The sequence below is a fragment of the Telluria sp. B2 genome (genome assembly GCF_051789535.1).
Taxonomy (GTDB): domain Bacteria; phylum Pseudomonadota; class Gammaproteobacteria; order Burkholderiales; family Burkholderiaceae_D; genus Telluria.
The window spans coordinates 962,629-1,017,780 of record NZ_CP196525.1; the positions used below are offsets into that span (position 1 = coordinate 962,629).

The 55,152-nt window shown below is 64.9% G+C and carries 51 protein-coding genes and 2 tRNA genes (2 of these 53 cut by a window edge); 29 read left to right on the forward strand and 24 right to left on the reverse strand.

The window, feature by feature from the left end; genetic code table 11:
• Positions 1–1,266, reverse strand: the 5' portion of a protein-coding gene (locus ACSUZJ_RS04380; RefSeq protein WP_499416437.1) for a cryptochrome/photolyase family protein. 198 nt of this gene lie to the left of the window's left edge; the window shows 1,266 of its 1,464 coding nt (coding positions 1–1,266); its start codon is at positions 1,264–1,266; its stop codon lies off the left edge, out of view.
• Between the two features lie 201 nt (positions 1,267–1,467).
• On the opposite strand from ACSUZJ_RS04380, the gene ACSUZJ_RS04385 reads away from it, so the two are divergent.
• From ACSUZJ_RS04385 to ACSUZJ_RS04410, 6 genes are all read left to right on the forward strand, one after another.
• A complete protein-coding gene (locus ACSUZJ_RS04385; protein WP_499413638.1) occupies positions 1,468–2,121 on the forward strand; it encodes a YqgE/AlgH family protein in 654 nt (217 codons plus the stop codon).
• A 2-nt stretch (positions 2,122–2,123) separates the two neighbouring features.
• The gene (gene ruvX, locus ACSUZJ_RS04390; protein WP_499413640.1) at positions 2,124–2,516 is read left to right on the forward strand and encodes a Holliday junction resolvase RuvX; all 393 of its coding nucleotides are present in this window, start codon (positions 2,124–2,126) and stop codon (positions 2,514–2,516) included.
• Positions 2,503–3,033: a bifunctional pyr operon transcriptional regulator/uracil phosphoribosyltransferase PyrR gene (gene pyrR, locus ACSUZJ_RS04395; protein WP_499413642.1), complete on the forward strand. Its 531-nt coding sequence runs from the start codon at positions 2,503–2,505 to the stop codon at positions 3,031–3,033. The genes ruvX and pyrR overlap by 14 nt, the downstream gene beginning before the upstream one ends.
• A complete protein-coding gene (locus ACSUZJ_RS04400) occupies positions 3,014–3,991 on the forward strand; it encodes an aspartate carbamoyltransferase catalytic subunit (RefSeq protein WP_499413644.1) in 978 nt (325 codons plus the stop codon). Before pyrR ends, ACSUZJ_RS04400 begins: the two co-directional genes overlap by 20 nt.
• Positions 3,992–4,002: 11 nt before the next feature.
• Positions 4,003–5,283 (forward strand): dihydroorotase, encoded by a 1,281-nt coding sequence (locus ACSUZJ_RS04405; RefSeq protein WP_499413646.1) that lies wholly within the window; start codon positions 4,003–4,005, stop codon positions 5,281–5,283.
• A 75-nt stretch (positions 5,284–5,358) separates the two neighbouring features.
• Positions 5,359–6,108, forward strand: a complete 750-nt coding sequence (locus ACSUZJ_RS04410) for a lysophospholipid acyltransferase family protein (RefSeq protein WP_499413648.1) — start codon at positions 5,359–5,361, stop codon at positions 6,106–6,108.
• A gap of 195 nt (positions 6,109–6,303) precedes the next feature.
• Here the strand turns inward: ACSUZJ_RS04410 and ACSUZJ_RS04415 are convergent, their stop codons facing one another.
• Positions 6,304–7,161, reverse strand: coding sequence for a symmetrical bis(5'-nucleosyl)-tetraphosphatase (locus tag ACSUZJ_RS04415; protein WP_499413650.1), 858 nt, complete (start codon positions 7,159–7,161; stop codon positions 6,304–6,306).
• 203 nt (positions 7,162–7,364) lie between these two features.
• On the opposite strand from ACSUZJ_RS04415, the gene rfbA reads away from it, so the two are divergent.
• The 8 genes from rfbA to ACSUZJ_RS04455 all read left to right on the forward strand — a co-directional run bounded on the left by rfbA (position 7,365) and on the right by ACSUZJ_RS04455 (position 15,077).
• On the forward strand, positions 7,365–8,228 hold the full coding sequence (gene rfbA / locus ACSUZJ_RS04420) for a glucose-1-phosphate thymidylyltransferase RfbA (RefSeq protein WP_499413652.1): 864 nt from the start codon (positions 7,365–7,367) through the stop codon (positions 8,226–8,228).
• A complete protein-coding gene (gene rfbC, locus ACSUZJ_RS04425; protein WP_499413654.1) occupies positions 8,225–8,776 on the forward strand; it encodes a dTDP-4-dehydrorhamnose 3,5-epimerase in 552 nt (183 codons plus the stop codon). The genes rfbA and rfbC overlap by 4 nt, the downstream gene beginning before the upstream one ends.
• A 326-nt stretch (positions 8,777–9,102) precedes the next feature.
• The gene (locus tag ACSUZJ_RS04430) at positions 9,103–10,203 is read left to right on the forward strand and encodes an MraY family glycosyltransferase (protein WP_499413656.1); all 1,101 of its coding nucleotides are present in this window, start codon (positions 9,103–9,105) and stop codon (positions 10,201–10,203) included.
• 76 nt (positions 10,204–10,279) lie between these two features.
• Positions 10,280–10,591, forward strand: a complete 312-nt coding sequence (locus tag ACSUZJ_RS04435) for an H-NS histone family protein (protein WP_499416439.1) — start codon at positions 10,280–10,282, stop codon at positions 10,589–10,591.
• A gap of 216 nt (positions 10,592–10,807) precedes the next feature.
• Positions 10,808–12,211, forward strand: coding sequence for a phosphomannomutase/phosphoglucomutase (locus tag ACSUZJ_RS04440; protein WP_499413658.1), 1,404 nt, complete (start codon positions 10,808–10,810; stop codon positions 12,209–12,211).
• 12 nt (positions 12,212–12,223) lie between these two features.
• Complete coding sequence (waaC, locus tag ACSUZJ_RS04445) at positions 12,224–13,204, forward strand: lipopolysaccharide heptosyltransferase I (RefSeq protein WP_499413660.1); 981 nt, start codon at positions 12,224–12,226, stop codon at positions 13,202–13,204.
• Positions 13,201–14,481, forward strand: coding sequence for a lipid IV(A) 3-deoxy-D-manno-octulosonic acid transferase (waaA, locus tag ACSUZJ_RS04450; protein ID WP_499413662.1), 1,281 nt, complete (start codon positions 13,201–13,203; stop codon positions 14,479–14,481). Before waaC ends, waaA begins: the two co-directional genes overlap by 4 nt.
• 47 nt (positions 14,482–14,528) lie before the next feature.
• Positions 14,529–15,077, forward strand: a complete 549-nt coding sequence (locus ACSUZJ_RS04455; RefSeq protein WP_499413664.1) for a YcxB family protein — start codon at positions 14,529–14,531, stop codon at positions 15,075–15,077.
• A 109-nt stretch (positions 15,078–15,186) separates the two neighbouring features.
• Here ACSUZJ_RS04455 and ACSUZJ_RS04460 read toward each other — a convergent pair whose 3' ends face one another.
• The 7 genes from ACSUZJ_RS04460 to ACSUZJ_RS04490 form a co-directional block, all read right to left on the reverse strand.
• Complete coding sequence (locus ACSUZJ_RS04460) at positions 15,187–16,107, reverse strand: M48 family metallopeptidase (protein ID WP_499413666.1); 921 nt, start codon at positions 16,105–16,107, stop codon at positions 15,187–15,189.
• Between the two features lie 44 nt (positions 16,108–16,151).
• A complete protein-coding gene (locus tag ACSUZJ_RS04465) occupies positions 16,152–16,844 on the reverse strand; it encodes a lysophospholipid acyltransferase family protein (protein ID WP_499416441.1) in 693 nt (230 codons plus the stop codon).
• A gap of 67 nt (positions 16,845–16,911) precedes the next feature.
• Positions 16,912–17,469, reverse strand: a complete 558-nt coding sequence (gene gmhB / locus ACSUZJ_RS04470) for a D-glycero-beta-D-manno-heptose 1,7-bisphosphate 7-phosphatase (protein ID WP_499413668.1) — start codon at positions 17,467–17,469, stop codon at positions 16,912–16,914.
• A 10-nt stretch (positions 17,470–17,479) separates the two neighbouring features.
• On the reverse strand, positions 17,480–19,576 hold the full coding sequence (gene glyS / locus ACSUZJ_RS04475; RefSeq protein WP_499413670.1) for a glycine--tRNA ligase subunit beta: 2,097 nt from the start codon (positions 19,574–19,576) through the stop codon (positions 17,480–17,482).
• A 26-nt stretch (positions 19,577–19,602) separates the two neighbouring features.
• Entirely contained in the window at positions 19,603–20,529 is a 927-nt protein-coding gene (gene glyQ / locus ACSUZJ_RS04480) for a glycine--tRNA ligase subunit alpha (protein ID WP_499413672.1), read from the reverse strand.
• Positions 20,530–20,630: 101 nt separating this feature from the next.
• Positions 20,631–22,220 carry an apolipoprotein N-acyltransferase gene (gene lnt / locus ACSUZJ_RS04485; protein WP_499413674.1) on the reverse strand — a complete coding sequence of 530 codons (1,590 nt, stop codon included), beginning with the start codon at positions 22,218–22,220 and terminating at the stop codon, positions 20,631–20,633.
• Positions 22,220–23,110 carry a CorC family transporter gene (locus tag ACSUZJ_RS04490; protein ID WP_499413676.1) on the reverse strand — a complete coding sequence of 297 codons (891 nt, stop codon included), beginning with the start codon at positions 23,108–23,110 and terminating at the stop codon, positions 22,220–22,222. The genes lnt and ACSUZJ_RS04490 overlap by 1 nt, the downstream gene beginning before the upstream one ends.
• A 256-nt stretch (positions 23,111–23,366) precedes the next feature.
• Here ACSUZJ_RS04490 and ACSUZJ_RS04495 point away from each other — a divergent pair, with 256 nt between their 5' ends.
• Together ACSUZJ_RS04495 and ACSUZJ_RS04500 are read left to right on the forward strand one after the other, a co-directional pair.
• Positions 23,367–23,819 (forward strand): (2Fe-2S)-binding protein, encoded by a 453-nt coding sequence (locus ACSUZJ_RS04495; protein WP_499413678.1) that lies wholly within the window; start codon positions 23,367–23,369, stop codon positions 23,817–23,819.
• Between the two features lie 11 nt (positions 23,820–23,830).
• The gene (locus ACSUZJ_RS04500) at positions 23,831–26,062 is read left to right on the forward strand and encodes a xanthine dehydrogenase family protein molybdopterin-binding subunit (protein WP_499413680.1); all 2,232 of its coding nucleotides are present in this window, start codon (positions 23,831–23,833) and stop codon (positions 26,060–26,062) included.
• Between the two features lie 253 nt (positions 26,063–26,315).
• Here ACSUZJ_RS04500 and ybeY read toward each other — a convergent pair whose 3' ends face one another.
• Genes ybeY through miaB form a run of 3 tightly spaced genes read right to left on the reverse strand, consistent with a single transcriptional unit; the run spans position 26,316 to position 29,207 of the window.
• Positions 26,316–26,792 (reverse strand): rRNA maturation RNase YbeY, encoded by a 477-nt coding sequence (gene ybeY / locus ACSUZJ_RS04505; RefSeq protein WP_499413682.1) that lies wholly within the window; start codon positions 26,790–26,792, stop codon positions 26,316–26,318.
• Positions 26,773–27,849, reverse strand: coding sequence for a PhoH family protein (locus ACSUZJ_RS04510; RefSeq protein WP_499413684.1), 1,077 nt, complete (start codon positions 27,847–27,849; stop codon positions 26,773–26,775). Before ACSUZJ_RS04510 ends, ybeY begins: the two co-directional genes overlap by 20 nt.
• Entirely contained in the window at positions 27,846–29,207 is a 1,362-nt protein-coding gene (miaB, locus tag ACSUZJ_RS04515; RefSeq protein WP_499413686.1) for a tRNA (N6-isopentenyl adenosine(37)-C2)-methylthiotransferase MiaB, read from the reverse strand. Before miaB ends, ACSUZJ_RS04510 begins: the two co-directional genes overlap by 4 nt.
• 626 nt (positions 29,208–29,833) lie before the next feature.
• Here miaB and ACSUZJ_RS04520 point away from each other — a divergent pair.
• The 3 genes from ACSUZJ_RS04520 to ACSUZJ_RS04530 all read left to right on the forward strand — a co-directional run bounded on the left by ACSUZJ_RS04520 (position 29,834) and on the right by ACSUZJ_RS04530 (position 31,915).
• Positions 29,834–30,241, forward strand: a complete 408-nt coding sequence (locus ACSUZJ_RS04520; RefSeq protein ID WP_499413688.1) for a hypothetical protein — start codon at positions 29,834–29,836, stop codon at positions 30,239–30,241.
• Between the two features lie 281 nt (positions 30,242–30,522).
• Positions 30,523–31,128, forward strand: a complete 606-nt coding sequence (gene gstA, locus ACSUZJ_RS04525) for a glutathione transferase GstA (protein ID WP_499413690.1) — start codon at positions 30,523–30,525, stop codon at positions 31,126–31,128.
• Positions 31,129–31,348: 220 nt separating this feature from the next.
• Positions 31,349–31,915: a DUF1697 domain-containing protein gene (locus ACSUZJ_RS04530; RefSeq protein WP_499413692.1), complete on the forward strand. Its 567-nt coding sequence runs from the start codon at positions 31,349–31,351 to the stop codon at positions 31,913–31,915.
• A 113-nt stretch (positions 31,916–32,028) separates the two neighbouring features.
• On the opposite strand, the gene ACSUZJ_RS04535 is transcribed toward ACSUZJ_RS04530, so the two are convergent.
• Positions 32,029–32,295 (reverse strand): hypothetical protein, encoded by a 267-nt coding sequence (locus ACSUZJ_RS04535; RefSeq protein ID WP_499413694.1) that lies wholly within the window; start codon positions 32,293–32,295, stop codon positions 32,029–32,031.
• Between the two features lie 608 nt (positions 32,296–32,903).
• Here ACSUZJ_RS04535 and ACSUZJ_RS04540 point away from each other — a divergent pair.
• Entirely contained in the window at positions 32,904–34,862 is a 1,959-nt protein-coding gene (locus ACSUZJ_RS04540) for an AAA family ATPase (RefSeq protein ID WP_499413696.1), read from the forward strand.
• Positions 34,863–35,239: 377 nt separating this feature from the next.
• On the opposite strand, the gene ACSUZJ_RS04545 is transcribed toward ACSUZJ_RS04540, so the two are convergent.
• The gene (locus ACSUZJ_RS04545) at positions 35,240–36,940 is read right to left on the reverse strand and encodes a cation:proton antiporter domain-containing protein (RefSeq protein ID WP_499413698.1); all 1,701 of its coding nucleotides are present in this window, start codon (positions 36,938–36,940) and stop codon (positions 35,240–35,242) included.
• 173 nt (positions 36,941–37,113) lie between these two features.
• Between ACSUZJ_RS04545 and ACSUZJ_RS04550 the strand changes: the two genes are divergently transcribed.
• From ACSUZJ_RS04550 to ACSUZJ_RS04570, 5 genes are all read left to right on the forward strand, one after another.
• Positions 37,114–38,298 carry a lipid-transfer protein gene (locus ACSUZJ_RS04550; protein WP_499413700.1) on the forward strand — a complete coding sequence of 395 codons (1,185 nt, stop codon included), beginning with the start codon at positions 37,114–37,116 and terminating at the stop codon, positions 38,296–38,298.
• Positions 38,299–38,308: 10 nt separating this feature from the next.
• On the forward strand, positions 38,309–39,454 hold the full coding sequence (locus ACSUZJ_RS04555) for an acyl-CoA dehydrogenase family protein (protein WP_499413703.1): 1,146 nt from the start codon (positions 38,309–38,311) through the stop codon (positions 39,452–39,454).
• A 128-nt stretch (positions 39,455–39,582) separates the two neighbouring features.
• A complete protein-coding gene (locus ACSUZJ_RS04560) occupies positions 39,583–40,734 on the forward strand; it encodes a CaiB/BaiF CoA transferase family protein (protein WP_499413705.1) in 1,152 nt (383 codons plus the stop codon).
• 30 nt (positions 40,735–40,764) lie between these two features.
• Positions 40,765–42,033, forward strand: a complete 1,269-nt coding sequence (locus tag ACSUZJ_RS04565) for a DUF445 domain-containing protein (protein ID WP_499413707.1) — start codon at positions 40,765–40,767, stop codon at positions 42,031–42,033.
• An 83-nt stretch (positions 42,034–42,116) separates the two neighbouring features.
• Positions 42,117–42,425 (forward strand): putative signal transducing protein, encoded by a 309-nt coding sequence (locus ACSUZJ_RS04570; RefSeq protein WP_499413709.1) that lies wholly within the window; start codon positions 42,117–42,119, stop codon positions 42,423–42,425.
• A gap of 71 nt (positions 42,426–42,496) precedes the next feature.
• Here ACSUZJ_RS04570 and ACSUZJ_RS04575 read toward each other — a convergent pair.
• The 5 genes from ACSUZJ_RS04575 to ACSUZJ_RS04595 form a co-directional block, all read right to left on the reverse strand.
• Positions 42,497–42,573 (reverse strand) — tRNA-Met (locus tag ACSUZJ_RS04575).
• 59 nt (positions 42,574–42,632) lie between these two features.
• Positions 42,633–42,709 (reverse strand) — tRNA-Met (locus ACSUZJ_RS04580).
• An 80-nt stretch (positions 42,710–42,789) separates the two neighbouring features.
• Positions 42,790–43,752: a tRNA (adenosine(37)-N6)-dimethylallyltransferase MiaA gene (gene miaA, locus ACSUZJ_RS04585; RefSeq protein ID WP_499413711.1), complete on the reverse strand. Its 963-nt coding sequence runs from the start codon at positions 43,750–43,752 to the stop codon at positions 42,790–42,792.
• 12 nt (positions 43,753–43,764) lie between these two features.
• Positions 43,765–45,678 (reverse strand): DNA mismatch repair endonuclease MutL, encoded by a 1,914-nt coding sequence (mutL, locus tag ACSUZJ_RS04590; protein ID WP_499413713.1) that lies wholly within the window; start codon positions 45,676–45,678, stop codon positions 43,765–43,767.
• A 56-nt stretch (positions 45,679–45,734) separates the two neighbouring features.
• Positions 45,735–46,652, reverse strand: coding sequence for a peptidylprolyl isomerase (locus ACSUZJ_RS04595; protein WP_499413715.1), 918 nt, complete (start codon positions 46,650–46,652; stop codon positions 45,735–45,737).
• A 172-nt stretch (positions 46,653–46,824) separates the two neighbouring features.
• Here ACSUZJ_RS04595 and ACSUZJ_RS04600 point away from each other — a divergent pair, with 172 nt between their 5' ends.
• On the forward strand, positions 46,825–47,469 hold the full coding sequence (locus tag ACSUZJ_RS04600; RefSeq protein ID WP_499413717.1) for a VTT domain-containing protein: 645 nt from the start codon (positions 46,825–46,827) through the stop codon (positions 47,467–47,469).
• Positions 47,470–47,591: 122 nt separating this feature from the next.
• Positions 47,592–48,695, forward strand: a complete 1,104-nt coding sequence (locus tag ACSUZJ_RS04605; protein ID WP_499413719.1) for a carbonic anhydrase — start codon at positions 47,592–47,594, stop codon at positions 48,693–48,695.
• A gap of 154 nt (positions 48,696–48,849) precedes the next feature.
• Here the strand turns inward: ACSUZJ_RS04605 and ACSUZJ_RS04610 are convergent, their stop codons facing one another.
• On the reverse strand, positions 48,850–49,653 hold the full coding sequence (locus tag ACSUZJ_RS04610; RefSeq protein WP_499413721.1) for an aldose epimerase family protein: 804 nt from the start codon (positions 49,651–49,653) through the stop codon (positions 48,850–48,852).
• 185 nt (positions 49,654–49,838) lie between these two features.
• Here ACSUZJ_RS04610 and ACSUZJ_RS04615 point away from each other — a divergent pair, with 185 nt between their 5' ends.
• Positions 49,839–50,855: a 2-hydroxyacid dehydrogenase gene (locus ACSUZJ_RS04615; protein WP_499413723.1), complete on the forward strand. Its 1,017-nt coding sequence runs from the start codon at positions 49,839–49,841 to the stop codon at positions 50,853–50,855.
• Positions 50,856–50,877: 22 nt separating this feature from the next.
• On the opposite strand, the gene ACSUZJ_RS04620 is transcribed toward ACSUZJ_RS04615, so the two are convergent.
• Positions 50,878–52,284 (reverse strand): N-acetylmuramoyl-L-alanine amidase, encoded by a 1,407-nt coding sequence (locus ACSUZJ_RS04620; protein WP_499413725.1) that lies wholly within the window; start codon positions 52,282–52,284, stop codon positions 50,878–50,880.
• Positions 52,248–52,733: a tRNA (adenosine(37)-N6)-threonylcarbamoyltransferase complex ATPase subunit type 1 TsaE gene (tsaE, locus tag ACSUZJ_RS04625; protein ID WP_499413727.1), complete on the reverse strand. Its 486-nt coding sequence runs from the start codon at positions 52,731–52,733 to the stop codon at positions 52,248–52,250. Before tsaE ends, ACSUZJ_RS04620 begins: the two co-directional genes overlap by 37 nt.
• 56 nt (positions 52,734–52,789) lie before the next feature.
• On the opposite strand from tsaE, the gene queG reads away from it, so the two are divergent.
• Complete coding sequence (gene queG / locus ACSUZJ_RS04630) at positions 52,790–53,878, forward strand: tRNA epoxyqueuosine(34) reductase QueG (RefSeq protein ID WP_499413729.1); 1,089 nt, start codon at positions 52,790–52,792, stop codon at positions 53,876–53,878.
• Between the two features lie 25 nt (positions 53,879–53,903).
• On the opposite strand, the gene ACSUZJ_RS04635 is transcribed toward queG, so the two are convergent.
• Positions 53,904–54,233, reverse strand: a complete 330-nt coding sequence (locus ACSUZJ_RS04635; RefSeq protein ID WP_499413731.1) for a DUF3052 family protein — start codon at positions 54,231–54,233, stop codon at positions 53,904–53,906.
• Between the two features lie 486 nt (positions 54,234–54,719).
• Positions 54,720–55,152 carry the 3' portion of a response regulator transcription factor gene (locus tag ACSUZJ_RS04640; protein WP_499413733.1) on the reverse strand. It continues 149 nt past the right edge of the window, so 433 of the gene's 582 nt are visible here — the last part of the coding sequence; its start codon lies off the right edge, out of view; it ends in the stop codon at positions 54,720–54,722.

The window sequence follows — 55,152 nt, forward strand, 5'->3', positions numbered from 1 at the left end:
ATATTGCCGAATGAACTCCCCGCGCGCATCGAACTTCTGTGACTGCGTCACCGGGTTAAAAATCCTGAACCAGGGCTGGGCGTCGCAGCCGGTGGAGGCCGCCCACTGCCAGCCGCCCACGTTCGAGGCCAGGTCGTAATCGAGAAGATGGCGCGCGAAGTAACGCTCGCCCCAGCGCCAGTCGATGCCGAGGTCCTTCACGAGAAAGCTGGCCGTCACCATGCGCAGGCGGTTGTGCATGAAGCCGGTCCGGTTGAGCTGGGCCATCGCCGCGTCGACCAGCGGATAGCCGGTGCGGCCCGCGCACCAGGCCGCGAACAAGGCTTGCGCCTCCTCGCCCGCTTCCCATTCGACCGCATCGAAGGCCGGCTTGAAGGCACGCTCGGCCACGTGCGGATGGTGGAACAGGATCATCGCGTAGAACTCGCGCCAGACGAGTTCCGACAGCCACACCGGCGCGCCGCTGCCGCCGGCGCCCATGGCCATCATCTGCTGCAGGGTGCGCACCAGGTGGCGCACCGAGGTGGTGCCGAAGCGCAGGTGTACCGACAACTGCGAAGTGCCTGGTTGCGCCGGAAAGTCGCGCGCCTTTCCGTAGTCCGCCAGGCGCGGAAGGAAGGTTTCGAACTGCGTCGTGGCGCCCGACATGCCCGGCGCGACAGGCGAAGGACCGTCGTCGAAGCCGAGTTCGCCCAGGCTCGGCATGGCCGGCGCCGCCGGCTGCGCGAACGCGGCCGCATGGGGCTCGACCGGCCACGGCGCCAGCGCTTCCGGCTGCGCGGCCAGGCGCTTGAGCCAGGCATTCTTGTAGGGCGTGAACACGCCATAGGGCTGGCCGGCCAGTGTCAGGACCTCGCTTTTCTCGAACACCACCTGGTCCTTGTAGCTGAGCAGTGTGCGCCCGTCCGCCGCCAGCGCTTCGGCGACAAGCGCATCGCGCGCGATCGCATCCGGCTCGTAGTCGCCGTTGACGTGGACCGCGTCCACGTCCAGCTCGGCGGCAAGCGCCGGGATGATGCTGCGCGCCGCGCCCTGGCGCACGAGCAGGCCGCCGCCGAGCCGGCGCAGTTCGGCATCGAGTTCGACCAGGCTGGCGTGGATGAAACGCAGGCGCCCATCCTGGCGCGGCAGGCCGGCGAGGATGGCGGTGTCGAAGACGAACACGCAGTGCACGCTGTGCGATGCGCGCAGGGCGTGGTGCAGGGCGGCGTGGTCGAAAGCGCGCAGGTCGCGGCGGAACCAGACGAGAGACTTGCTTATCGGCATCATTGTGTGTTCAGTCAACACGGCCGGTCATTTTACTGGCTACGATCCCCAGGTAGCCCTTCATGTCAACCGTGTCGTCGCACGCGCAACCGCGCTGCCGGATGGCCGGTTGTGCGTTTCAGTGTAAACTAACGAAAAGCCTAATGTTGTAGTCTGGATACCAGTGGTCAATCAGAGAGTGAGCCAAGAGAGAGTCAGCGTATGAAGAAGAGCAAAATCGGCAACGCTCTACCCATGGCCGGCCTGCCGCAGCAAGGCGAAACCCTTGGAAACATCGGTCCGGCACCATCTGGGTTGAACTTAGCCAATCATTTCCTCATCGCCATGCCGTCCATGGAAGACCCGATCTTCGGCGGTGCGGTGGTCTACATCTGCGAGCACAACGAGAAGGGCGTGCTCGGCGTGGTCATCAACAAGCCGACCGACATGACGATGGAGGTGCTGTTCGACCGCATCGACCTGAAAGTGGCTGACGGCCTGCGCTCGGCCGTCGTGGACGAACCGATCATGTTCGGCGGCCCGGTCCAGGACGACCGCGGCTTCGTGCTGCACAGCCCTGGCGGACGCTATTCGTCCTCACTCAACGTTACCGACGAAGTGGCTTTCACCACCTCGATCGACGTGCTCGAGGCGGTCGCCAGCGGCGCCGGTCCTTCGCGCATGCTGGTCTCCATCGGCTATGCCGGCTGGAGCCCGGGCCAGCTCGAGGAAGAAATCTCGCGCAACGGCTGGCTCACCGTGGGCGCCGACGCCCACGTGCTGTTCGACTTGCCGATCGAGGAGCGCTACAACGCCGCCATCAAACTGCTGGGCATCGACCCGATGATGCTCGCCACCGAGGCCGGCCATGCGTGACAATGGTTGATATCGTTCTTGGGTTCGACTTCGGCGTGAAGCGCATCGGCATCGCGATGGGCAACACGCTCACCGGGCAGGCGCAACCACTGACCATCATCGATGCCATCGACAACGCCACGCGCTTCAAGCTGATCGGCGAGCTGATCGCGCAGTGGCGCCCGGCGCGCCTCGTCGTCGGCGAGCCGCGCCACCCCGACGGCGCCGAGCACGACATGACCCTGCGCTCGCGCCGCTTCGCCAACCAGCTCAATGGCCGCTTCAACCTGCCCGTCGAGCTGGTCGACGAACGTTATTCTTCGGCCGTCATCCCCTCCAAGCGTGGCGAGCGCATCGACGCCAAGGCGGCCGCCATCATTTTGCAACAGTACTTTGACGATCATGCCAACAACTAATCACGACTTCGACGCGGAGGCGCTGTACCGCGCCCTGCTCGAACAGGTACGCACGGGCCTGGCCGGTGTGCCGGATGCCGCCATCGTCGGCATCCATTCGGGCGGCGCCTGGCTGGCCGAGCGCCTCGCCTCGGACCTCGACCTGAAAGCGCGCCTGGGCTTCATCGACGTCTCGTTCTACCGTGACGACTACGCGAAGAAGGGCCTGCATCCGGACGTGAAGCCGACCCACATCGGCTTCAACGTCGACGGCGCGACTATCGTGCTGGTCGACGACGTGCTGTTCACCGGCCGCACCACGCGCGCCGCGATCAACGTGCTGTTCGACTACGGCCGCCCGGCCTGCATCAAGCTGGCGGCGCTGGCCGACCGCGGCGGACGCGAACTGCCGGTGGCGCCGGACTTCGTGGGCGTGCGCACCACCCTGGAAGGCCATCAGCTGCTGTCGCTGGCGCGCGACGCCGCCGGCCAACTCTCGCTCACCATCGAAGACGATAATGCCGATTCTGAACAATAACCCGCAACTGAACAAGAATGGCGAGCTGCAGCACCTGCTGACCATCGAGGGACTGCCGAAAGCCATCATCAATCACATCCTCGACACCGCATCGAGTTTCGTCGGCATCTCCGACCGCGAAGTGAAGAAGGTGCCGCTCATGCGCGGCAAGAGCGTGTTCAACCTGTTCTTCGAGAACTCCACGCGCACCCGCACCACCTTCGAGATCGCCTCCAAGCGCCTGTCGGCCGACGTCATCAACCTGAACATCCAGGCTTCGTCGACCTCCAAGGGCGAGTCGCTGCTCGACACCATCGACAACCTGGCGGCCATGCATGCCGACATGTTCGTGGTGCGCCACGCGCAGTCGGGCGCGCCCTACCTGATCGCCCAGCACCTGAACAAGACCGGCCAGAAGGACATCCACGTCGTCAACGCTGGCGACGGGCGCCACGCGCACCCGACCCAGGGCCTGCTCGACATGTACACGATCCGGCACTACAAAAAGGATTTCACGAACCTGCGCGTGGCCATCGTCGGCGACATCCTGCACAGCCGCGTGGCGCGTTCGGACATCCATGCGCTGACCACCCTGGGCGTGCCGGAAGTGCGCGCCATCGGCCCGCAGACCCTGCTGCCGGGCGGCCTGGAGCACATGGGCGTGCGCGTCTTCAACAACATGGACGAAGGCCTGAAGGACGTCGACGTGATCATCATGCTGCGCCTGCAGAACGAACGCATGTCGGGCGCGCTGCTGCCCTCGGCGCAGGAGTACTTCAAGAGCTACGGCCTGACGCCGGAGCGCCTGGCGCTGGCGAAACCGGACGCGATCGTGATGCACCCGGGTCCGATGAACCGCGGCGTGGAAATCGACTCGGCGGTGGCCGACGGCAAGCAGGCGGTGATCCTGCCGCAGGTGACCTTCGGTATCGCGGTGCGCATGGCAGTGATGAGTATTTTGGCGGGAGGCAGGGTTTGAACTTCGCACGGATGAAATTACATATCAAGAACGGGCGCCTGATCGACCCGGCAAACGGCATCGACCAGGTGACGGATCTCTTCATCGCGGACGGCAAGGTCGCCGCGATCGGCGATGCGCCGGAAGGCTTCACGGCCGATTCCACCATCGACGCGACCGGCCTCGTGGTCGCGCCGGGCCTGGTCGACCTCTCGGCGCGCCTGCGCGAGCCGGGCTACGAATACAAGGCGACCCTGGAATCGGAAATGCAGGCGGCGATCCAGGGCGGCGTGACCACGCTGGTCTGCCCGCCGGACACCGACCCGGTGCTGGACGAGCCGGGCCTGGTCGAGATGCTCAAGCATCGCGCGCGCAACCTGAACCAGGCCAACGTGCACCCGCTGGGTGCGCTGACCATGGGCCTGAAGGGGCAGGCGCTGACGGAAATGGCCGAGCTGACCGAGGCCGGCTGCATCGGCTTCGCCCAGGCCGAGGTGCCGATCCTCGACACCAACGTGCTGCTGCGCGCGCTGCAGTATGCGAAAACCTTCGGCTACACGGTCTGGCTGCGTCCCCAGGATGCGCACATCGGCCGCGGCGGCGTGGCCCACAGCGGCCCGCTGGCCTCGCGCCTGGGCCTGTCCGGCGTGCCGGTGATGGCCGAGACCATCGCCCTGCACACGATCTTCGAGCTGGTGCGCGCCACCGGCGCGCGCGTGCACCTGTGCCGCATGTCGTCCGCCGCCGGCCTGGAGCTGGTGCGCGCCGCCAAGGCCGAAGGCCTGCCGGTCACCTGCGACGTCGGCGTGCACCACCTGCACATGACCGACGCCGACATCGGCTTCTTCGATTCGAACGCGCGCCTGACGCCGCCGCTGCGCACCCAGCGTGACCGCGACGCCATCCGCGCCGGCCTCATCGACGGCACGGTCGACGCGATCTGCTCGGACCACACCCCGGTCGATGACGACGAAAAGCTGCTGCCCTTCGCCGAAGCCTCGCCCGGCGCGACCGGTCTCGAGCTGCTGCTCTCGCTTACCCTGAAATGGGCCGAGGAACTGCACGGCGACGCGGCGCTCCTGCGCGCGCTGGCGAAGATCACCTCGCAGGCGGCGCGTACCGCCGGCCTGGACGCTGGCCAGCTGGCGCCGGGCGCGGCGGCCGATGTCGTCGTCTTCGACCCGGCGAAGCGCTGGCTGGTAGAAGGCGCGGCGCTGGCGAGCCAGGGCAAGCACACGCCTTTCCTCGGCTACGAAGTGACCGGGCAGGTGCAAGCGACCGTCGTCGGCGGCCGTGTCGCCTACCAGCGTTAAAGCCCAGGCACGGCGCGCCAGCGCCGTGCCTGGACTTCGCGTCCCGTCGTCCGTTTTCCTTTCCCGTTCGATCCCATGCTCCGTTTGCGGCTAGCCTGGCGCCTTGCGCGCGTCGTCCTCCATCTGCTGGCTGGCCTGGCGACCTGCGCGCTGGTCTTCCCCTGGGCGCGCAGGAAGCTGCGCGACGCGCTCACGCGGCGCTGGTCGCGCCGCCTGCTGGCCATCTGCGGCGTGCGCGTCGAGGGGGAAGGCGGCGCGCCCGTGCTCGAACACGCGCTGTTCGTCTCCAACCACGTGTCCTGGCTGGACATCTTCGTCATCAATTCGCTGCACCCCTGCCGCTTCGTGGCCAAGGCCGAGATCCGCGCCTGGCCAGTGCTCGGCTGGCTGGTCGCGGCGGCCGGCACCGTCTTCATCGCGCGCGGCAACCGGCGCGAACTGCGCCACATCTTCAAGGGCATTGTGAGCGTGCTGGAGCAGGGCGAGCGGGTCGCCTTCTTCCCCGAGGGGACGGTCGCGCAGCAGGGCCAGGTGCTGCCATTTCACGCCAACCTGTTCGAGGCGGCGATCGACGCCGCCGTGCCGGTGCAGCCCTGTGCGCTGGCCTACCTGGATGAAGCCGGTGCCTGGCATCCGAACGTCGATTACGTCGGCGAGATCACCTTTGTCGACAGCATCCTGACCATCCTGCGCGGCGGGCCGATCCGCGCGCGGTTGCACTGCCTGGCGCCGCTCGATGCGGCCGGCGCCCACCGGCGCGAGCTGGCGGCGGCGGCGCACGATGCTGTGGCAAATGCTCTCGACAGGAGAGCCCCGGTGTCGTAGGGTGGGCACTTGTGCCCACGCGCTACGGCGATTGAAAAAAACGAGGCCGATGATCTCGCGGAAACGCGCTGATCATCGGCCTTTTTCGTTGGCATGCGTTTCGATCAGCACGCGAGGCACGGCGTGGGTTCGAGAACCCACCCTACGAAAAGCGATTGGCAAGATCTTCGCGCGCGGCGCGGCATACGGTAACCATCACCGCGTGGACTCGGGAGTCCACCCTACCGGCCGGTACTCCGGACAATCCACCTGCAACAACGTCCGGTCGTCCAGGCACACCGCGGTCAGCTTTCCGCCCCAGACGCAGCCGCTGTCGAGTCCCACCAGGTTGGGGCGCAGCACCAGCCCAAGCGCGGACCAGTGCCCGAACACCACGGTCACGTCGCTTGTCCGGCGGCCCGGCAGGTCGAACCAGGGCACCAGTCCCGAGCCCTCCGGCCCGTTCTCGCTTTCCTTGTGCGCGAAATCCATGGTGCCGTCGGGCAGGCACAGGCGCATGCGGGTGAGGGCGTTGACGATGCAGCGCAGGCGCGCGATGCCTTCCAGACTGTCGTCCCAGCGGTCGGGCTGGTTGCCGTACATCCGGCCCAGGAAATCGATCCAGCCGTCGCCGCGCAGCACGGCCTCGACTTCGCCCGCCAGCGCCATGGTCTTGGCCGCATCCCATTGCGGGGCCACGCCCGCATGCACCATCAGGTGGGCGTCGACGAACATCGCCAGCGGACGCGCGCGCAGCCAGGCGACCAGCTCGTCGAGGTCGGGGGCGGCCAGGATTTCGTCGAGGGTGTCGGACCTGCTCGCCTTCTGGGCGCCGACGGCGACCGCCAGCAGGTGCAGGTCGTGGTTGCCGAGCAGGGCTTCAACCCGTCCGCCGCTCGCTTCCGACAGCGCCTTCATGCGGCGCAGCGCCATCAGCGACTCCGGGCCGCGGTTGATCAGGTCGCCGACAAACAGGATGCGGGCGTCGCCAGCGGCATCCGCGGCGATCTTGTCGAGCAGGGCCTGGGCCTCGTGGGCGCAACCCTGCAGGTCGCCTATGACATAGGTTTTCATCGTGTGGTCATTTCCGGACGCGGCCGCGCGCCGCGCCCCTTGTTCTTGTTCGATCATACCGGCACAGGCGCGGCGCCGGCCGTGCTGGCATACTAAATGATTTTGGTGGTGGGCGGTATCAATGCCGCCGCCTTGCCCTGCCGGGCAAACCTCCGGACAATGGTCATGTACGACCATGTACGATTGACCCAGGACTGGTTCCAATGATCACTTCCCCGTGCACGCGCCTGTATCCGACGACGACAGCGGTATCGAAGCAGCTCATGCCGGTGTACGACAAGCCGATGATTTATTATCCGCTGACGACGCTGATGCAGGCCGGAATACGGAAGATCCTGATTATCTCGACCGAGCAGGACCAGCCGCGTTTTGCGCAATTGCTGGGCGACGGCGGTCAATGGGGCCTGTCCTTGCATTATGCGATGGAGGCCGCGCCCGAACAGATTGCCCAGGCTTATCTGATCGGGCGCGATTTCCTCGCAGGTGGATCCTCGGCCCTGACTCTGGGCGACAACATCTTTTATGGCCACGGTCTCGAACGCACCCTGCAGGCGGCAAATGCGCGGCACGATGGCGCGACCGTGTGCGCCTATCACGTCCAGAATCCGCAGCCTGATGGCGTGATCGAATTCGGCGCAGCCGGCCGGGCTTTGTCGATTGAAGAAAAACCGCGCGTCCCGCAATCGCATTACGCAGTTACCGGACTCTACTTTTATGAGCATCTGGCCTGTGATATCGTGGCAGGCCTGCGGCCGTCGGCGCGCGGTGAACTGGAAATTACCGATATCAACCGGGCTTATCTGGCAGCAGGATCATTGCCGGTCGAAGCGATGGAGCCCGGTATGGCCTGGCGCGATACCGGCACCCACGAATCCCTGCTCGACGCGGCGCAATTCATTGCGCCGATCGAAAAGCGCCAGGGACTGAAAGTCGCGATGCCCGGAGAAACCGCATTTCGTATGGGCTATATTGACGCGGCTGAACTGGAAAGCCTGGCTGGACCATTCCAGCACACCAGTGACAGCAAATACCTGCTCCAGTTGCTGGACAATTCGGTGCTGGAATGAAAGTGCATCCCACCGCCATTCCCGGCGTGCTGCTGATCGAGCCGCTGGTCCACGAGGACGAGCGCGGGGTATTCTTCGAAACCTTCAATGAGCGCGCATTCGAAAGCGCCACCGGCCTGCGCCTGCATTTTGTCCAGGATAACCAGTCGTTCTCGGTGGCGAATACCGTGCGCGGCCTGCATTACCAGGTGGGAAAGCAGCAGGGCAAACTGGTGCGCGTGATCCGGGGCACGATTTTCGATGTCGCGGTCGACATGCGCCGTGCGTCGCCCACCTTCGGGCAGGCGACGACGCTCGTGCTCAGTGCCGGGAACCGGCGCCAGTTATGGATTCCCCCGGGTTGCGCCCATGGTTTCCTGGCGCTTGGTGATGGCGCCGAATGCATCTACAAGATCACCGATTACTGGTCACCTGCGCACGAGCGCGTCCTGTTGTGGAACGATCCCGCATTGGCCATTGCCTGGCCGCTGGACGGGGCGCCGATATTGTCGGAAAAGGACAGGGCAGGCACGCCGTTGCGGGATGCCGAGGTCTGTGATTTCTCCTGATGCCGGCCTCGGCCGGTCTTGCTTTTCCTCCATTCCCTACGCAGGCGATTTTGATCAATCGTGCACATTCCCTGCACGATAAACTGCCGTGTTCGAGATTGACAGCGTTTATGCGGTTACAATGTAATTACTCTTTTTGCAAGGGTGACGGAGCCGCTGTCTCCGCCCCGCATCGGAGCGCCCGACTTCAGCTCAGGGCAAGGCGCTGAGGGCGAGACCTTGCAACGCCGTACGGGTGTGGCAGGCGCTCCAAGCCCCGCATGGCCTTGCCTGGCCGCATGCGCGTCGCAGGCCGTTGCCTGCCGAGTCGGTACCGCAGGAGCGTCATGTTTTCATTCCTGGTTAGCTTCGTCTGTTCCACCCTGCTGACCCTGCTCGTCATCAAGCAGGCGAAATTGCACGCGCCTGCGCTGGATTCCGATTTCCAGGGCGTGCAACGTGCGCATACCCATCTGGTAGCCCGCATCGGCGGCCTGCCGATCTATTTCGCGGTGCTTGTCAGCGCGGCCATTTCGATCTGGCGCGAACCGATCATGCTGCAATGGATGACGGCGCTGCTGGTCAGCGCTTTCGTCGCTTTTATTGGTGGAATTGTCGAGGATTACACCGGCACTGTGCGGCCGTCGCGACGGCTCCTGCTGACCATGGCCGGGGCAATGCTGGGTTATCTGCTGCTCGACGCCAAAATCTCACGCATCGACCTGCCATTCGGGCCTGTATTGCTCTCCTCGACCTGGATCGTGGTGCCGCTGACGATATTGGCCGTGGCCGGCATCGCGAATGCGGTGAATATCATCGACGGCTTCAATGGCCTGGCCAGCATGGTAACCATTTGTATGCTGCTTTCGCTTGCCTATGTGGCGTTGCAGGTGGGTGATGTGTTCGTGCTGGTTGCCGCCTTGATGGTGGCTGGCGCCACGGCTGGTTTCCTTGTCTGGAATTATCCGGTGGGACTGATATTCCTCGGCGATGGCGGGGCCTACTTTATCGGATTCATGCTCGGCGAGTTGGCATTGCTCCTGGTAATGCGAAATCCCGAGGTATCGACCTGGTATGCCGCCCTGTTGCTGATATATCCCGCATTCGAAACGATGTTTTCTGCTTATCGACGGATGTTTGTACGGGGAAAATCACCAGCGGTGCCGGACGGCATACATCTGCACAGCCTGATTTTCCGCCGGGTAGTGCGATGGACGGTGGGTAAAAAAGAAGCACGATCGCTGCTGAAGCGTAATGCGCGCACCTCGCCTTATTTGTGGCTTTTTTCGCTCATGGCCGTCATCCCGGCTACTTTATTCTGGCAAAATACAAGCGTGCTGATAGTTTTCTGTTTATTGTTCGTTATCAGCTACCTCTGGCTGTATGCGCGTATTGTTCGATTCAGGTCGCCACGGTGGCTGATTTGGCGCAAGAAGGACTGGCAATAAATTGCCGTTGTAGTATATTGCGACATTTGGTGAGATTTCACCGGAATTGGATTAACCCAACTCTCGAGGAACGATGATGGATCTGTCAAATATGTCCATAGGCGATTTGCGCAACCTGCAGGAGCAAATCAAACAGGAAATGAAAAAGCGTGAGGTACAAGAGGTGCAGAAGGCACGCGAGCAGATCCTGGCCATTGCCCAAAGCGTGGGCGTGCCGCTGAAAGACCTGATCGCCACCAATGCCCGCGGCGCGAAAACCGGTTCGGTTGCCGTGCGTTACCGTCATCCAGACAATTCGTCCCAGCAGTGGACCGGCCGCGGTCGCCAGCCGAAATGGGTCAAGGAATGGGTCGAGGGCGGCAAGTCGCTCGACAAGCTGCGCGTCTGATCCTGCGTCTGGTCTATTTCTTGCCGGCGCCCGCCGATAAGAAGCCAGCAAGCAGGAACGTAAACAAGCAAGCGCACCAATGGGTACCCCCCATTGGTGCGCTTGCCGCTACAATACTCCCTGTTTTGTCATCCCTCTAACTTTTGGCGAAGCCGCGTCCTCCTGCATGCGCAGGCCGGACGATGCCGGCTGCCGCCCGTTTTTCTAAGGTCGAACATGGTTGCTCTCTCCAAGACGATTTTCAAGGCATACGACATTCGCGGCGTGATCGACAGCACGCTCGACGTCGGCGTGGCGCGTGCGATTGGCGCGGCTTTTGGCCGCGCTGCGCTGGCCAAGGGAGAGCGCAAGGTGGTCATCGGCCGCGATGGCCGCCTGTCGGGACCGGCGCTGGCAGCCGCCCTGGCGGAAGGCCTGCAGGCCGCCGGCGTCGACGTGATCGACCTGGGGATGGTCGCCACGCCGATGGTGTATTTCGCGACCAATGTGTTGGAGGGTGCGCGCTCGGGCATCATGGTCACCGGCAGCCATAATCCGCCGGACTACAACGGCTTCAAGATGGTGCTGGCGGGCGAGGCGATCTACGGCGATGCGATTACCGGCCTGTACGACAGCATCGTGGCGGAAGAAAAGAAAACCGGTTCCGATGCCGACAAGGATGCCGCCACCGGAACCTACTCCACCCACGACATCCGCGCCGCCTACATCGAGCGCATCGTCGGCGACGTCAAGGTGGCGCGCCCGATCAAGATCGCGGTCGACTGCGGCAACGGAGTGGCCGGCGCCTTCGCGGGCGACTTGTACCGCGGCATGGGCTGCGAGGTGGTCGAGCTGTTCTGCGAAGTGGACGGCCACTTCCCGAACCACCACCCGGACCCGGCGCATCCGGAAAACCTGCAGGACCTGATCCGCGCGCTGCAGACCACCGATGCCGAAATCGGCCTGGCCTTCGACGGCGACGGCGACCGCCTCGGCATCGTCACCAAGGACGGCCAGATCATCTATCCGGACCGCCAGATGATGCTGTTCGCCGCCGATGTCCTGGAACGCAATCCGGGCGCCGAGATCCTGTACGACGTCAAGTGCACGCGCCACCTCGGCCCGTGGATCGAGCAGCACGGCGGCCGCCCCTTGATGTACAAGACCGGCCACTCGCTGGTGAAGGCCAAGCTGAAGGAAACCGGCGCTCCGCTGGGCGGCGAGATGAGCGGCCACATCTTCTTCAAGGACCGCTGGTACGGCTTCGACGACGGCCTGTATTCGGGCGCGCGCATGCTCGAACTCCTGACCCGCCATGACGATCCTTCGCGCGTCCTGAACGCGCTGCCGATCGCCACCAGCACGCCGGAGCTGCACCTGCACCTGAAGGAAGGCGAGAACTTCGCGCTGATCGACAAGCTGCGCAGCGACGCCACTTTCCCGACGTCGGAAAAGATCAACGACATCGACGGCCTGCGCGTCGAGTACGCGGACGGCTTCGGCCTGGCGCGCTCGTCGAACACGACGCCGGTGGTGGTGCTGCGTTTCGAAGGCGAGAATCCGGAAGCGCTGGCGCGCATCCAGGATGAGTTCCGCAGCGTGATCCTGGCCGCCAAACCGGATGCCCAACTGCCGTTCTGAAGCGAGAATGATTTGAAGATCCTGCTGGTGCGGGTGTCGTCGCTGGGCGACGTCCTGCACAATTTGCCAATGGTGGCCGACATCCTGCGTCACCATCCGAACGCCACGATCGACTGGGTGGTCGAGGAGGGCTATGTCAGCCTGGTGCGACTGAACCCGCACGTGCGCAAGATTATCCCGTTCGCGCTGCGGCGCTGGCGCAAGGGGCTGGGCAATGCCGCCAACCGCGCCGAAATCCGCGCTTTCTTCCGCACCCTGCGCGAGGAAGAGTACGACGTCGTGTTCGACACCCAGGGCCTGCTCAAGACCGGCATCATCATGGGCGCTGCGCGGCTCAAGCCGGGCGGGCGCAAGGTGGGCCTGGCCAACGGCAGCGAGGGCTCTGGCTACGAAGGCGTTTCGCGCTTCTTCCACACCGAGAGCATCCCGCTCGATCCGCGTACCCACGCGGTAGCGCGCGGCCGCCTGGTGGCGGGCGCCGCGCTTGGCTACCCTGTCGATATGCCGCCCGATTTCGGCTTGCCGGCGCCGCAGGCCTCGCAGCGTCCCGACTGGCTTCCCGCCGAGGGCTACGCCGTGTTCTTCCACGGGACCGCACGCGACGCCAAGAAGTGGGCGCCCGGGAACTGGATCGCGCTCGGTAAGGCCCTGGCGCCGATGCCGGTGCTGCTGCCCTGGGGTTCGGAAGGCGAGAAGCGCGAAGCGGAAAGCCTGGCCGGCGCGCTGCCGAACGCCCGCGTGCTGCCGAAGCTGTCGATGATGGATGCGGTCACGCTGGCCCAGCAGGCCGCGCTCGCGGTCGGTGTCGATACCGGGCTGACCCACATCGCCGCGGCCTTCTACCGGCCGACGGTGGAGATCTATTGCGACTCGCCGAAGTGGAAGACCGAGGGCAACTGGTCGCCGCGCATCGTCAACCTCGGCGACAAGGGCGCGCCGCCATCGAGCGACGAGGTCATCGCCGCCGCGCGGAGCCTGCTCGGCGCATCATGAACCGCACCCTGTACTCGCTGCTGTGGTGGCTGGCGCTGCCGCTGGTGCTGGCGCGCCTGTGGTGGCGCGGGCGCAAGGAGCCCGGCTACCGGACGCACTGGGGCGAGCGCCTGGGCTTCTACGGCGCGCCCGCGCACGAGCAGGGAACCGGGCGCCCGACCTTCATGGTGCATGCGGTGTCGGTGGGCGAAACGCGCGCCGCCGAGCCGCTGGTCGAGGCGCTGCTGGCGCGCTGGCCCGACTGCCGCATCCTGCTGACCCACATGACGCCGACCGGCCGCGCCACCGGCCGTGCGCTGTTCGGCAAGCACGGCGAGCGCGTCGTGCAGTCCTTTCTTCCCTACGACACCGGCTTCATGGTGCGGCGCTTCCTGCACCACTTCGCGCCGCGCGTGTGCATCCTGATGGAGACCGAGGTCTGGCCGAACCTGATCGCCGGCTGCGCCGCGGAAAACGTGCCGGTGGCCCTGGTGAATGCACGCCTGTCCGAGCGCTCGCTGCGCCGCGGCCAGCGCTTCGGCGGCATCATGATGGACGCGGCGCGCGCCATGACCGTGGTCGCGGCCCAGACCGAGGCGGACGCGGTCCGCATCCGCTCGCTGGGCGCGCCGCAGGTGGCCGTCACCGGCAGCATCAAGTTCGACGTCGTGCCGCCGCGGGCGGCGCTGGACACCGGCGCCTGGCTGCGCGCGCGCTTTCCCGATCGCCCCGTGTTCCTGTGCGCCAGCACGCGCGACGGCGAGGAAGCCCTGATCCTCGACGCCTGGCAGCGCCGGGCGGACAAGCCGGCCAACGCGCTGCTGGCGATCGTGCCGCGCCATCCGCAGCGCTTCGACGAGGTGGCGCAGATGGTGCGTGCGCGCGGCCTGAGCCTGCAGCGCCGCTCGCAGATCGGTGAGGAGCCGGTCGACGCGCAGGTGCTGCTCGGGGACTCGATGGGCGAGATGTTCGCCTATTACGCGGCCTGCGATTGCGCCTTCATCGGCGGCAGCCTGCTGCCCCTGGGCGGGCAGAACCTGATCGAGGCCTGCGCCCTGGGCAAGCCGGTGCTGGTTGGCGAACACACCTTCAACTTCCTGGATGCGACCGAAGAAGCGGTCGCGGCCGGCGGCGCATTGCGCGTACCGGATGCGGACGCCCTGGTGGCGCAGGCGCTGCGCCTGTTGCAGCATCCCGACGCGCGCGCCGCGATGGGCGCGCAGGCAGCAGGCTTCGCCGGCCGCCATCGTGGCGCGACCCTGCGCACTGTTGAACTCTTGCAACGGATTATCTCCTAGGTTTTGTTACCATTGCTTTTTGAGCTCGGTAGAAAAAGGGGATGCGCATGTTGTCGTCTAATCACCCCGGACCGGCGCGCAGCGCAAAGCCGATGGCCATGATGGCCCATCAGCCTGCCGATGGCAGGGAAGACGGTTTGTATGAGGCTGCAGCGGGGAGTCCGGCGTCGTCATCCAGCCCCGCCGGTTCGGTTCTATGCGACCTGCATTTCTTTGTCCGTTATTCGCTGCGCGAATACATCGGCTTCATGTGGCAGCACGGCGGCTTCCTGATCCGCCGCCGGCGCGTGCGCTGGCCTGCCAGCCTGTATTTGCGCGTCAAGAGCACCGCGAGCGCGGCGCTGCATTTCGTGCTGCTGCGGCGCGGCCAGCGCACCTATGAATTCACCATCGACCGCCACGGCATCGTGCGCACCAGTGGCGGCGTCACGCTGATCGACTGGGCCGACGTGACGGCGGTGCGCACCTATTCGCGCGGCTTCATGATGGTCCTCAAGCGCGGGACCCTGCCGATTCCCTACCGCTGCCTGAACGAGGCGCAGCAGGGGGCGATGCGTATGCTGGCGGCGACGCGGCGGGAGAATGCGCTGAGGTAGGGATGTGCGCGGCGTCGTTTTCTAGGCGCTGCCGATTCGCATATGTTCGTTGAACGCGTGGACGGGAGACCCGGCCACCCTACGTCCCTTCGATCAACCGCGACCCGGTTCAATCCGCAAACAACACCGGCATCTCATGCGACCTGCGCCGCAACTCCAGGCGCGCGCCGTCGTAATCCGCATACACCGACCCGACCACCGCCCAGAAGCGCGGGCTGTGGTTCATTTCGCGCAGGTGCGCCAGTTCGTGCACCACCACGTAGTCGATCAGCGCCAGCGGATAGTGGATCAGGCGCCAGCTCAGGCGGATGTTGCCGGCCACCGTGCACGAACCCCAGCGCGAACTCGCCGACGACAGCGTCATCGAGCGGTAATGCACGTCCAGGCGCGGCGCGTACAGGTCGAGGCGCTCGGTGAACAGGCGCTTGGCCTCGGCCTGGAACCACAGCTTGATGCGTTCCTTGAGCTGCCATTCCGACAGCCCCGCCACTATGCCGACCCGCAGCTCGCGCGTCTCGGGATCGAACACGCAGTGGCTGCGCGCCGCGGTCTCGAGGCGCAGCGTGATTTCGCCGCCCATGTAGGGCAGGCGCGCGCCGTCTTCCCAGCGCAGCGGCTCGCGCTGCGCGTGGCGCGCACGCCGTTCTCCGCGTTCATGCAGCTTGGTCAGGATCCAGCGCTGCTTGGCGCGGATCGCTTCCTCGATCGAAGGCTGGGTGGCGCGGCGCGGCGCCGTCACGTGCAGGCCGTCGTCGTCGATCATGAAGCCGATCGAGCGGCGCGAGGAGCGTTTCAGTTCATAGTCGACCGCGTACTGGCCCAGCACGATGCGCTTGAGGGGCGGATCGTCGGGCGTGCGCGGCGGCGAGGGCAGGGTGATGCGGGGCGGGGCGGGCGGCGCCTTGAACAGGGGTTGCGGCGGCGGCGGCACAGGCCTTCGGGCCGGCGCCACCGGTGCTGTTACCGACCCTTCCAATAAGGTTTGTGCGAACAGGTCTAGCTGGGGCCCGTTGATCTTGGGGGAGTTCATTCTGTGCTGCGGTGGGGAGGCTGGGATCAGGGCGCCAACTTCGTTCAGCCATCGGTGTAGACGTGGGGCGAAATGACGCGCATTTCTGATTCTATCCAATTTTCGACCTCTTGCATCAGGCTGTCGGGAGTGTGGTGTTGTGGCGATATCGGTTTGCCAATCGATACCGTCACCAGGCCCGGTCGTTTGATGAACGAATTCTTGGGCCAGCATTCTCCTGAATTATGCGCGATCGGGACGATCACAGCATTGGTTTCAATCGCCAAACGTGTGCCGCCGCTCTTGTATTTACCCTTTTTTCCAACAGGGATGCGCGTCCCTTCCGGGAACATGATGATCCACTGGCCGTCGGCCAGGCGGCGCTTGCCGTGCCTGACCACATGGGCGAAAGCGTTCTTGCCTTCCTTGCGGTCGATCGGGATCATGCGCAGGAGCGCCATCGCCCACCCGAAGAAGGGGATGTAGAGGATTTCCTTCTTGAAGACGAAGACCAGCGGACGCGTGAGATTCGGCAGCAGGAAGATGGTCTCCCAGGCCGACTGGTGCTTCGACAGGATCACGGCCGGTCCGTCCGGCAGGTTCTCGTAGCCCTTGAACTGGTAGCGGATGCCGCAGATGACTTTCGCGCACCAGATGATGAAGACGTTCCAGCGCGAGGTCACCCAGAAGCGCTTGTTGTAGGGCAGGGGCGCGGCCAGGAAGCAAACGCAGGCCCAGACCACGGTGGCGAGCACCATCACGATTGTAAACAGCAGGGAACGCAGGAACAGGACGGTGGTACGCAAGAACGTGGTCTCCTTGGGATCAGTTGGGAGTAGCGGGGGAAGGCGTTTTCAGGAAGGCCGTGACCATCGCGGCCAGGTCCGGGAACACCTGGGTGCCGGGCGGCAGGCCGCCCGTCTGGTGGGTCTTTTCGCCCTTCCCGGTCAGGACCAGGTAGGGCACGCAGCCGCTGATGAAGCCGGCCTGCAGGTCGCGCAGCGAATCGCCGACGGTCGGCACGCCCTTCAGGCTGACCTTGAAGCGCTTGCTGATCTCCTCGAACATGCCGGCCTTCGGCTTCCTGCAGTCGCAGTTGTCGCTGGCCGCGTGCGGGCAGAAGAATACCGCGTCGATGTCGGCGCCGACCTGCTGGGCGGCGTTGTGCATCTTCTGGTGGATCGCGTTCAGGGTCGTCATGTCGAACAGTTCGCGCGCGATGCCGGACTGGTTCGAGGCGATGATGACGCGGTAGCCCGCCTGGTTCAGGCGGGCAATCGCCTCGAGCGAGCCGGGGATCGGCACCCACTCGGCCGGGCTCTTGATGAAATCCGGCGAATCGTGGTTGATGACCCCGTCGCGGTCGAGGATGATCAGCTTCATGGCCAGCTCCTTACGCCGCCAGCTTCGAGATGTCGGCGACGCGGTTCATCATGCCGTGCAGGGAGGACAGCAGGGCCAGGCGGTTGTTGCGCAGCGCTAGGTCCTCGGCCATCACCATCACGTCGTTGAAGAAGGCGTCGACTTCGTCCTTCATCAGCGCCAGCGTCTTCAGGGCGCCGGTGAAGTCGCCCTGTGCGAACGCGCCGGCGACATCGGATTCGAGCGCCTTCATCTTGCCGGCCAGCGCGCTCTCCGCCGGCTCGACCAGCAGTTCGGCCTTGACGGCGGCGTCCTGCGGCATCGCTTCCTCGTTCTTCTTGAGGATGTTGGTGATGCGCTTGTTGGCGGCGGCCAGCGAGGCGGACTCCGGCAGGGCGGCAAAGGCCTGCACCGCTTCCAGGCGCTGGACGACATCGTCGACGCGGTCCGGATTCTGGGCCAGCACGGCTTCCACTTCGTTCGGCGTGAAGCCGCGCTCGCGCAGCATGCCGCGCAGGCGGTCGAGCATGAAGGCCTTCACTTCGGCGGTCGGGTCCTTGAAGGCGGCCTGGCCTTCGAACACGGCAACGGCGTCCACCAGCAGCTCGGAGATCGACAGCGGCAGGCGCTTCTCGACCAGCATGCGCATCACGCCCAGGGCGTGGCGGCGCAGCGCGAACGGATCCTTCTCGCCGGTCGGCTGCAGGCCGATGGCCCAGATGCCGACCAGGGTCTCGAGCTTGTCGGCCAGCGCGACGACGAGGCCGGTATTGGTGGAAGGCAGGGCGTCGCCGGCAAAGCGCGGCTGGTAGTGTTCGGAGGCAGCCAGGGCCACTTCTTCCGGCTCGCCGTCGTGGCGGGCGTAATAGGTGCCCATGATGCCCTGCAACTCGGGGAACTCGCCGACCATGTCGGTCAGCAGGTCGGCCTTGGCCAGGCGCGCGCCGCGTTCGGCCAGCGCCACGTCATAGCCCAGGCGCCTGGCGATGCTGGTGGCCAGCTTCGTTACGCGCTCCGAGCGCGCGGCCTGGGTGCCCAGCTTGTTGTGGTAGACCACGTTCGCCAGCTGCGGCAGGCGCGACTCCAGCGTCTTTTTCTTGTCCTGCTCGAAGAAGAACTTGGCGTCCGACAGGCGCGGGCGCACCACGCGCTCGTTGCCGCCGATGATGGCCGATGGGTCATCGGTTGCCAGGTTCGAGACGATCAGGAAGCGCGAGCGCAGTTTTCCGTTCGCATCGGTCAGCGCGAAGTATTTTTGATTGGTCTGCATCGTCAGGATCAGGCATTCCTGCGGCACGGCCAGGAATTCGTCCTCGAAGCGGCATTCGTAGACCACCGGCCATTCGACCAGGGCCGCCACTTCGTCCAGCAGCGATTCGGGCATCAGCACCTGGTCGGCGCCCGCTTTCTCCAGCAGCTGCGTGCGGATGCTTTCCTTGCGCGCTTCGGCGGAGGAGAGCACCTTGCCTTCGTTTTCCAGCACGGCCGCATACTGGTCGGCGTGCGGGACGGCGATTCTCTCGCCATGCGACAGGAAGCGGTGGCCCATGGTGGCGCGGCCGGCTTCGAGGCCCAGCAGGGTCAGCGGCAGCACCTGGTCGCCGTGCAGGGCCAGCAGCAGGTGCACCGGGCGCACGAACTGCACGGTCTCGCCGTCCGGGCGCTGGTAGCTCATGACCTTCGGGATCGGCAACTTGGCGACGGTCTCCTGCAGGACGTCCTGCAGGGCGCCGGCAAGCTGGCTGCCGCTTGCGGTGTAGGTGTAGAAGAAGGATTCGGCCTTGCCGTCCTGGGCGCGTTCGAGGTCGCTGATCTGCAGGTCGGGGAAGCCGAGGGCGGCCAGTTTCTTGGCCAGCGGTGCGCTCGGATTGCCTTCCTTATCGAGGGCGACCGAGACCGGCAGCACTTTTTCGCGGATCGACTTGTCCGGCGAGGTGGCGCGCACGTTCGTGATGGTGACCGCCAGGCGGCGCGGGGTGGCGTGGGTGGTGGCGACGCTGTCGGCTTCGAGGAAGTCGCGCGCCTTCAGGCCGTTGGCGATGCCGTTGGCGAAGGCAGCGCCCAGTTTGACGAGCGCCTTCGGCGGCAGTTCTTCGGTCTGGATTTCGACGAGGAGAGTTTGATTCATGGTTTGTTCTTGTCTGTTCCGTGGGCTCAGGCTGCGGCGTTGGCCGTGGCTTCGGCAGAAGCGGGCAGCATGGGGAAGCCGAGCTTCTCGCGCGAGTCGTAGTAAGCCTGGGCCACCAGGCGCGACAGGGTGCGCACGCGGCCGATGTAGGCGGCGCGCTCGGTCACGGAGATGGCACCGCGCGCGTCCAGCATGTTGAAGCTGTGCGAAGCCTTCATGATCTGCTCGTAGGCCGGCAAGGTCAGTTCCAGCTCGATCAGGCGCTTGGCTTCCGATTCGTGATTCGCAAACGCCTGGAACAACAGCTCGGTGTTGGCGTGCTCGAAGTTGTAGGTCGACTGCTCGACTTCGTTCTGGTGGAACACGTCGCCGTAGCTCAGCGTCTTCTTCACACCGTTCTCTTCCCACTCGGTCCAGACCAGGTCGTAGACGTTTTCCACGCCCTGCAGGTACATCGCCAGGCGTTCGATGCCGTAGGTGATCTCGCCCAGTACCGGCTTGCAGTCGAGGCCGCCGACCTGCTGGAAGTAGGTGAACTGGGTCACCTCCATGCCGTTCAGCCAGACTTCCCAGCCCAGGCCCCAGGCGCCCAGGGTCGGGCTTTCCCAATCGTCCTCGACGAAGCGCACGTCGTTCTTCTTGAGGTCCAGGCCCAGCGCCTCGAGCGAGCCGAGGTAGAGGTCGAGGATGTTTTCAGGCGCGGGTTTCAGCACGACCTGGTACTGGTAGTAGTGCTGCAGGCGGTTCGGGTTCTCGCCGTAGCGGCCATCTTTCGGACGGCGCGAAGGCTGGACGTAGGCGGCGCGCCAAGGTTCGGGGCCGATCGCGCGCAGGAAAGTGCCGGTGTGGAAGGTGCCGGCGCCCACTTCCATGTCATAGGGCTGGAGCAGGGCGCAACCTTGCTTGTCCCAATAGGTCTGCAAGGTCAGGATGATTTGTTGGAATGTGAGCATCTTGAATGGGCGACGCGGCGCTGGGCCGCGAACACGGTAAGTTTGCCAAATGACCAATTCTAGCGGGTTTTCCCGGCCCTCTGGGACCGGATTGGACTCAACTATGAGAGATTGGCCTTTTTCTTGCGGTAATTTCGGCCGGCCAGCCAGGCGCCGGCCAGCGCCAGTGCGCCGAGCAGCAGGAAGGCCAGGTTGCCGAAGCGGATGTAGGGCGTCATGCCGGTCGTGCCGCGCACGGTCGCCGTCAACATGCCTTCGGTGTAGAAGGGCAGCAGGTGGGTAACCTGGCCGCGGTGGTCGATCACCGCGGTGGCGCCGTCGTTGGTCGAGCGCAGCATCGGGCGGCCGGTCTCGAGCGTGCGCATGCGCGAGATCTGCAGGTGCTGGGGTACCGCGCTCGACTGGCCGTACCAGGACAGGTTCGACATATTCAGCAGCATGGTCGCCGGGCGTGGCGCCGCACGCAGTTGGTAGGCGATTTCTTCGCCGAACACGTCCTCGTAGCAGATGTTCGGCAGCACCAGCTGGTCCTTGACCGCGAACGGCGCCTGCAGGGCCTTGCCGCGCGTGGCGTCGTTCAGCGGAATGTCCATCATGTCGGTGAACCAGCGGAAGCCCGGCGGAATGAATTCGCCGAAGGGCACCAGGTGGGCCTTGTCATAGCGGTAGGGCTGCGCTTGCGGCGTCGGGGCGACCGTCACCACGCTGTTGGCGTACTGCGAGGGGCCGTCGAGCAGGGGCATGCCCAGGGCCAGGGTACTGCCGCTGGTGCTGGAAAAGCGCTGCAGGCTCTCCAGGTAGCTCGGGTCGATCTGGTGACGGAACACGGGAATCGCGGTTTCCGGCGTGGCGATCAGGTCGGCCGGGCTGGCCGTGATCATGCCGTGGTAGCGTTCCAGGATGTTCGAGAGGAAGGCGTAGTCGAACTTGCGGTCCTGCGGAATATTCCCCTGCAGCAGGCGCACGGTCAGCGGCGCGCCCGTCACCTGCGTCCACTCGATGCCGCGCAGGCCGGCGCCTGCCAGCAGCAGGGCGGCGAACAGGCCGATCGCGGGCCAGCGCGCGCGCTGGGTCAGCATCACCAGGCAGCCTGCGCCCACCGCCACGATCACGCCGATCCCGTAGACGCCGACCAGCGGCGCGTAGCCGGCCAGCGGCGAGGTGTCGTGGGCATAGCCCGACACCGCCCAGGGAAAGCCCGTGAACACCCAGCCGCGCATCCATTCCGACACGCCCCAGGCCACCGGCAGCACCAGCAGCAGGAAGGCGGCCACCGGCAGCGACCAGCGCCGGCGCAGCCAGGCGGAGACACCGGTGGCAAAGGCCCCGAACAAGCCCATGTACAAACCCAGCAGGACCACGCCGAGCACGCCGAAGACGGCGGGCAGGTGGGCGAAGCGGGTCATCATGGTGTACAGCCAGTACATGGCGCCGACCGACCAGCCGAAGCCGAAGGCCCAGCCGAGCAGGATGGCCCGTTTTACCGAACTGCCCAGGCCGACCTGGTAGAAGAGGTAGGCCAGCAGCAGGAACTGCAGCGGCCACCAGCCGAAGGGCTCGAAGGAGAACAGGGACGCGCCGCCGGCGAGCGCGGCGGCCACCAGGGCGGCCGCGGACGGCCGCGTGCCGCGTGCGGCGGCAGCTGCGGCCGGATCGATAGCGGCAGGGGTGGGACGGCGACGCAGCAGCATCAGTCGTCGTCGTTGTCGTTGTCGCGCGGCGTATGCGGCAGTTTTTCGACCAGCAGCACGTGGATCTGGCGCGCGTCGGCGCGCAGCACCTCGAATTGCAGGTTGCCGAGGGTGAATTCCTCACCCTTGTGCGGCATGCGCCCGAGGTGGCTGGCGACAAAGCCGCCGATGGTGTCGGCTTCGCCCTCGGGCAGGTCGACGCCGATCTCTTCGTTGAACTGGTCGATCTCGGTCAGCGCCTTGACGCGCCAGCGCGGGCCATGCTGGCCTTCCTTGATCGACAGGACGTTGTCCTCTTCCTCGTCGAAGTCGTACTCGTCCTCGATGTCGCCGACGATCTGCTCGAGCACGTCCTCGATGGTGATCAGGCCGGCCACGCCGCTGTACTCGTCGACGACGATGGCCATGTGGTTGTGGTTGGCGCGGAAGTCGCGCAGCAGCACGTTCAGCCGCTTCGATTCCGGGATGAAGATCGCCGGGCGCAACATGGCGCGCACGTCGAAGGTTTTCTCGGTGTAATAGCGCAGCAGGTCCTTGGCCAGCAGGATGCCGACTACCTTGTCGCGTTCGCCTTCGATGGCGGGAAAACGCGAGTGCTGGGTTTCCAGCACGATCGGCAGCCACTCCTCGATCGGGTCCGTGATGTCGATCACGTCCATTTGCGAACGCGGCACCATGATGTCGCGCGCCGACAGGTCGGAGACCTGGAACACGCCTTCGATCATCGACAGGGCGTCGGCGTCGATCAGGTTGCGCTCGTGTGCTTCGTGCAGCACTTCGAGCAGCTCGGTGCGATTTTCTGGCTCAGGGGAGATGAGTGCGGTCAGTCTTTCGAAAAGCGACCGGTGGGGTTTGGCGTCCGATCGGACGTCACTGGGATACTCGGGCATAGTTGGCGTGAAGCCGTTGTTACGATGGGCGTAAGCATACACCAAAAGCGGCCGTGACCGATCTTTACACGGGCGTGCGCAAGCAGCGCGTCCGGCATCAGCCTCATGGCGGCGTTGCATCGTCTTGCCGTACCAGGCGTACTGTCTGCGACGACGCGCCTTGCCCCGAGGCTGATGCCAAACGCTCCAGGCGCAATGCGACGCGGCGCATAAAAATGGCATATAGTAATTGTCTAGAACGCAAAAGGAGCGTCCAATGCCTGCCCTCACCATCAACGGCACCACCACCACCCTCGACGTCCCCGATGACATGCCCCTGCTGTGGGCGCTACGCGACGTCGCCGGCCTGACCGGCACCAAATTCGGCTGCGGCGTCGCCATGTGCGGCGCCTGCACCGTCCACCTCGACGGCCAGGCGATCCGCTCCTGCGTCACGCCGGTGTCCAGCGCCGTCGGCAAGAAGATCGTCACGATCGAGGCAATCGGCAACGACCCGGTCGGCGCCAAGGTGCAGGATGCCTGGCGCCAGATCGACGTGGTGCAGTGCGGTTACTGCCAGTCGGGCCAGATCATGTCGGCCACGGCCCTGCTGCAGGCCACGCCGAAGCCTTCCGACAGCGATATCGACAATGCCATGGCCGGCAATATCTGCCGCTGCGGCACCTATGGACGCATTCGCAAGGCGATCAAGATCGCCGCCAGCAAATAAGAAGGACGCACATGAGCCAAGTCAAAGAAGAACAACACGTGTCCCCGTCGCGCCGCCGTTTCATGCAGCTCGGCGCCACCGCTGGCGGCGGCCTGCTGTTCGGTTTCTCGCTGTTCGGCTGCAGCAAGGAAGACGACCGCAAGGAGCCGCCGCCCGAGAAGGCCGTCGGCCAGGCATCCACCGAGCACTCCGACACCGCCCCCGGGCTGGCGCGCGACGCCTTCATCCGCATCGACCGCACTGGCCTGGTAACCCTGGTCATCCACAAGGTGGAGATGGGCCAGGGCACCTTCACCTCGATGCCGATGCTGCTGGCCGAAGAACTGGGCGCCGACCTGTCGAAGGTGAAGCTCGAGCAGGCGCCGGCCAACAACGAACTCTATGCCGATCCCCTGCTGGGCGGCCAGGTGACCGGCGGCTCGACTTCCGTGCGCGGCGCCTGGAAGCCGCTGCGCGAAGCCGGCGCCATGGTGCGCAGCGTGCTGGTCTCGGCCGCGGCCCAGAACTGGAACGTCGATACCGCCGACCTGCAGGTGGTGGCGGGCACCGTGCGCCACCAGGCCTCGGGCCGCTCGGCCCATTTCGGCGAGCTGGTCGATGCGGCCTCGAAGATGGAGCTGCCGAAGAACGTCAAGCTGAAGGACCCGGAACAGTTCGTCCTGATCGGCAAGGCGATGAAACGACTGGATTCGCCGGCGAAGGTGAATGGCACGGCCCAGTTCGGCATCGACGCGCGCCTGCCGAACATGGGCATCGCGGCCGTGGCCGCCTCGCCTGTCACCGGCGGCAAGCTGGTCGCGCTGGACGAGCAGAAGGCGATGGCGGTCAAGGGCGTGCGCCAGGTACTGCGCCTGGAAGGCGCGGTGGCGGTGGTGGCCGACCACTTCTGGGCCGCGAAGCAGGGCCTGGCTGCTGCGGCCCCGCGTTTCGACGATGGCCCGAACGGCAAGGTGTCGCTCACTGGCATCGTCACCGACATGATGAAGGTCTCGCAGGGCGAGGGCGCGGTGGCGCGCAACGAGGGCGATGCGCTGAAGGCGCTGGAAGAGAAGGGCGGACGCCGTATCGACGCGGTCTACGAGCTGCCTTTCCTGGCGCACGCGACCATGGAGCCGATCAACTGCACGGTGGACCTGCGTCCCGACGGCTGCGACCTCTGGGTCGGCACCCAGGTGCCGGCGCTGGCGCAGGGCGCGGCGGCCAAGACGGCCGGTCTGCCGGTCGAGAAGGTCAAGGTCCACAATTACTATATCGGCGGCGGTTTCGGGCGCCGTCTCGAGGTCGACTACGTGATCCAGGCGGTGGCCTTCGCCAAGCTGGCCAAGGGACCGATCAAGTTCATCTGGACCCGCGAGGAAGACATCCAGCACGACATGTATCGTCCCTATTATGTCGACCGCCTGTCGGCGCGCCTGGACGACAAGGGCCGCCCGGCGGCCTGGTTCCACCGCGTGACCGGTTCCTCGATCATGGCGCGCTTCGCGCCGCCGGCGGTGAAGAACGGCGTCGACCCGGACGCGGTCGAGGGCGCGGCCGACCTGCAGTATGCGATCCCGGCCATGCGCGTCGAGTACGTGCGCCACGAACCGCCGGGCGTGCCGACCGCCTTCTGGCGCGGCGTGGGCCCGACCCACAACGTGTTCGTGGTCGAGAGCTTCATCGACGAGCTGGCCCAGGCGGCCAAGCAGGATCCGGTGGTGTTCCGCCGCACGCTGCTCGAGAAATCGCCGCGCACGCTGGGCGTGCTCAACCTGGCGGCCGAGAAGGCCGGCTGGGGCAAGCCACTGAAGCCGATCGCGGGCCGCAAGGTCGGGCGCGGCGTGTCGACCCAGTTCGCCTTCGGCAGCTACATGGCCCAGGTGGCGGAAGTATCGGTCGGGCCGGAAGGCGACGTGCAGGTGCATCGCGTGGTCTGCGCGGTCGATTGCGGCCAGGCGGTCAATCCGGACGGCATCATCGCGCAGATGGAAGGCGGCATCGTGTTCGGCGCCTCGGCGGCGCTGTGGAACGAGATCACGCTGGCCAACGGCCGCGTGCAGCAGTCGAACTTCGGCGACTACCGCATGATGCGCATCCACGAGGCGCCGGCGGTGGAGGTCCACATCGTCAACAGCCGCGACGAACCGGGCGGCATCGGCGAGCCGGGCACGGCCGGCATCGCGCCGGCGCTGACCAATGCGGTGTTCGCGGCGACCGGCAAGCGGATTCGCAAGCTGCCGATCGGGGAGCAGTTGAAGGCGTAAAAGAGGTGTTGTGCAGGCAAATTTGGCCACTCGGCCGAATTTGCCGCAGCGTTTTTTGTAGGGTGGACACCCGTGTCCACGCTGTTTCATCGCTTGCATTAGGGAGACGCCAGCGTTCACGACGCTGCCGCGTTGATGCGCTGAATGTCGAGCGGTGAGACAGCGTGGGCTCAGGAGCCCACCCTACGAAACCCAATGCGCTGGAGTGCTAATGGTGAGCCCGCGTGGGCTCAAGAGCCCACCCTACTTGCTATCAGCCGTTGTTGTCGGCATACGGATCCGGATACCCCAGCGCTTCCATGATGTCGCGCTCGAGCTGTTCCATCTCCTCGGCTTCCTCGTCGTGCTCGTGGTCGTAGCCCTGGGCGTGCAGCACGCCGTGCACCACCAGGTGGGCGGCATGTTCCTCGAGCGTCTTCTTCTGTTCCTCGGCTTCGCGCTGCAGGACGTCGGTGCACAGCACGATGTCGGCCTGGACCGGCTCGTCGGCGGCCAGTTCCTCGCCTTCGTTGTAGGCGAAGGTCAGTACATTGGTGGCGTAGTCCTTGCCGCGGTAGTCGCGGTTCAGGGTCTGGCCTTCGGCGGCGTCGACGAAGCGGATCGCCAGTTCGGCCGGGCCCAGCAGGGCAGGGCGCACCCAGCGTTCCACCATCTCCGGCGTGATGGTGGTTTCCAGGCGTGCGTCCGGGTACTGGACGTCGAGTTCGAGCTTATGATTTTTTTCTTGCATTTCGGGCAGTCGTGGTTTTCGGCAGTGCGCCCATTTCCTGGACGGCGCTGGCCTTGTCGTAGGCGTCGACGATGCGCGCCACCAGCGGATGGCGCACCACGTCGGCGCTGGAAAATTGCGTGAAGGCGATGCCGCGCACATCCTTCAGCACGTGCATCGCGTCGACCAGGCCGCTGCGCTGGGTCTTGTGCAGGTCGACCTGGGTGACGTCGCCGGTGACGACGGCCTTGCTGCCGAAACCGATACGCGTCAGGAACATCTTCATCTGCTCGACCGTCGTGTTCTGGGCTTCGTCCAGGATCACGAAGGCGTGGTTCAGCGTGCGCCCGCGCATGTAGGCCAGCGGGGCGATCTCGATTACCTGCTTCTCGAACAGCTTCTGGGTGCGATCAAAACCGAGCAGGTCATACAGCGCGTCGTAGAGCGGACGCAGGTAGGGGTCGACCTTCTGGCTCATGTCGCCGGGCAAAAAGCCCAGGCGCTCGCCGGCTTCCACCGCCGGGCGGGTCAGGATGATGCGCTTGACGGCGTCGCGTTCGAGGGCGTCGACCGCGCAGGCCACGGCCAGGTAGGTCTTGCCGGTACCGGCCGGACCGATGCCGAAGCTGATGTCGTGCTCGAGCACGGCGCGCAGGTACTGGATCTGGTGCGGGGTGCGTCCGCGCAGGTCGCTGCGGCGGGTCTTGAGCGTGGGGCTGACGAGTTCAGGGTTTTCTTCCCCTTCCTCCTCGTCCACCTCCTCGGCCTGGCCGGCGGGTTCGGCGCCCTCGATCTTCGGCTTCAGGCCGGCGCGCTGTTCCACCAGGGCCAGCTGCACTTCCTCGATCGGCACGACCTTGTTCGCCACCGCGTAGAAGCGCTCGAGCAGCTCGACCGCGCGGTCGGCATTGGCGCCGCTGACGATGAACTTCTCGCCGCGGCGGAAGATGGTCACGTCGAGCGCCGCGGAGATCTGGCGCAGGTTCTCGTCGAGCGGACCGCACAGGTGGGCGAGCCGCGTGTTATCGAGCGGCTCGGGGATGAAGTACGACGGCTGGGTAGGCGTATGTGTTTTCAACTGGCTTTGGCAATCGTATCGAGATTGGCGACGAGTTCGCCGCGCAGGGAATAATCCAGGCTCTCGGTGACGCGCACGTCGACCAGCTGGCCGATCAGCGCGTCGCCTGCAGTGCCCGGGGCGAAAATGACCACCCGGTTGCTTTCGGTGCGGCCCTGCAGTTCGTTCGGGTCTTTCTTGGACGGCCCCTCGACCAGGATGCGCTGGACCGTGCCGACCATCGCCGCGCTGAACTTGCGGGTGTTGGCATCGATCAGGGCCTGCAGGCGCTGCAGGCGCGCCAGCTTGACCTCGTGCGGGGTGTCGTCTTCCAGGTTGGCGGCCGGGGTGCCCGGACGCTTGCTGAAGATGAAGCTGAAACTGTTGTCGAAGCCGACGTCTTCCACCAGCTTCATCATGGCCTCGAAATCGGCGTCGGTTTCGCCGGGGAAGCCGACGATGAAGTCCGAGGAGATCGCGATGTCCGGGCGTACTGCGCGGATGCGGCGGATGATCGACTTGTATTCGAGGCCGGTGTAGCCGCGCTTCATGGCCTGCAGGATGCGGTCGGAACCGTGCTGCACCGGCAGGTAGAGGTGGTTCACCAGTTGCGGGATCTTGGCGTAGGCGTCGATCAGGCGCTGGGTGAATTCCTTCGGGTGGCTGGTGACGAAGCGCAGGCGCTCGATGCCGGGAATGTCGGCGATGTATTCGAGCAGGAGCGCAAAGTCGGCCACTTCCCCGCCTTCCATGACGCCGCGATAGGCGTTCACGTTCTGCCCCAGCAGCATGATTTCCTTGACGCCTTGCGCGGCCAGGCCGGCGACTTCGGTCAGCACGTCCTCGAAGCGGCGCGAGACTTCCTCGCCGCGGGTATAAGGCACGACGCAATAGCTGCAGTACTTGCTGCAGCCTTCCATGATCGAGACGTAGGCGACGGGGCCTTCGACCTTGGCCGGGGGCAGGTGGTCGAACTTCTCGATTTCCGGGAAGCTGATATCGACCTGGGCGGCGCCACTGCTGCGACGTTCGCGGATCATCTGCGGCAAGCGGTGCAGGGTCTGCGGGCCGAACACCATGTCGACGTGGGGCGCGCGCTTGACGATGGCTTCACCTTCCTGCGAGGCCACGCAGCCGCCCACGCCGATGATCAGGTCGGGACGCTCGCGCTTCAGTTCGCGCAGGCGGCCCAGGTCGGAAAATACTTTTTCCTGCGCTTTTTCGCGCACCGAGCAGGTGTTGAAGAGAATGACGTCCGCGTCTTCGGGTTTGTCGGTGCGAACCAGACCATCGGACGCGCCGAGCACGTCCGCCATCTTGTCCGAGTCGTACTCGTTCATCTGGCAGCCGAAGGTCTTGATGAATACTTTTTTCTGCATGGAATGCTTCGTTGTAAGGAATGCTCACGCTTTGACAAAGCGTCAAGCCAGTTTACCGTAAATCCCTGTTCGCGACCAAAAACCGGCGTACGGAACAGGCTGAATTAATGCTACTAAGAATTACTTATTGCTCACGCTAATTGCATTGCCAATTTATTCAGATTGTTAAATTACGAATTTTCATCAAACGGCTGGGCGCAAGGCAGCGTCTGACTTTGCTCAAGATATTTCCTGTTGTAAATCAATACCTTCGCTGCAAATTCTTTCACACAAATTAATGGGAGAAATCTCTTGCGTGCGCCACAAATAATCCCCATGTGTTGAAATGCTTATGTGACAAGCTTTCCACACGATAGCTTGATTTCCAACAATGAGTCATGTGCTCAGGACGGATGTCATGACACCGTATGAGTCTGATAATTTGTTTGAAAGACAAGTGCGTTTAGGGGAGTGTTAAGCAGAGCGCATGCACGCCGGCATGTTCTTAAGCGGGAATTCAGACTTGTTCTGCAGACTTGTCTAATCGATGGCTCAAGAGCGTGTTCGGGAACTTATGTTGACGAAAGGTAGTCTTTAACAAAGTTCGTAACGGAACTATTTTAAACCACACTCACGAGGTAAAAATCATGGCACATCATGCTTTGTCTTCACAGGAAAGCTACAACCCCAACCACCTGCTCGACATCCTGCTTGGCAAGATGCAGCTGAAGAACGACGCTGCGCTGTCGCGCATGCTCGAGGTGGCCCCGCCTGTCATCAGCAAGATTCGCCACCACCGCCTGCCGGTCGGCGCTTCGCTGCTGATCCGCATGCACGAAGTGACCGGCATGAGCATCCGCGACCTGCGTGACCTGATGGGCGACCGCCGCACCAAGTACCGCCTGTCCGACGCCCAGGGCCGTCCGAAGCCAGAAGAGAAGGCAGCCCAGGCCGCCGCGGCAGCAGCCCAGCAGCAACAGCAGCAACAGCAGCAAACCCAGCAGCAATCGCAGAACAACGAAGCTTCTTCGTCGTCTGGTAACTATGCGCACTGATGCCGGCGGCATGGCAGCCCTGACTGCCGTGCCATCGGCCATGCGGGGCAGCTGCGCGGCGTCCTGACACGCCGCGTACGCTGCCCTTTCCCTCCCGCATCCCCCCTGCCGCGCTGCGGCATTCCCTTCCTGTCGTACTTCCGGTGCCCGCCCGGGCAGGCCGGTTTTCGTCCATCGCTTCCCGATCCAGCTGACCGGGGCAAGTTGAGCGGCCCCAAGCAGGTACCAGCCGATTGCGGTATTCTCGCCGTGCTTGTTTTTCCCTCTACAAAGGACACTCCATGAAACTGTACTTCAGCCCCGGCGCCTGCTCGCTGTCTCCGCACATCGTCCTGCTCGAAGCAGGGCTGGCCTTCAGCGCCGAGCGCGTCGACCTCGGCAAGAAGCTCACGGCTGGCGGCGCGGACTTCCGCAGCATCAATCCGAATGGATACGTGCCGGCGCTCGAACTGGACAATGGCACCGTGCTGACCGAAGGCCCGGCAATCGTCCAGTACCTGGCCGATATCGCGCCACAAGCCGGCCTGCTGCCGCCCGTGGGCAGCGTCGAACGCTACCAGGCCCTGGGCTGGCTGAACTACATTTCGACCGAACTGCACAAGAACTTCAGCCCGCTGTTCAAGCCGGACTCGACCGACGACATGCGCGAGCGCGCACGCAAGATGCTGGCGCTGCGTTTCGACCACGTCGCGCGCCACCTGGAAGGCCGCGAATTCCTCGCAGGCAGCCAGTTCGGCGTGGCCGACGCCTACCTGTTCACCGTGCTGGGCTGGACCGACTTCCTGAAGTTCAGCCTGGCCGACTGGCCGCAGCTGCAGGCCTTCCGTGCGCGCGTCGCCCAGCGTCCGGCCGTGCAGCAGGCCATGCGCGAAGAGGGCCTAATTTAGAGCCTATCCCGGCAGTCAGGAGTCGCTCCTGCCGCGCCTGGCAAGCGTGGGCGGCGTTGCTCGTCGTTGCGTGGCTCGCCACGCGGCCTCCTCGCGCCTTGCCCACATTTGCCATGCATCGCCATGAGCTTCCTCCCGTCTACCGGGACAGGCTCCAAGTAAGACAGCCCCATCAAGTAAACAGGTCGCCGCCCACCCGCTTGGGCGGTAACATGGCCGCATGACGAACCAACGCTACATTGCCCTGCTGCGCGGCGTGAACGTGGGCCGCGCCAAGCGCGTGGCCATGGCCGACCTGTGCAAACTGATCGAAGACCTCGGCTATGCCGACGTGCGCAGCGTCCTCAACAGCGGCAACATCGTGTTCAGCGCCGACGGGATCGACCCCGGCATGGCCGCCGCGGCCATCGAGGAAGGGCTGGTGCTCAAGCTGGGCGTCGCGGCGCGCGTGATGGTGCTCGCGAGCGAAGACCTGGCGGCGGTGCTGGCGGAAAACTCCCTGTTGCCGGTCGGGACCGACCACGCGCGCCTGCTGGTATTCCTGCTGCCCGACGCCGCCGCGCGCGAGGCCCTGGCGCCGCTGTGCGAGCGCGACTGGGGAGATGGGGCGCTGGCGCTCGGCCAGCGCGCGGCCTATGTCTGGTGTCCTGATGGCGTGCTCGACAGCGCCGCGGCGGCGGCGCTCGGCAAGCAGCTGGGAGACGCGACGACGTCGCGCAACTGGAATACCTTGTGCAAACTGTATGCGCTGTGCAGCGAGCCTGCGCCGGCGCCCCGCGGCGCCTGAAGCGCAACGCCTGAACTGCGGCGTCTGCACTGCAGCACCCAAAGCGCGGCGTTCCGCCACATCGGTACATCCGCGCCGGCGGCGCGTTGCGGCGCCGGCCGACGTGAGCCGCGCTACTTGAATTTTTCGTTGCTGTCCCGACGTGCCCGGTAGCCGAGCAGGACCAGGCCGACCAGCATCATGGCAAACACTTCGGGTTCCGGCAGCTCCGACATGTGCACGGTAACCAGGTCGGGACTGGGCGCAACGGCAGGGACGACGATACGCGGCTGGGCTTGCACCGCGTCATCGGCTGTGGGGGGGGAGAGGTCGATCACGGCCGCTTGCGCCGCACCACCCACGACCAGACCAAGCGCTACTGCGAGTAAAAATCTGTTCACGATTGTTCCCTTCCTTGCAGATATTGCTGGGTACAAACGCCGTATCAACACGACACAGCCAGCGCCATCGACGCCATCCGGTCCACGAAAAGCATAGCAAAAAGCGCGGCGCGCTTCGCGTCATTTCGTACTTATTTCGCGTTGCGTGTACGCCAAGAACGGAAGCCGGGGCGGGGCTGTTGCGAGTTGGAAGCCCCGTTCGCAACCGTTCATGCCATGTTAAAGAAATGCGACAGGCATCGAGCAGGCGCATATCAAACGAGCAAGGATTGGACAGCACTTTGTTGAAACAGAATTAAGGTATTTCCTGTTTTGATAGACGGATTGCTGTTTTCTTTGACAGGCTTGCAACAGTTTTGATTGTCAGGTTTTCTAGCTATGACGCCGATCAAAATATTTTAAGCCAGGCGTATACATCTCTGTTTTTTTTAGGGGTATAGTCTTCCTATCCCATTGCCTTCGGGCATCAAATCGATGTCGAACAAGCACTTGTTCGACCCCTCGCGGACTTCCCAAGCCGCCGCCGTTCCGACAAGCGCGACCCGGAAGGCCACCTCCGTTTTTGCACTGTTGCATCACGCGCACCATACATTTGTAGAGTACCGATAATGCCCAACTTTGCCCGTCTCCAGATCGCCTTCAAGAACATCTATGTGCGCATTGCCGCCGCCGTGTTGCTTGGAGCGATAGCCGGTGTGGCGATCTGGTCGGCCGACAAGCCACAGGATCCGAGCCCGGTCGTTCATTCGCAGGACATCTCCGAAATCACGCGCCTGGCCGCGCAGAAGGACAAGCTCGACTTCCTGATGGTGGCCAAGCCGCTGTCCGAATCGCCGCGCTACGTGTTCAAGTTCAAGGGCGCGCCCGAACTGCACGTGGTCAAGGTGCCGAGCACCTCGCACCTGAGCCTGGAACGCGAAGTGCTGCTCAAGAACGCGATTCCGTATTCGATCGCCAAGGATGACTTCCTGGCCTCGCACAAGGCCGTGCTCGACGAAGGCGGCAGCTTCGGCTCGGACAGCCTCGACTTCGTCAAGCGTCACGCCTTCGAGATCGTCCTGATCCTGCTGATCGTCTACAGCCTGAAATTCGGCATCCCGGGCATGGGCGCGAGCTCGACCATGATCACCCCGGACAAGCTCAAGGGCAGCATGGACGACCTGATCGGCATGGAAGACATCAAGCAGGAAGTGCTGCACCTGGAAGACATGATCCGCAACCGCGAGGAATACCAGTCGCACAACATCGACAAGCCCTTCAACGTGATGCTGACCGGGCCTGCCGGCACCGGCAAGACCAAGCTGGTGGGTTACCTGGCCAAGCGCCTCGACATGCCGCTGATCTCGGCCTCGGGTTCGGCGCTGGAATCGGGCTACGTCGGCGGCGGCTCGAAGGCCCTGAACGCCCTGTACCGCAAGGCCTGCGCCAAGGGCAAGTGCATCATCTTTCTGGATGAAGCCCAGAGCCTGTTCATGCCGCGCGGCCGCAGCGAAAAGAAATGGGAAGACGACACCGCCAACACCCTGCTGGGCCTGCTGGACGGCGTGAAGAGCGACAAGGGCCAGGGCGTGATCTGGGTCGTCGCCTCGAACTTCGACGACGCCTCGACCGAGATGGACGAAGCGATGCTGCGCCGCTTCTCGGTGAAGATCAACTTCCGCCTGCCGAACAAGAACGAGCGCCGCGAACTGCTGAAGAGCTTCCTGTCGCGTAAAAAAGAAGGCCTGGTCGCTTGGGACGACCTCGACCTGGACCAGGTCGCGGAAATCACCCAGAACCTGAGCCCGGCGCTGCTGGAAACCGTGGTCGAGCGCGCATCGATGATCTCGATCCAGGAAAAGGCGATCATCAACACCGACCTGCTGTTCCGCGCCTACGAGCGCGCCACGATCGGCCTGACCGACCGCGCCACCACCGCCGAGAAGCACAAGCAGCGCGAGCGCATTGCCCTGCACGAGCTGGGTCACTTCTTCATGCAGATCGACCCTTGGCTGCGCGCCGGCCTGAGCCTGGACGAAGTGAAGGAAAAGTCGCACCTGCTGAAGATCAGCACCGAGGCCGTGTCGAAGATCGGCGCCCTGGGCTATGTGCTGCAGTCGGGTGACGACATGTCGCTGCGCACGCTGGAAGAGCTCGAGCGCGACGTCATCGGCCTGTACGGCGGCATGGCGGCAGAGGAGCTGTTCTACGGCGCGCGCGGCATCTCGGTCGGCGCCCAGAACGACATCGAAAAAGTCACGAAGATGCTCAACCTGATGGTCAACCGCCTGTCGATGTACTCGCGCTCGAAGATCGACTACAGCCAGTTGCAGAACGACGCCAGCGGCGAGCACACGCTGCGCCAGATGGAAGAGAAGGCCGATGAGCTCTACAGCTACACGCTGGGCGCGATGCGCGACTACCGCGCCATGATCGAGTCGATCAAGGACACGCTGCTCGACCAGTACGTGCTGTCGAAGGACGCCGTGTTCGCGCTGCTGGAAGAGCGCAAGGAACTGCTGCAGTTCGCCCCGCGCCACGCCAACCTGAAGCTGTGCGCGGAGACCGGCGAGATGGTTGCTGCCTGAGATCGGGCTTGACTGGCGCTGCGGCGCCGGATGAAAAATGCCCGCTGTGCGCGATGCGCCAGCGGGCATTCTTGTTTGGCGCCTGATTGATCCGCTACCCTGAACGATGAGGTCAGCGCGAACGTAGGGTGGGCACTCCGTGCCCACGTGTTACGCACGTATCCGGCAATCGATTGCAGCGACTTGTCGCCCGCGGTGTGTCCGACGACGGGAAGTCCGGTTGGCGTCTTCCGATAACTCCAGAGAAGCCGGCGGGCGACTTGTCAGCGCCGCTGGTGCAAGCTTGAACACGTAAACGCGTGGGCACGGAGTGCCCACCCTACTGGTAGCTGCGCGGCCGGATGTCTCCGTCAATTCGTCGCCGGCCGCGTTCCCGTTCAATGCGCGTGCTGCGCCTCCTTCAAGGTATCGAGCACGTAGCGCGTCATGCTGCCGGCCAGCTCGTGTTCCCCGAGGAAGACCTTGCCGCCGGTATCCTCGCGCAGCAGCTCGGCTTCCTGCTCGTTATGGGTGCGCACGACGCAGCGGATGCCCGGGTTGAGGGCCTTGGCCGTCTCGATCATGGTGCGCACATGGAAGGTGTCGGGAGTGGCGATCACCAGCACCGCGGCGCGCGCGATGTGCGCCTGGATCAGCACCGCCGGCTCGGATGCATCGCCGACCACGGCCGGCTGGTCGCGGCGGCGCAGCGCCTCGACGATCTCGCGGTTCTGCTCCGCGACCACGTAGTACACGCCCTGGGCCTTGAGGGCGTCGGCGATGCGCCGCCCCACGCGGCCGTAGCCGACCAGCACCACCTGGCCGGTGAGGCGCTCGTGCGGCACGCTCATCGGCAGCTCGGCCAGCGGATCGGGCGAGCTTTCGAGCTTGCGCACCAGGTCCGAGTTCTTGCGCAGCCAGCGCTGCAGCGGCTCGATGGCCGTGAACAGCAGCGGGTTGACGGCGATCGAGATGATCGCGCCGGCCAGGATCAGGCTCTGGCCCTCCGGCGGCATGAGTTCCAGCGAAATGCCGAGCGCCGCCAGGATGAAGGAGAATTCCCCGATCTGCGCCAGGCTGGCCGAGACCGTGATCGCGGTATTCAACGGATAGCGCAGCGCCAGCACCAGCGCCATCGCGGCGATCGACTTGCCGAAGATGATGACGGCGACCACGGCCAGCACGTGCAGCGGCTCTTCAATCAGCACCATCGGGTCGAACAGCATGCCGACCGAGACGAAGAACAGCACCGAGAATGCGTCGCGCAGCGGCAGCGACTCTTCGGCGGCGCGGTGCGAGAGTTCCGATTCGCGCAGCACCATGCCGGCGAAGAAGGCGCCCAGCGCAAAGGAAACGCCGAACAGGTGCGAGGAGCCGTAGGCGATGCCGACTGCCGCGGCGATCACGGACAACGTGAACAGTTCGCGCGAATTGGTCTTTGCCACGCGCCACAGGAACCAGGGGAAGAGCTTGCGTCCGACCAGCAGCATGAAGGCGACGAAGGCGCCCACCTGCAGCAGGGTCTTGCCCAGTGCCATCCACAGCGAGTCGTCACCGCCGGCGCCCTTGCCGCCGAGGGGGCCGGCCAATGCCGGCAGCAGCACCAGTACCAGGACGGTCACCAGGTCCTCGACCACCAGCCAGCCGACCGCGATGCGCCCGTTCATCGAATCGAGCACGCCGCGGCTTTCCAGTGCGCGCAGCAGCACCACGGTGCTGGCCACCGACAGCGCCAGGCCGAACACCAAGCCCGCGCCCAGGCTCCAGCCCCACAGGTGGGTCATCCCGATGCCCATCGCGGTAGCCACCGCGATCTGCAGGATGGCGCCGGGCAGGGCGATCCTGCGCACATCGAGCAGGTCCTTCAGCGAGAAGTGCAGGCCTACTCCGAACATCAGCAGCATCACACCGATCTCGGCCAATTGCGATGCCAGCGACACGTCGGCCACGAAACCAGGCGTGGCGGGGCCGATCAGGACGCCGGCGGCGAGATAGCCGACCAGCGCAGGCAGTTTCAGGCGAATGGCGATCATCCCGAAAATGAGGCCGAAGCCCAGCGCGGCGGCAATGGTGGTGATCAGACTGAGTTCATGATGCATGCAGTACAGCTCCTTATCAAAGTGAAATCGATCCAGTATAAGCGACGAAGCCGCAACGTTGTCGAAAAAATAGAGCAGGGCCTCGACCGCAGAGTTCATCCGGCGCGACCGACTCTGTCTATAATCGAATGAAAAAAGCGGTCATCAAGCCGCCAACTCACACAGGAGACAACATGAGCCGCAAGGTATTCGTTACCGGCGTCGGGATGATCCCGTTCGCCAAGCCCGGCGCGTCGGCGCCCTACCACGAGATGGGCGCGGACGCCGCCCGCTCCGCGCTGCAGGATGCAGGTGTCGCCTACGCCGACATCGAGCAGGCCTATGCCGGCTACGTCTACGGCGACTCGACCTGCGGCCAGAAAGCGCTGTACGGCGTCGGCATGACCGGTATCCCCATCGTCAACGTCAACAACAACTGCTCGACCGGCTCCACGGCCCTGTTCCTGGCGCGCCAGGCCATCGCCAGCGGCGCGGCCGAATGCGTACTGGTGCTCGGCTTCGAACAGATGAGCCCTGGCGCCCTCGGCTCGGTGTTCACCGACCGCCCCGCGCCCTTCGACGACTTCGACGCCGTGACCGACCGCCTGGTCGGCAAGCCCGAGATCCCGCTGGCGCTGCGCTACTTCGGCGGCGCGGGTCTGGCGCACATGGAAAAATACGGCACGCCGCTCGAAGCCTTTGCCCGCATCCGCGCCAAGGCCAGCCGCCACGCCGTGAACAATCCGCTGGCGCTGTTCCGCAAGGAAGTCTCGGCCCAGGACGTGCTGGACGCGCCGGCGATCTGGCCGGGCGTGATGACGCGCCTGATGGCCTGCCCTCCGACCTGCGGCGCGGCCGCCGCCGTGCTGGTGTCCGAGGAATTCGCCAGGAAGCGCGGCCTGCGCGCGGACGTGCACATCGCGGCCCAGGCGATGACCACCGACCGCCCCAGCACCTTCGATGCGAACGACATGATGCGCCTGGTCGGCTACGAGATGAGCCGCGAAGCCGCCGCCAAGGTCTACGAGCAGGCCGGCATCGGCCCGGAGGAACTCGACGTGGTCGAGCTGCACGACTGCTTCGCCCACAACGAACTCATCACCTATGAAGCCCTGGGCCTGTGCCCGGAAGGCGGCGCCGACAAGTTTATCCTCGATGGCGACAACACCTACAGCGGCAAGGTCGTCACCAATCCCTCCGGCGGCCTGCTCTCGAAAGGCCACCCGCTGGGCGCGACGGGCCTGGCACAATGCTTCGAGCTGACCCACCAGCTGCGCGGCACGGCCGGCGCGCGCCAGGTCGAGGGCGCACGCACGGCGCTGCAGCACAACCTGGGCCTCGGCGGTGCCTGCGTCGTCACCATGTACCGCGCAGGCTGAGGAGGCAGCGATGGAGTTGATGACCCCATCCTGGAGCAATCCGGAACTGGAATCCTTCCGCGACGCCGTACGCCGTTTCGTCGCCAGCGAGATCGCCCCGCACGGCGAGCGCTGGCGCGCGCAGCAGCACGTCGACCGCGACCTCTGGCACAAGGCTGGCGAGATGGGCCTGCTCGCCGCCGACATCCCCGAGGAATACGGCGGCGCGGGCGGCAGCTTCGCCCACATGGCCGTGGTGTTCGAGGAACTCGGCTATGCCGGCGACATGGCATTCGGCCTGCACGTGCACGCCATCGTCGCGCACTACCTGCTGAACCAGGGCACCGAGGAGCAGAAGCGCCATTACCTGCCGAAGCTCGCCAGCGGCGAGATGGTCGCGGCGATCGCCATGTCGGAACCGGGCGCAGGTTCCGACCTGAAGGGGATCCGCACCACGGCCGCGCGCAGCGAGGCCGGCTACCGCCTGAACGGCTCCAAGACCTTCATCTCGAACGGCTACCTGGCCGACCTGATCCTGGTGGTGGCCAAGACCGATCCCTCCGCCGGCGCCAAAGGCATTTCGCTGATGCTGCTGGAAACCCGGGATAACCCTGGCTTTCGCGTCGGCCGCATCCTCGAGAAGGTGGGGCAGAAGGGCCAGGACACCTGCGAGCTGTTCTTCGACGATGCCCACGTGTCGCTGGCGAACGTGCTGGGAGGCGAAGAGGGCAGGGGCTTCGCCCAATTGATGACCGAGCTGCCGTATGAACGCACCATCATCGGTGTGGCCGGCGTCGCCGCCATCGAGCGCGCCCTGCACCTGACGGTCGAGCATGCGAAGGAACGCAAGGCCTTCGGCCAGGCGCTGATCGAGATGCAGAACACCCGCTTCGTGCTGGCCGAGATCAAGACCGAGGCCACGGTGGCGCGCATCTTCATCGACCGCTGCATCGAAGACATGCTGGCTGGTCGCATGGATACCGTGCGCGCCTCGATGGCGAAGTACTGGATCTCGGACCTGCAGTGCAAGGTGGTCGACCAGTGCGTCCAGCTCTTCGGCGGCTACGGCTACATGCTCGAATACCCGATCGCCCAGATGTACGTCGACGCCCGCGTCCAGCGCATCTACGGCGGCGCCAACGAGATCATGAAAGAGATCGTCGCCCGCTCCTTGTAAAGGGTGTGGATTTTCGTAGGGTGGACTCCCGAGTCCACGCTGTGCAGCGCGTGATCAGCCGAAAATGATCGTAGGGTGGGTTCTCGAACCCACGCGGTCTCACCTTGCCTAAGCTGGAGGATTCATTAATGCCCGGTCCGCTCAAAGGAATCAAAGTCATCGAAATGGTCGGCATCGGCCCCTGTCCCTTCGCCGCCATGATGCTGGCCGACATGGGCGCCGAGGTGATCCGCATCGACCGCAAGACCAGACCCGGCGCCGACAACCCTTTCCCCATGCTCGGCACCAAATTCGACGTCATGGCGCGCGGCCGCCGCTCGCTGGCGCTCGACCTGAAGCACCCGCAGGCCAAGGCCGTGGTGCTGCAACTGGTCGAGCAGGCCGACATCCTGATCGAAGGCTTCCGCCCCGGCGTGATGGAACGCCTCGGCCTCGGCCCGGACGCCTGCCTGGAGCGCAACCCGAAACTCGTCTACGGCCGCATCACCGGCTGGGGCCAGACCGGTCCCCTGGCCCAAAGCGCCGGCCACGACCTGAACTACATCGCCCTGTCCGGCATGCTGCACGCCATGGGGCGCGCCGGCACCCCGCCGAGTCCGCCCCTGAACCTGGTCGGCGACTTCGGCGGCGGCGCCATGATGCTGGCCTTCGGCGTGGTCTGCGCGGCCCTGGAAGCGCGCAGCTCGGGCCGGGGCCAGGTCGTGGATGCGGCCATGACCGACGGCTCGGCGCTGCTGGGCGCGATGATGTATGGCCTGCGCGCCTTCGGTTCCTGGAGCGACCGGCGCGAAGCCAACATGCTCGACGGCGGCGCCCCGTTCTACGATACCTATGCCTGCCTGGACGGCAAATACCTGTCGGTGGGCGCGATCGAGCCGCAGTTCTACGCCCAGCTGCTGGACCTGAGCGGCGCCAGCGACCCCGAGTTCACGAAACAGTGGAGCCAGTCGCGCTGGCCGCAACTGAAGGAAAAATTCGCGGCCCTCTTCGCCACCCGCACACGCGACGACTGGTGCGCGCTGCTGGAAGGGACCGACGCCTGCGTCGCTCCCGTGCTCGACATGGCGGAAGCCCCGCAACACCCGCACAACCGCGCACGCTCGGCGTTTGTGGAGATCGACGGCGTGACCCAGCCGGCGCCGGCCCCGCGTTTCAGCCGTACGGCGTCCGAGGCAGGCGCAGCAGCCGCAAGGCCGGGCCAGCACAGCGCCGCGGTGCTGGCCGACTGGGGCTGGCGCCTGGACGCAATCGAAACGCTGCGAAGCGCCGGGGTCATATAGGATTACGGTAGAGATTTTCACCGTAGCCCGATGACGAAAGAACACGAACTCGAACAATCGAAACGGCTGGCCCTGTCGTTCTTCATCGGCGCGGCCGCCCTGTTCGTGCTGAGTTTTTTCCTGCCACAGAACTGGTGGACCGGCTTATTGAAGGCTTTTTCCGAGGCGGCGATGGTCGGCGCCCTGGCCGACTGGTTCGCCGTGGTGGCGCTGTTCAGGCGTATTCCGATCCCGATCGTCTCGCGCCATACCGAAATCATCCCGCAAAACAAGGTCAAGATCGCCGATAACCTCGCGCTCTTCGTGCGCGAAAAATTCCTCGATACCGAATCGATCGTCGGCCTGATCCGCAAGCACGATCCGGCGCAGAAAGTCGCCGATTGGCTGGTCAAGCCGGCCAATACCGGCCGCATGGGCGAATATCTGGTGAAACTCGCCTCCTGGATGCTCGACTTCACCGAAGACGCGGCGGTGCAGAATTTCCTGCGCAAGGCCGTGCATTCGATGGTGAAGAGTGTCGATTTGTCGAAGTCGGCCGGCACCATCCTGGAAAGCCTGACGCGGGGAGGGCGGCACCAGGAACTGCTGAACGAAGGCATCCACCAGCTCGCGAAGCTGCTGGATAACGAGGAAACACAATCGTATATCTCGCAGGGCATCGTCGACTGGCTGAAGGACGAATACGCCTTCATCGAGCGCATGCTGCCCTCGGAACTGATCGGGCGTAAAGGCGCCGATATCGCGGTGCGCCTCGCCTCGGGCATCCTGAACAAGGTGAGCGAAGACCCGGAGCACCCGCTGCGCCAACGGTTCGACGTATTCACGAAAGAATTCATCGAGCGCCTGAAAGCCGATCCGGCATTCGCCGCGCGTAGCGAAGAAATCAAGAACTATCTGCTGAACGATGAAGCCCTGAATACTTATCTGGCATCGCTCTGGAACGACTTGCGCGACTGGATGAAACAGGACTTGCAGGGCAAAGACTCGATGCTGCGCGGACGGATCGAAGCGACCGGCGCCTGGCTGGGGCAGACCCTGGCCGAGGACCCGCAACTGCGCCAGTCCCTGAACGAGAACCTGGAACTGGCCGCACGCGCAGCCGCGCCCGAATTCGCGGTCTTCCTGACCCGCCATATCGCCGACACCGTGAAAAACTGGGACAGCGGCGAGATGTCGGAACAGATCGAACTGAATATCGGCAAGGACCTGCAATTCATCCGCATCAACGGCACCGTGGTGGGCGGCCTGATCGGCGTCACCCTGTATCTGCTGTCCTCGCTGCCGGGTATGCTGCAATAAGCCCGAAATCTGTGGCCAATGCGGCGTCATGCCCGATGCGGCGGTAGTACTATTGGCTCATCCATCAACGGCAGGGGAAAGCAATGGAACAAGCGCTGGACGCGTGGCTTGCCGCGCACCCGGAAATCGAGGCGATACCCGGACGCGACCTGTTCATCGTCGCGCGTTATCTCGTTCCGATGGAAGCGGCCCTGATGCAGGGCTGCCTGGAAGCGTCCGGCATTCCGGCCGTGCTGGCCGATGCCCACCTGATGCAGACCGACCTGCTGCTGGCGCCGGCTTTGGGTGGCGTACGCATCCTGGTGCCGGCGACTTACCTGCAGCAGGCGCAGTCGGTGATCGAGGCGTTCGGTCGCGGCGAATTCGAACTCGACGAAAACGCGGACGTGTAAAGGAACGAACGCCGGAAACAAAAAAGCCCGCTGGTTCTTGCGAAGCAGCGGGCTTTTCGTACAACATGTTTTGGTGGTGATAGGTGGACTTGAACCACCGACCCCAGCATTATGAGTGCTGTGCTCTAACCAGCTGAGCTATATCACCGAAACGGGGTAAAACAAAATGGCTTGTCTCGCATGAGCCAAGCCATTCGTCTGAATTCCTGGTGGTGATAGGTGGACTTGAACCACCGACCCCAGCATTATGAGTGCTGTGCTCTAACCAGCTGAGCTATATCACCAAAGCGAACGACATTATCCAAGGCGGCGGCTGTGCTGTCAAGGCTACTGCCTTCAATCAAGCGGCTTTTTTGCTGCAGTGCTATTCAGGCAAGCCATCCAGGTGGCGCAGGATCTCGCCGGCCGGGTCGCGTCCGAGGAAATCGACGACGATCCGGTCCGGCATCGAACGCAGCCAGGTCAACTGGCGCTTGGCCAGCTGGCGCGTAGCGATGATGCCGGTTTCGCGCAGCCCCGCGCGGTCGATCCTGCCGTCCAGGTAGTCCCAGCTCTGGCGGTAGCCGACGCAGCGCATCGAGGGCAGGTTCGGCGACAGGTCGCCGCGCGCGCGCAAACGCGCCACCTCCGCCACGATGCCTGTGTCGTCGGACTCGCCCAGCATCTGGTCGAAGCGCAGCGCGATCCGCTTGTGCAGCACGCTGCGGTCCGGCGTCTCCAGCGCGAACGAGACCAGCTTGAACGGCAGCGCGGGCTTTTCGCGGCGCGCCAGCAGTTCCGACATCGGTTTGCCGGACAGTTCGATGATCTCGAGCGCGCGGTTGATGCGCTGGGCATCGTTCGGCGCCAGGCGATCGGCGGTCACCGGGTCGAGTTCGCGCAGCTTCGCGTGCATGCCTGGCCAGCCGATGCGCGCAGCTTCTTCGTCGATGCGAGCGCGCACGGCGGCATCGGCGGTGGGCAGGTCGTCCAGGCCGTCGGTCAGGCCCTTGAAGTACATCATCGTGCCGCCCACCAGCAGCGGCAGCTTGCCGCGCGCGCTGATCTCGGCAACCAGGCGCAGCGTATCGTTACGGAACTGCATCACCGAATAGGCGTCGAGCGGGTCGATGATGTCGATCAGGTGGTGCGGCACGGCGGCCAATTCCTCGGCGCTCGGTTTCGCGGTGCCAATGTCCATCTCGCGGTACACCAGGGCGGAGTCGACCGAGATGATCTCGACCGGACGCTCGCGCGCGATGGCGAGCGCCGCCGCGGTCTTGCCCGACGCGGTCGGGCCCATGATCGCCACGGCCAGCGGCCGGGCGCTATCGAATTTCTCTTGCATGTAATGTAAAACCTATTGCCCGCGCAGGAACAGTTTGTCGAGGGCCGAGATTTCGAGCTGCACCCAGGTGGGGCGGCCGTGGTTGCACTGGTCGGCGCGCTCGGTGCTCTCCATCTGGCGCAGCAGCGCGTTCATTTCGGGAATCGTGAGGATACGGTTGGCGCGCACCGCCGTGTGGCAAGCGAGCGTCCCCAGCAGTTCGTTGCGGCGCTCGATCAGCACGCGCGAGCCGCCGAATTCGCGCACGTCGCGCAGCACGTCGCGCGCCAGGGTCTGGGCGTCGGCGTTCTTCAGCAGGGTCGGCACGGCGCGCACGGCCAGCGTGGTCGGCGAGATCGCGGCGATGTCGAAGCCGAGCGCCTTCAGCGTCTCCTGGTTCTCGACGGCGGTGCCGACCTCGATGGCGTCGGCAAAGAAGGTCACCGGGATCAGGAGCTGCTGCACCTGCATGTCCTGGCCCTCGACCTGGGCGTCGAGCGCGTTCTTCAGCTGCTCGTACAGGATGCGCTCGTGCGCCGCATGCATGTCGACCAGCACCAGGCCACGGGTGTTCTGGGCCAGGATGTAGATGCCGTGCAGCTGGGCCAGCGCGAAGCCGAGCGGGAAGTCGTCGTTGGTCGGCGCGGGCGAGGTGGCGGGCATCGGCGCAATCGGGGCCGATGCGGCGCTGCCGTTGCTGCTGTTGCTACGATCGGGGGCGTCGGCGAACAGCGCGCCGTAGTTCGCGGTGCTCTGGGCCACGCCGCCCTGGCCGGCAGGGGCATCCCAGCGGCTGCCCGGCGGGTAGGGCGAAGGCGAGAAGGTCGGCGACAGTTGCGTGCCGAACGAGGTCTGCTCATGCGGACGGCGCCAGCTGGAAAGCGAAGGCGAGGGCGCGATCTCGGCGGCCGTCAGCGGCGCCGGCACGCTGCCGTGGGCGGTGGCCGAGGTCTGCGCCAGCGTGCGCTGCACCGCGTGGAAGACGAACTGGTGCACGGCGCGGCTGTCGCGGAAGCGCACTTCGATCTTGGACGGGTGCACGTTGACGTCGACCAGCGCCGGATCGAGCTCGAGCGCCAGCACATACGAGGGGAAGCGGTCGCCGTGCAGCACATCCTGGTAGGCCGCGCGCACCGCGTGCACCAGCAGCTTGTCGCGGACAAAGCGGCCGTTGACGTAGAAGAACTGGCCGTCGGCGCGGGCCTTCGATGCGGTCGGCAAGCCGACGTAGCCGTGCAGGCGCAGGGGGCCTGCCGATTCGTCGATCGGCAGACGGGCTTCGGCGAAATCGCTGCCCAGGATCTGGCTGCTTCGTCTCGCCATCTCGCACACGTTCCAGTGGTCGATGGTGCGGCCGTTGTGCGTCAGGCTGAAAGCCACGTCCGGACGCGCCAGCGCGATGCGTCGCACGACCTCGGCGCAGTGGCCGTATTCCGTCTGTTCGGACTTCAGGAACTTGCGGCGTGCCGGGGTGTTGAAATACAGGTCCTGCACGTCGATCGTGGTGCCGACCGGGCCGGAGGAGGGCACGACCTGGCCCAGGTGCGAGCCGACGATTTCCCAGGCGTGCGGGGCGTCCTTGGTGCGCGAGGTGATCGACACCGCCGCCACCGAGGCGATCGAGGCCAGCGCCTCGCCGCGAAAACCCAGGGTCGACACGTTTTCCAGGTCGGTCAGCGAGGCGATTTTCGAGGTCGCATGGCGCGCCAGGGCGAGCGGCATCTGGTCGGGCTCGATGCCGCGGCCGTTGTCGGTGATCGCGATGCGCTTGACGCCGCCTTCCTCGAGGCGGACCGTGATCTGGGTGGCGCCGGCGTCCAGCGCATTTTCCAGCAGTTCCTTCACGACGGCGGAAGGCCGTTCGACGACTTCGCCAGCGGCGATCTGCGAGATCAGCTGGTCGGGCAGTTGCTGGATGGGACGATGGGTGGGGACGGGCGCGTTCATCCTCCGGATTATACCCGCGACGAATTCGCCGAAGGCACCCGCCGTCCCGCCTTGTCTTATTTCTGCTCGCGCACCGGAATCGGCGCATTGCACAGGTCGACATGACCGGCCGCGAACACGTTCCACGGGCCGCCGCGGTTGCGCTGGGCCTCGACCACCTTCTGGTAAGTGGCGCTGTCGGTACGCATCACCTCGAAGTTGCTGCGCTCTTCCCTGGGTAGGTCGGCGGCGACGCGGAAGGCCTTGATCGGCACCCGCATCTCCGGCTTGTCATAAAAGCCCATCGGCGCCGGCCCGCGCGGCATGGAGGACAGCAGAGGCATGCCGGACACGACGCGCCCGACCACGGTGATGTTGCGGTCCAGCTGGCGCGGCGCCTGGCCGGTGACGACGTACAGGGCGGTGCCGCCGCCGCTGTCGGCCTCGTTGTCGCGGCCGACCCCGACCATCGCGTAACAGTGCGCCAGCCAGGTCTCGCCCTTCTTCGGATCGCGTCCGACCGGGAAGCCGTTCGAATGGCCGACCTGGGGCGCGTAGCCGTCCACGTCCTTCAGGCGCGTGAAATGCCTGTCGTTCTTCATCGGCACGGTGAACTCGGCCTTGAGCTTCATCTTCGCGTTCTTCACCGGGCGCGGGTTCGTTTCGTCCGGGTCGCCCCACTGGACCACGAAGTTGTCCTGCGAGCGCAGGATGACCAAGCCATCAAAATATTGTTCGCGCGCCAAGGCCTTGATGTTGGCGACATGATTCGGTGCGAAAGGCGGGGCCAGTTCGATCACCACGCGCCCGCCCGGCAAGTCCATGTAGATGGTGTTGTCGAGGTCGAGCGGCCGCCAGTCGGATGCTTTCGATTCCTTGACGATCTCGCCGACGCTCGGTTTCGGCGGGAGCGGCTTCGGCTCCGCCGCCTGGGCCAGGTTGGCTGCGAGCCCCAGCGCAACACCAGCCGCCATACTCTTGATCCCTGCCTTCATCTCCGCTCCCGCTTGTTGTTAGTGTGAAGTAATTGTAGACGTGAAACTCAGCGTGTCGACTAGCCATTTCAGAAACTTAACGCTCCCTTAAATATCGCACGCCTCCTTGCCGGCTCGAAGACGTTGGCTGGCTGACTGATGGTATGATGCGTCGTTACCGTTTAGGAAAATTATGGATCTGATGCAATTTTTCGACATGATTCTTCATGTCGATAAGACGTTGGGCGTCCTCCTGGCTCAATACGGCGTTTATGTCTACATCGTCCTGTTCGCGATCGTCTTCTGCGAAACCGGCCTCGTGGTCCTGTTTTTCTTCCCCGGCGACACCTTGCTGTTCATCGCCGGTGCCTTCTGCGCCACCGGCGAGATGAGCTATCCACTGCTGATGGCGCTCCTGATCGTCGCCGCCGTCACCGGCAACACACTCAATTACTACATCGGCGAAGCCGTCGGCCAGCGCATGTTCACCCACGATTACCGGTGGATCAACAAGGACGCGCTGCACCGCACCCACGACTTCTTCGAAAAGCACGGCGGCAAGACCATCATCCTGGCGCGCTTCGTGCCGGTGGTGCGCACCTTCGCCCCGTTTGTTGCCGGGGTGTCGGACATGACCCACTGGCGTTTCCAGCTCTACAACATCACCGGCGCCGTGCTGTGGGTGGCCAGCCTGGTGACCGCCGGCTACTTCTTCGGCAATATCCCGATCATCCGCGACCACCTGACCGAGATCGTGCTGGTGGGCGTGAGCGCGGCCATCGTTCCCCTCATGCTGGGCGGCCTGTACAAGTTCGGACGCCGCATGCTGAGCCGCTGATTGTTTCCTGTTTGACCAAAGCGCCGGAGTGATCCGGCGTTTTGACGTTTACGCGGGAAGTTTTTCTCAAGTTTCTAGGCAGAAGCGTCGTTAAAGCATGGTAAGCCACTTCCAAGAATCCCATGCGTAAGCTCATTGTCCTGTTCGCTTGCAGTATCGCCATGCTTCATGCAGGCGCCAACGAAGCGCCTGTCCCCGCCGCCAAGCCGGACGCGGACGCGGCCAGGAAGCTCGCGGCCGAGCTGTCGAAACCGGCCAGCGCCAAGCCGGTCGAGAAGGCGTCGATCGCAGCGCTCGCCGCCGCCGCCGACAAGGAAGTGAAGGCCGAGAAGCCGGCCGGCGCCAGCGCCGCCACGGCCGACCGGGTGGCGGCCAGCATGTCGGCGCAAAGCGAGGAGGATGCGCAGGTCGAGCTGTCGGTCAAGATCGCCGAGCGCCTGGCCGAGATGCGCGCCAAGCAGGCCGCGCGCATCGCCGCCGCCAACAGGGCGAAGCGGGCGGCCGAAGCGAAACGCAAGAAGGAAGCCGCGCTCGCGGCCGCGCCGAAGATCAGCAAGCACTGGGATTACGAAGGCGAGTTCGGCCCCGAGAACTGGGGCAAGGTCAACCCGGCCTGGTCGCAGTGCGGCAGCGGCAAGCGCCAGTCGCCGATCGATATCCGCGACGGCATCAAGGTCGACCTGGCCGAGATCGATTTCAATTACCGCCCTTCGCTGTTTACCGAGATCGACAACGGCAAGACCGTGCAGGTGAATGTCGCCAGCGGTAATTTCATGACCATCGGCAACCAGAGCTTCGAGCTGGTGCAGTTCCACTTCCACCGTCCGTCGGAAGAGAAAATCAACGGCAAGGGCACCGAGATGGTCGTGCACCTGGAGCACCGCGGTCCGGGCGGCAAACTGGCCATCGTCGCCGTGCTGCTCGAGCGCGGCAAGGCCAACGAGGCGATCCAGACCGTGTGGAACAACATCCCGCTCGAGAAGCAGCAGCAGGTCGCGCCAGGCATCGAGATCGACCCCCTGGAATTGCTGCCGGAGCGACGCGAGTACTACACCTACATGGGCTCGCAGACCACGCCGCCCTGCCAGGAAAACGTGTTGTGGCTGGTGATGAAGCAGCCGATGACGGCCTCGCCGGCGCAGATGGCGCTGTTCTCGCGCCTGTATCCGCTTAATGCGCGGCCCGTGCAGGCGGGCGAGGGGCGGATGATCAAGGAATCGAATTAAGAGGAAGCCGGCTCACGCCGGCTTTTTATCGTTGACGCGACAGAGGACCCGTAGGGTGGGCGCCCTGTGCCCACGCGTGAAGCCTGCGTCGTGTTGGCGTTGGTGAAGCGCCACGTCTGCTCATCGTTCACGCGTGGGCACGGGGGCGCCCACCCTACGAAACGTGGTACTCGCCCACCCAGCTCTCGCCCGGCTGCAGCGTCGGCCCGTCCAGCAGCGCCGGCTCGACGCAGACGAAACGCCGGTATTCCTCGTCCGCCATGTCCGCCAGCGCCGCCGCGTCGGCCGCGCCCGGATTCCACACCACCGCATCCTTGAAGCCTTCCTGCCGGATCGTCAGCATCAGGCCGCCGTCGACCAGGGCCAGCGGCGGGGCGATGTCTTCGTAGGCGCGATCGAACTTGTCCGTGATGACCAGCTCCTCGCGTTCGACGCCATTGATGCGCACCGTCGCGATGTCATCCATCAGGTGATAGGTGTGCAGGGCGGCCGCGAACGGGAAGGCATCGCCGCCCGTATTGCGCACCTCGAGGCGCATCTTCAGTTCGTTGGCGTGGATCGCCACGCGCAGCGCCAGCGCGAAACCGTGCGGCCAGGCCTGCGCGTGCCGCGGATCGAGGTCGGCTGCGTCGAGTGCGAACAGGGCGAAGGCCCAGCCGTTGTCGACGCCCGTTTCCAGCACGCGCCAGTTGTTCACACGCGCGAAGCCGTGGCGCATGCCGTTGCCGCGCTCGGCGAACTGGGGGAAGATCACGGGCACGCCGCCGCGGATCGCACGGCTGCCGTCGAACGCCGACCTGGCGCTGCAGAACAGGCGCTCGCGGCCATCGGCGCCGCGCCAGGACACCAGGTGGGCGCCGTACAGGGTGACGGTGGCCTGGGCGCCGTCGGGCGCGCTCAGCAGGAGGGCCGGGAGCTGGCCGTGGGTGGTCGAAATGGCGGCGTCCGGGTTCATCATGTCGGTAACAGGTCGCTAACGGATTATTGGACCGCGTAGTATGCCATGACCCTCGGCGCACCGACGTTCCCTCAGCCAGGACAGCAATACGCCACATGACGCTATCGGGCTCGCGAGCATCATGCTTTCTTTTACACTTGTCAGCGGTCGCCCGCATCGTGTTCGTGGCCAGACAAGGGGAAAACATGAAGACAGCAGTGTTCAGCGCACGCCGCTATGACAGGACGATGCTGGAACGCGCCAACGGCGACGCCCGCCACCAGTTGCGTTTTTTCGATGATCTCCTGACGGCCGAGACCGCGACGCTCGCCGAGGGCTGCGAAGCCGTCTGCGTGTTCGTCAACGACACGGTCGATGCGCAGGTGCTGGCCATCCTGGCTGCGCAGGGCACGCGGCTGGTGGCAACGCGCTCCACCGGTTATAACCACATCGATACCGCCGCGGCCGAGCGGCACGGGATCGCCGTGGTCCGCGTCACCGAGTACTCGCCGTATTCCGTTGCCGAGTTTGCTGTCGGGCTGCTGCTCGCCGTGAACAGGAAAATCGCCCGCGCCAGCTCCCGCACGCGCGACGGCAATTTCGACCTGGAGGGCTTGATGGGTGTAGACCTCCACGGAAAAACAGTCGGCGTCATCGGTACCGGCAAGATCGGCGTGATCTTTGCCAGGATCATGACGGGCTTTGGCTGCCATGTCGTCGGCGCCGACCCCTACGTCAATCCCGCATTCGAAGCGGCGGGCGGACGTTACGTGTCGGTCGACGAGCTGCTCTCGTCCAGCGACGTGGTGTCCCTGCATTGCCCCTTGACCGAGCAGACTGCGCACCTGGTCAATGCGCAAACCCTGGCGCGCGCCAAGCGCGGCTGCATCCTGGTCAATACCAGCCGGGGCGGCCTGGTCGATACGGACGCAGCCATCCGTGCGCTGAAGTCCGGGCAGCTGGGCGGCCTGGCGATCGACGTCTATGAACAGGAAGCCAACCTGTTTTTCCAGGACCTGTCTTCCACGATCATCGCCGACGACATCATCCAGCGGCTGGTGTCCTTTCCCAACGTGATCGTGACCGGCCACCAGGCGTTTTTCACGGAGGAGGCGATCGGGCAGATCATGCAGACCACCATCGACAGCATCACGGCCTTCGAGCGCGGCGAGGTGCTGGTCAACCGCGTGCCGTCGGGCGGCAGCGGACTGGCCGGGGAGTAGGCACGCGCACTGAGGGCGTACTTCAGGTCGTGCGGCTCTTCGCCATCGGCGGATTGGCCGAGAAGTAACGCTTGATGCCCTTGGTGATGGCGTTGGCCAGCTGTTCCTGGTAGCCCTCGTCCTTGAGCTTGGCTTCCTCTTCCGGATTCGAGATGAAGGCGGTCTCGACCAGGATCGAGGGAATGTCCGGCGCCTTCAGCACGGCGAAGCCGGCCTGCTCGACGGCGGCCTTGTGCAGCTTGTTGATGCCGCCGATCTCGCCCAGCACGGCCTTGCCGAGTTTCAGGCTGTCGTTGATCTGGGCCGTGGTCGAGAGGTCGAACAGGACGCTGGCAAGCTGCTTGTCGTGACGCCCAAGGTTGACGCCGCCGATCATGTCGGCCTTGTTCTGGTCGTTCGCCAGCCAGCGCGCGGCGGTCGAGGTCGCGCCTTTTTCCGACAGCACGAACACCGAGGAGCCGCGCGCGGTCGGCACCGTGAAGGCGTCGGCGTGGATCGAGACGAACAGGTCGGCCTGCACCTTGCGCGCCTTTTCCACGCGCTTGCCAAGCGGGACGAAATAGTCGCCGTCGCGGGTGAGCATGACGCGCGTGTTCGGCAGCGCTTCCAGCTTGGCCTTCAGGCGCTTGGCCACGGCCAGCACGATGTCCTTTTCGCGGGTGCCGGTGGCGCCGATGGCGCCCGGGTCCTCGCCGCCATGGCCGGGGTCGAGCGCGATCGTCACCATGCGCACCACGTTGTTGGCCGGCGGGGCTGCCGGTTTGGCGGCTGGCTTGCCCGGCGTCGGCGGCGGCTGCACCGGGCGCGGCGGTGGGCTGCCGTCCATCGCGGCGATCTCGGCTTCGATGCGCGCCACCGGATCGGGGACCGGCGGCTGGATCGGGGCCGGCGCGGCCGGCACCGCGGTCGGGGTGCCGTCGCCCGGCGACCATTCGCCCTTTTCGATCAGGGCCAGGATCGGGTCCGCCTCGCGCACCGGGTAGAGGTCGAAGATCAGGCGGTGTTTGTAGGTGCCGATCGGCGCCAGCGTGAACACCTGGGGCTTGATTTCTTCCTTCAGGTCGAACACCAGGCGTACCACGCGTGGGCGGTTCTGGCCGACGCGCACCTGCTTGATGTAGGGATCGTTCGGCTCGACCTTCGCGACCAGGCTTTTCAGGGTGTCGTTCAGGTCCAGGCCGTCGATGTCGACCACCAGGCGCGGCGGATCGGCGAGCAGGAAGTGCTCGGTCTTCAGGTCGCTGTCGTTTTCCAGCGTCACGCGGGTGTAGTCGTCGGCCGGCCAGACGCGCACGGCCATGATCTGGGCCGCGCGTGCGGGCAGCGGAGACAGGACCGACAACAGCAGCGTGCCGCCGGCCTTGAGCAGGGTGCGGCGCCGCGCGCCGGACGTCAGGGGGGAGGAGCGTAGGAGAGGCGGTCGAGGCATAGCAGGCCTAATTCGGACAACGCCTGCAATTCTACCTCACGGCCGAGGCCGCTGACCTTAAGCAACACTTTAACGTCGGGCAATGGCAACACTGGCTCACCCTTTTCCGGCCATTCGACGATGCAGATATTCTTGCCGTCGAAGTCTTCGCGAAAGCCCGCGTCGAGGAATTCTTCCGGGCTGGCCATGCGGTAGAGGTCGTAGTGGATCACGTTGACCGGCTGCCCGTCGATCTGCACGCGATAGGGTTCCGACAGGGTGTAGGTCGGGCTCTTGACCGTGCCCTGGTGGCCGGCCGCACGCAGCAGGGCGCGCGTGAGCGCGGTCTTGCCGGCGCCGAGGTCGCCGTGCAGATAGATGACCAGGCCGGGAAGGACGGCGCGGGCCAGTGCGGCGCCGAGGGCGGCGGTCGCCGTTTCGTCCGGCAGGTAGGCTGTGAAGTGCTGCATCAATTAGAATGTCATGTTTGGCGGCGCGCTCGCGCCGCGATTGTCTTCTTTGCCAAATGTCCCTCGCATCCCCCGACCTGCATCAACTGACGCGCGCCATCAAGGCATGGGGCGCGGAGCTCGGCTTCGCCGACGTGCGCATTGCCGACGTCGACCTGGCGCACGCCGAGGAGGGCCTGCGCGCCTGGCTGGCGGCGGGCCATCATGGCGAGATGGATTATATGGCAAGCCACGGCATGAAGCGCGCCCGGCCCGCCGAGCTGGTGCCCGGCACCGTGCGCGCGATCGTGGCGCGCATGGATTACCTGCCGAAGGATGCCGGCGACTGGCGCGCGCACGAGGCGCGGCGCGCGCTTGACCCGGGCGCGGCGGTGGTTTCGGTGTATGCGCGCGGACGCGACTACCACAAGGTGCTGCGCAACCGCCTGGCCCAGCTGGCCGAACGCGTGAAAGCCGAGATCGGCGAATACGGCTACCGGGTGTTTACCGATTCGGCCCCGGTGATGGAATTGCCGCTGGCGGAAAAAGCGGGTCTCGGCTGGCGCGGCAAGCACACCCTGCTGCTGTCGCGCGAAGCCGGCTCGACCTTCTTCATCGGCGAGATCCTGGTGGACCTGCCCTTGCCGGTCGACCAGGCAACCAGCGGTCACTGCGGCCAGTGCAGCAGCTGCATCGACAAGTGCCCGACCGGCGCCATCCTGGGCCCGGGGCGGCTGGACGCGCGGCGCTGCATTTCCTATCTCACCATCGAGCTGAAGGGCAGCATTCCGGTCGCGCTGCGCCCGCTGATCGGCAACCGCATCTACGGCTGCGACGACTGCCAGCTGGCCTGCCCCTGGAACAAGTTCGCGCAGCGCGCGGTCCTGCCCGATTTCGACGAGCGCAACGGCTTCGGCGAGGCGATGCTGGTGGAGTTGTTTGCGTGGGAAGAGGAAGAATTCAACCGCCGCACCGAAGGGAGCCCGATCCGGCGTATCGGTCACGAGCGCTGGCTGCGCAATCTGGCGGTGGGGCTGGGCAATGCGGCTGCGGGACGTGCAGGCGACCCGCTCATCGTGGCCGCCTTGCGCGCACGCGCCGATCACCCGTCCGAGCTGGTGCGTGAACACGTGGCGTGGGCGCTGGCGCGCCACTTATGCGCCTGACAAAATCCACTCAGGCGCTCCAGCTTCACAGCTCGATGCGCTTGGCGCGCAGCGCCGACCAGTCGCCGTCGATCGAGATCATCGCCACGGCCGTGATGCCGTGTTCCTTCAGGTAGGCGTTGATCGAGTCGCGGTTGATGTCGGTCGCTTTCGAGGCGGTCTGTTTCAGGTAGGCGATCCATAGCGAGCCCTTGTCACCCAGGCGTTCCTTGGCGACCGGCACATACTGCTCGAGGTCCTTGCGGTTCATGCAGAAGGCCATGATGACGTCGAAGGGACCATCGCCTTCCTTCATGAGCTCCTGCGGAAACTGCGACACGACCGACGGGTGGACCCCGCCATTGAGTACCTGCATGGACTTCGCATTGCGCAAAAACATCCTGTCTGCAACTGTCTTTTCGTTCATCTGCTTTCCCTAAAGAAGTTGGCGTCGCGCAGCGCGGGGCAGCGACGCGTTCAAATTGATTTTACAAGCGATCCCAAAATGGACGGCCTTTGGCACGTCCTGTGCGCGCCCTCCTGGAACCAACAGTCGTGGCTGAGCTGTCGCGGCTTGCGACGAGCGGAAAGGTCGGGGGGAGGGTGACAAGCGGGGACAGCTGTCAGGTAGGGGCGGATCGGGCGATCGCAAGGGGGCTTGCTGGTGTCGTGGGGCTGTTGCCTGTGGCGCTATCGGTGTGCACGATCCGCGTGGGCACAAGTGCCCACCCTACGGTCGCCGTCAGTAGCGAGCGCGGGCAAACCCGAGACCGTTAACGTGTCCCGTAGGGTGGGCACCTGTGCCCACGCGGATTCAAGGGACCAATAACAGAACACGCAACAGCGCCACGAACGCGAAAAACTACTTCAACAGCCCCGCCAGCTCCACCGCCGTCTTCACCTGCATCTTGTCGAAGATATGCGCCCGGTGCACCTCGACCGTGCGCATGCTGATGCCCAGTTCGTCGGCGACGACCTTGTTCATCTTGCCGGCCAAAATCAGGTCGAGCACTTCGCGCTCGCGCGCCGACAGCGTGGCCAGGCGCGCGCGCACCTGGTCCGAGGCCGCGGCCGCGCGCGAGGCGGCCAGGGCCTGGTCGACGCGGTCCATCAGCTGGTTGTCGTTGAAGGGTTTTTCGAAGAAATCGAAGGCGCCGCGCTTGAGCGAGTCGACCGCCATCGGCACGTCGCCGTGGCCGGTCAGGAAGATGACGGGCAGGCGCGGCAGCAGGCCGCGGCCGATGATCTGGTCGAACACGGCCACGCCGTTCATGTCGGGCATGCGCACGTCGAGC

Bases quoted from the DNA above. Each gene is read 5' to 3' on its own strand.
- ACSUZJ_RS04385 (WP_499413638.1), top strand. From the start codon at position 1,468: ATGAAGAAGAGCAAAATCGGCAACGCTCTACCCATGGCCGGCCTGCCG.
- ruvX (WP_499413640.1), top strand. From the start codon at position 2,124: ATGGTTGATATCGTTCTTGGGTTCGACTTCGGCGTGAAGCGCATCGGC.
- pyrR (WP_499413642.1), top strand. From the start codon at position 2,503: ATGCCAACAACTAATCACGACTTCGACGCGGAGGCGCTGTACCGCGCC.
- ACSUZJ_RS04400 (WP_499413644.1), top strand. From the start codon at position 3,014: ATGCCGATTCTGAACAATAACCCGCAACTGAACAAGAATGGCGAGCTG.
- ACSUZJ_RS04405 (WP_499413646.1), top strand. From the start codon at position 4,003: ATGAAATTACATATCAAGAACGGGCGCCTGATCGACCCGGCAAACGGC.
- ACSUZJ_RS04410 (WP_499413648.1), top strand. From the start codon at position 5,359: ATGCTCCGTTTGCGGCTAGCCTGGCGCCTTGCGCGCGTCGTCCTCCAT.
- ACSUZJ_RS04415 (WP_499413650.1), bottom strand. From the start codon at position 7,161: ATGAAAACCTATGTCATAGGCGACCTGCAGGGTTGCGCCCACGAGGCC.
- rfbA (WP_499413652.1), top strand. From the start codon at position 7,365: ATGATCACTTCCCCGTGCACGCGCCTGTATCCGACGACGACAGCGGTA.
- rfbC (WP_499413654.1), top strand. From the start codon at position 8,225: ATGAAAGTGCATCCCACCGCCATTCCCGGCGTGCTGCTGATCGAGCCG.
- ACSUZJ_RS04430 (WP_499413656.1), top strand. From the start codon at position 9,103: ATGTTTTCATTCCTGGTTAGCTTCGTCTGTTCCACCCTGCTGACCCTG.
- ACSUZJ_RS04435 (WP_499416439.1), top strand. From the start codon at position 10,280: ATGGATCTGTCAAATATGTCCATAGGCGATTTGCGCAACCTGCAGGAG.
- ACSUZJ_RS04440 (WP_499413658.1), top strand. From the start codon at position 10,808: ATGGTTGCTCTCTCCAAGACGATTTTCAAGGCATACGACATTCGCGGC.
- waaA (WP_499413662.1), top strand. From the start codon at position 13,201: ATGAACCGCACCCTGTACTCGCTGCTGTGGTGGCTGGCGCTGCCGCTG.
- ACSUZJ_RS04455 (WP_499413664.1), top strand. From the start codon at position 14,529: ATGTTGTCGTCTAATCACCCCGGACCGGCGCGCAGCGCAAAGCCGATG.
- ACSUZJ_RS04460 (WP_499413666.1), bottom strand. From the start codon at position 16,107: ATGAACTCCCCCAAGATCAACGGGCCCCAGCTAGACCTGTTCGCACAA.
- ACSUZJ_RS04465 (WP_499416441.1), bottom strand. From the start codon at position 16,844: ATGGTGCTCGCCACCGTGGTCTGGGCCTGCGTTTGCTTCCTGGCCGCG.
- gmhB (WP_499413668.1), bottom strand. From the start codon at position 17,469: ATGAAGCTGATCATCCTCGACCGCGACGGGGTCATCAACCACGATTCG.
- glyS (WP_499413670.1), bottom strand. From the start codon at position 19,576: ATGAATCAAACTCTCCTCGTCGAAATCCAGACCGAAGAACTGCCGCCG.
- glyQ (WP_499413672.1), bottom strand. From the start codon at position 20,529: ATGCTCACATTCCAACAAATCATCCTGACCTTGCAGACCTATTGGGAC.
- lnt (WP_499413674.1), bottom strand. From the start codon at position 22,220: ATGCTGCTGCGTCGCCGTCCCACCCCTGCCGCTATCGATCCGGCCGCA.
- ACSUZJ_RS04490 (WP_499413676.1), bottom strand. From the start codon at position 23,110: ATGCCCGAGTATCCCAGTGACGTCCGATCGGACGCCAAACCCCACCGG.
- ACSUZJ_RS04495 (WP_499413678.1), top strand. From the start codon at position 23,367: ATGCCTGCCCTCACCATCAACGGCACCACCACCACCCTCGACGTCCCC.
- ACSUZJ_RS04500 (WP_499413680.1), top strand. From the start codon at position 23,831: ATGAGCCAAGTCAAAGAAGAACAACACGTGTCCCCGTCGCGCCGCCGT.
- ybeY (WP_499413682.1), bottom strand. From the start codon at position 26,792: ATGCAAGAAAAAAATCATAAGCTCGAACTCGACGTCCAGTACCCGGAC.
- miaB (WP_499413686.1), bottom strand. From the start codon at position 29,207: ATGCAGAAAAAAGTATTCATCAAGACCTTCGGCTGCCAGATGAACGAG.
- ACSUZJ_RS04520 (WP_499413688.1), top strand. From the start codon at position 29,834: ATGGCACATCATGCTTTGTCTTCACAGGAAAGCTACAACCCCAACCAC.
- gstA (WP_499413690.1), top strand. From the start codon at position 30,523: ATGAAACTGTACTTCAGCCCCGGCGCCTGCTCGCTGTCTCCGCACATC.
- ACSUZJ_RS04530 (WP_499413692.1), top strand. From the start codon at position 31,349: ATGACGAACCAACGCTACATTGCCCTGCTGCGCGGCGTGAACGTGGGC.
- ACSUZJ_RS04540 (WP_499413696.1), top strand. From the start codon at position 32,904: ATGCCCAACTTTGCCCGTCTCCAGATCGCCTTCAAGAACATCTATGTG.
- ACSUZJ_RS04545 (WP_499413698.1), bottom strand. From the start codon at position 36,940: ATGCATCATGAACTCAGTCTGATCACCACCATTGCCGCCGCGCTGGGC.
- ACSUZJ_RS04550 (WP_499413700.1), top strand. From the start codon at position 37,114: ATGAGCCGCAAGGTATTCGTTACCGGCGTCGGGATGATCCCGTTCGCC.
- ACSUZJ_RS04555 (WP_499413703.1), top strand. From the start codon at position 38,309: ATGGAGTTGATGACCCCATCCTGGAGCAATCCGGAACTGGAATCCTTC.
- ACSUZJ_RS04560 (WP_499413705.1), top strand. From the start codon at position 39,583: ATGCCCGGTCCGCTCAAAGGAATCAAAGTCATCGAAATGGTCGGCATC.
- ACSUZJ_RS04565 (WP_499413707.1), top strand. From the start codon at position 40,765: ATGACGAAAGAACACGAACTCGAACAATCGAAACGGCTGGCCCTGTCG.
- ACSUZJ_RS04570 (WP_499413709.1), top strand. From the start codon at position 42,117: ATGGAACAAGCGCTGGACGCGTGGCTTGCCGCGCACCCGGAAATCGAG.
- miaA (WP_499413711.1), bottom strand. From the start codon at position 43,752: ATGCAAGAGAAATTCGATAGCGCCCGGCCGCTGGCCGTGGCGATCATG.
- mutL (WP_499413713.1), bottom strand. From the start codon at position 45,678: ATGAACGCGCCCGTCCCCACCCATCGTCCCATCCAGCAACTGCCCGAC.
- ACSUZJ_RS04595 (WP_499413715.1), bottom strand. From the start codon at position 46,652: ATGAAGGCAGGGATCAAGAGTATGGCGGCTGGTGTTGCGCTGGGGCTC.
- ACSUZJ_RS04600 (WP_499413717.1), top strand. From the start codon at position 46,825: ATGGATCTGATGCAATTTTTCGACATGATTCTTCATGTCGATAAGACG.
- ACSUZJ_RS04605 (WP_499413719.1), top strand. From the start codon at position 47,592: ATGCGTAAGCTCATTGTCCTGTTCGCTTGCAGTATCGCCATGCTTCAT.
- ACSUZJ_RS04610 (WP_499413721.1), bottom strand. From the start codon at position 49,653: ATGATGAACCCGGACGCCGCCATTTCGACCACCCACGGCCAGCTCCCG.
- ACSUZJ_RS04615 (WP_499413723.1), top strand. From the start codon at position 49,839: ATGAAGACAGCAGTGTTCAGCGCACGCCGCTATGACAGGACGATGCTG.
- ACSUZJ_RS04620 (WP_499413725.1), bottom strand. From the start codon at position 52,284: ATGCCTCGACCGCCTCTCCTACGCTCCTCCCCCCTGACGTCCGGCGCG.
- tsaE (WP_499413727.1), bottom strand. From the start codon at position 52,733: ATGCAGCACTTCACAGCCTACCTGCCGGACGAAACGGCGACCGCCGCC.
- queG (WP_499413729.1), top strand. From the start codon at position 52,790: ATGTCCCTCGCATCCCCCGACCTGCATCAACTGACGCGCGCCATCAAG.
- ACSUZJ_RS04635 (WP_499413731.1), bottom strand. From the start codon at position 54,233: ATGCAGGTACTCAATGGCGGGGTCCACCCGTCGGTCGTGTCGCAGTTT.